This is a genomic window from Sphingomonas sp. ABOLE, assembly GCF_003950455.1.
GTDB lineage: Bacteria > Pseudomonadota > Alphaproteobacteria > Sphingomonadales > Sphingomonadaceae > Sphingomonas > Sphingomonas trueperi.
Window position 1 is genome coordinate 56,344 of record NZ_QQWY01000017.1, and the last position, 54,538, is coordinate 110,881.

Below are 54,538 nucleotides of genomic sequence, written 5' to 3' on the forward strand. Positions count from 1 at the left end.
GATCAGCGACCGCAATATCGATCGCATTGCAGCGCTCGGCGGCGGCATCGCCGTGCAGCATCGCATGGCCTATCAGGGCGAGTATTTCGTCGAGCGCTACGGCGCCAAGGCCGCCGAGCGCACCCCGCCGATCGCCAAGATGCTCGCCGCCGGCCTGCCGGTGGGCGCGGGCACCGATGCGACCCGCGTTGCGAGCTATAACCCTTGGGTGTCGCTCAGCTGGCTGGTGACCGGCCGCACGGTGGGCGGGCTCAAGCTCTATCCGGGCGCCAACCGCGTCAGCCGCGAAAAGGCGCTCGCCATGTGGACGCACGAGAATACCTGGTTCTCGAACGAAGTCGGCAAGAAGGGCCAGATCAAGGCCGGCCAGCTGGCCGACCTGGCGGTGCTCTCGGCCGATTACTTCTCCGTCCCCGAGGACCAGATCGTCCATATCCGTTCGGTGCTGACGCTGCTCGGCGGGCAGGTCGTGCATGGCGATGGCGACTATGCCCCGCTCGCGCCCGCGCTGCCCCGCCCGATGCCCGACTGGTCGCCGGTCGCGACCTTCGGCGGCTATCACCAGTCGCCCGAGACCCGCGCCCAGTTCGCCTCCGCCTGCGCTTGCCACAGCAGCTGCTCGGTCCACGGCCACGACCATGCCGCAGCACTCGGCGCGCAGGTGCCCGCCGCCGACGTGCAGAGCTTCTGGGGCGCGCTCGGCTGCGGCTGCTGGGCGGTGTGATGCAGGGGGCTGCCCCATCCACCTGCGTTCCCCTCCCGCTTGCGGGAGGGGCTAGGGGTGGGGCTGGGCCGCCTCAGCGCTTCTTCCATGTCATTCCCTCCCCCAGCCCCTCCCGCAAGCGGGAGGGGAGCGATCCCTCCAGGAGTTTCGCCATGCGCCGCTTCCTCCTCGCCTCCGCCCTCGTCATCGCAACCCCGGCGCTCGCCCAGCAGACCGCCGACTATTCGGTCGGTCCGCAATACGACACCACCCACGTCTATGTGCCGGAAGACCAGTTCGACAGTTTCGTCACCAGCTTCGTAGGCACCTTCGGCGGCACGACGAGCAAGCAGGGCGTGTTTCAGGTGACGCCCACCACCAGCCTTACCAAGTCGCAGCTGGTGCTGACTCCCGCCGGCACCGTCTCGGTATTCGGGTTCAAGACGCCGATCCCCTTCCCCTTCGGCGACGAGCGCACCGGCTATCTGGTGACCGACATCGACGCCGCAGTGAAGGCCGCCCTGCAGCACGGCGCGGTCCGCCGGCTGGTGACCTTCCCCGATCCGATTGGCCGTGACTCGCTGATCCAGTGGCCGGGCGGCGTGAACATGCAGCTCTACTGGCACACCACCAAACCCAGCTACACGCCGCTCGAGACGGTGCCCGAGAACCGCATCTACCTGACCGAGGACGTCGCCGATCGCTTCGTGAAGAGCTGGGTCGGCTATGCCAGGGGCACGGTGACCGCCGATGACCGCGCCGCACCCGGTGCCGAGGTCGGCGAGCCCGGCAAGACGATCCGCCGCATTTCGATCACCAGCGGCTATGGCAAGATGGTGGTGTTCGTCACCGACGGCCTGCTGCCCTGGCCCTATGGTCGCGACATGACCGGCTATGCGGTGCCCGATCTCGACGCGACGCTCGCCAAGGCCAAGGCCGCCGGCGTCGAGACGCTGGTGCAGCCTTACGCCGCAGCCGGTGGGCGCGCGGCGATCGTGCGCTTCCCCGGCGGCTATATCGCCGAGATCCACAGCGCCCCGGCCAAGTGACCATGGCGACGCCGGATCCGCGCTTCGTCGACGCCATTCTCGACTGGCGGCCGACCTGGTTCCTCGCCCGGCTGCTGCTGGTCGGCGCCTATCTGCTCGGCGGACTGGTCAAGCTCGCCGACTGGCAGGGGGCGGTGGCGGAGCAGGCGCATTTCGGCATGCACCCGCCCGCGCTCTGGGCGGCGCTGACCATCGCGGTGGAGCTGATCGGGCCGGTGCTGATCCTCACCGGCCGCTGGATCTGGCTGGGGGCGGGCATGCTGGGGGTGTTCACCCTGCTCGCCGCCTTCACCGCCAACGCCTTCTGGACGATGCCCCCGGGCCCCGAGCGGTTCGGCGCGACCAACGCCTTCTTCGAGCATCTCGGCCTGATCGGCGGCTTCATCCTCGCGGCGCTGGTGGCGGAGCAGGCGAAGCGGCGTGGCTAGCCTCGCCGCGGCGATGGTGCTGGTGGCGCCCGCCGCGCAACTGCCGTCCGCCCCTCCCCCGACCCAGCTTCAGGCCGGTCAGGCCGGGGGCCTGACCGGCCTGAAGCTCGCAAGCGGGAGGGGAGCGCAGACTGCGGATTCACGACAAGTCGTGCCCGCCCCCGAACCCTGGCAGGCGCCGACGCTCAGCATCACCCGCTATGACGAGGACTGGTCCGATCTCGCCGATGCCGAGAAGCGCGCGCACCATTGGACCGGACCGTTCAAATACCTCCCCCTCGGGGGCGATGCGTGGCTCTCCACCGGCATCGAAGTCCGGCTGCGCGGCGAATCCTTCGCCAACAACGCCCTGGGCAACGCGGCCTCGCCGGACGACGCGTATCTCTGGACCCGCGCGCTGCCCTATGCCGATCTCCATATCGGCCGCGTCCGCGCCTTTGCCCAGCCGATCCTCGCTTATGCCGCCGGTGTCCGCCCCGCCGCGAGCCCCGTGGACCAGACCCGAACCGACCTCCTCCAGGGCTTTGCCGAACTCGATCTCGGTGCGGTCACCCTGCGCGGCGGGCGGCAGATGCTGTCACTCGGCACCGAACGGCTGATCGGCACGCGCTACGGCCCCAATGTGCCGCTCGCCTTTGACGGCGTGCGCGGGATCGTCGCGGTGGGCCAGGCCAGGATCAGCCTGCTCGCCGTCGGGCCAGTGGCACCGCGGCCGGGGACCTTCGACGACCGCACTTCTCCGACCAAGCGGCTCTGGGGCGCCTATGCGGTGCTGCCGGGCATCGACCTCTATTATCTCGGTTATCGCAACCGCACCGCGCAGTTCGGCACCCGCACCGGCCGCGAGCTGCGCCACAGCTTCGGCGCGCGCGTCTATGGCACCCGCGACGACTGGCACTGGAATATCGAGGGCGTCGCCCAGTTCGGTCGCTTCGCCGATGGGCCTATCGCCGCCTGGACGCTCGGCACCGAGCTTGGTCGCACGCTGCCAAGCCTGCCCTTCGCACCCGACGCGGTGCTGCGCTTCAACGTGATCAGCGGCGACGGCCATGCCGGGGATCGCCGGCTGGGCACGTTCAACGCGCTGTTCCCCAAGGGCAAATATTTCGGCGAGCTGTCGCCGGTCGGCCCGTACAACCTGATCAACCTCAACCCGCGCATCGCCGGCACGCTGGGCAAGGGCGTCTCCGCCAGCATCGCCGGCAGCGCCTATTGGCGTTACAGCAGGGCGGACGGCGTCTACGACATCCCCGGCAACCTGCTCCGCGCGCCCGGCGCCAGCCGCGCTCGCTTCATCGGCAAGCAGATTGAAGGCGCCATCGCCTGGCAGGCGACCTCCGAGCTCGAGCTTTCCGCCTCGATTTCCTTCTTCCAGGCCGGCCGCTTCCTGCGCGAGGCTGGCGCGCCCCGTCCGATCCGGATGATCGGCCTGGAAGGCAATTTCCGATTCTGAGGACCCCCGCCATGGCCGACCCCAAGACCGCCGCTTCCCCGCTACCGCCGCTGCTCCTACTGCTGTCCGTCACCACCGGGCTGGTGGATGCGGTGAGCGTGCTCGGGTTGGGCAAGGTGTTCACCGCCAACATGACCGGGAACATCGTATTCCTCGGCTTCGCGGCGGCGGGCACGCCGGGCTTCACCATCGCGCCCTATATCGTGGCGCTGGCATCCTTCCTGGTCGGCGCGTTGGTGGCGGGCAAGGTTGGCGCGCATCTCGCCGGGCAGCCGCTGCGGCGCTGGCTGGTGCTGGCAGCGGTGACCGAGGCGGCGCTTTTCGGCGTGGCCGCGGGCGTCGCCGCCTGGGCCGGCGCGATGGGCATCCTGCCGGAGACCTGCGTGTTCGCGATCATCGCCTTGACCGCGATCGCGATGGGCTTCCGCAACGCCACGATCCGCCAGCTCAAGGTGCCCGACATCACCACCACCGTACTCACCCTGACGCTCACCGGCATCGCCGCCGATTCGCACTTCGCCGGCGGACGCAACCCCAATATCGGGCGGCGGCTTGCGGCGGTGGTGGCGATCCTGCTCGGCGCGTTCCTCGGCGCGGTACTGGTCAACCGCTACGGCCTGGCGATTCCGCTGCTGGTGGCGGGGCTTACCGTGTTGGTCGGCACGCTCGCCTGTGTGCGCCATCCGATCGCTGCCGAGCCGTTGCGGCCCTGATCGTCCGCACCCCTTTGACAGCCCGGCGATCGCTCCCTATCGGCCAGCCATGACGCTCCAGCACACCGACTCCATCCTGATCGTCGATTTCGGCAGCCAGGTGACCCAGCTGATCGCCCGCCGCGTTCGCGAAGCCGGGGTCTATTCCGAGATCGCCCCCTTCACCACCGCCGCCGAGGCCTTTGCCCGGATGCAGCCCAAGGGCATCATCCTCTCCGGCTCGCCCGCCTCGGTCCTCGACGAGGGCAGCCCCCGCGTCCCGCAGGAGATCTTCGACAGTGGCCTGCCGGTGCTGGGCATCTGCTACGGCGAGCAGGTGATGATGCACCAACTGGGCGGCCAGGTGGTGCTGGGCGACAGCGGCGAGTTCGGCCGCGCCTTTATCGAGATCGCCGATGGCTGTGCGCTGTTCGACGGCCTGTGGCAGACCGGCGAAACCCACCAGGTGTGGATGAGCCATGGCGACAAGGTGGCGAACCTGGCCCCGGGCTTCCGCCCGGTCGCGGCGAGCCCCGGCGCACCCTATGCGGTGATCGCCAATGACGAGCGGCGCTATTATGCGATGCAGTTCCATCCGGAAGTCGTCCACACCCCCGACGGCGCCAAGCTGCTGGCGAACTTCGTGCGCCATGTCTGCGGCCTGTCGGGCGACTGGACCATGGCCGAGTTCCGCGCCGCCAAGATCGCCGAGATCCGCGCGCAGGTGGGCGACGGCAAGGTGATTTGCGGCCTGTCGGGCGGCGTCGATTCCGCGGTGGCTGCGGTGCTGATCCACGAGGCGATCGGTGACCAGCTGACCTGCGTGTTCGTCGACCATGGCCTGATGCGCGCCGGCGAGGCCGATCAGGTCGTCACCATGTTCCGCGAGCATTACCATATCCCGCTCGTCCATGTGGACGCGGAGGAACTATTCCTCGGCGGCCTCGCCGGCGTCACCGACCCCGAGGCGAAGCGCAAGTTCATCGGCAAGACCTTCATCGACGTGTTCGAGGCCGAGGCGAAGAAGATCGGCGGCGCCGATTTCCTGGCGCAGGGCACGCTGTACCCGGACGTGATCGAGAGCGTCAGCTTCACCGGCGGCCCGTCGGTGACGATCAAAAGCCACCACAATGTCGGTGGCCTGCCGGCGCGGATGAACATGCAGCTGGTCGAGCCGCTGCGCGAGCTGTTCAAGGACGAGGTCCGCGCGCTGGGCCGCGAGCTTGGGCTGCCGGACGTGTTCGTCGGCCGCCATCCGTTCCCGGGGCCCGGCCTGGCGATCCGCATCCCCGGCGAGGTCACCAAGGAACGCTGCGACATCCTGCGCAAGGCCGACGCGATCTATCTCGAGGAGATCCGCAATGCCGGGCTCTACGACGCGATCTGGCAGGCCTTCGCGGTGCTCACCCCGGTGCGCAGCGTCGGCGTGATGGGCGACGGCCGCACCTATGACAGCGTGCTGGCGCTGCGTGCGGTGACCTCGATCGACGGCATGACCGCCGAGGCCTTCGAATTCCCCGCCGGCTTCCTCCCGCGGGTGGCGACGCGCATCGTCAACGAGGTGCGCGGCGTGAACCGGGTGACCTACGACTATACGAGCAAGCCGCCCGGGACGATCGAGTGGGAATGAGGCTGCTTCTGGCGCTAGCTGAAAATCAAGCGATGTGTCCGAAAAATCCTGTAGTTCTCTGAAACTAGCAGAGGCAACCGCACGGCTAATTGAAGCGATCTATCTGCCCCTTTCAGGAGCCTCGGCAGGTATTTTGCAATGCAATTATTGGTGGAGGCGCACTACTGCAGAGGATGTGTTTGAGTCGACTCGGCAGGTCACAGTGACGACTCTTTGACTGCGACCTTCGTTCCGAAGGTCGCAGTCGTGACTCCGCTCGTGGTGAAGTTGGAGACTGAAAACGCTGCGATGCACGGGTGCGGCGTTGCCAGAAGGGCATTTGTCCGTCCTTGCCGCGGAAGCTGATTGTAGCTCGGTAGACAGCACATCGCGCGGCGCCAAATCTAGATCGGCTATCGCCGGCCATCACGCCTTTTTCGTTCAGCGTGGAGTTTGGTTACTGCGGCCGTAACTACGAACATATTGGAGTATATCAACAAAAATATCTAACCTCCCAATTTGTGGGGAAGTTATCGACACTGGAGGGGCAGTGGTCGACGACGCGTATAGTCGTTGTATCGCTCGGGATATTGCTGCCGCAGCCGGCGATGGGGCAATCGGCCGGTCAGGTCGATCGCGAAGCGCAACGCATTCTTGAGCAGCAACAGCAGCAGGCGCGCGATCGCGCCGAACAATTTGAACAGTCGCGCTCCCGGCCTCCCGCTGGCGGCACCATCGAGTCCCAAATCGCCCCGGTGGCGGACAATGGGAGCTGCGTAGCGGTTCGCAATGTGCGCCTTGCCGGTGCCGACCGATACCGCGCCGGGACCTTCGAGGACGCGCTCGGTACGCTCCGCGGCGACTGCGTTACGATCGGCGCGATCGACGGCGTGCTGCGCGCGATCACCGATCGCTATGTACATGACGGCTTCGTGACGAGCCGCGCGGTGGTCGGGCCGCAGGATCTGAAATCGGGCATCCTCACCATCACCGTCATCGAAGGGCGTCTCGGCGGGCTCAAGGGCGCGGGGAGCGGCAAGCGTTATGGCGGCAGCGAGATCGCTGCGGCATTTCCCGCCCGGCCAGGCGGTCGGCTGAACCTTCGCGCACTGGAGCAGGGTGTCGACCAGCTCGGCCGCATGGCCAAGGGGGATCCCAAGATCGACATTGCAGCCGGCGATACGCCCGGCACCAGCGTTGTCCTGGTCACCCGCCAGCCACTGGCGCGCTGGATACGGCCCTCGGTTTCGATCAACAACGAAGGTGCTGCCAGCACCGGACGCTGGCAGGCGACCAAGAGCCTCGACATGGATTCGCTGCTCGGCATCGCCGATAGCTGGTTGCTCTATCACCAGGGTGCCGCCAGCGACGATGGCGAGCGGCGCAACCTGGCTTATGGCGGCTTCGTATCGCTGCCGCATGGTTGGTGGACGCTGTCGCTGTCGAGCGGCTTTTCCAGCTATGGGTCGGTGTTGTCGGGGAACGGGCTGCGCTTCGCGACGCGCGGCCGCACCTATACCGGTGCGGCGACGCTCGAGCGGATGGTGTTCCGCGATGCCAAGACCAAGTTCTCGCTCACCGGCGGGCTGGCGCTGCTCGACACGCGCAACTTCGTCCAGGGCATTGCGCTGCAGTCCAGCAGCTACCGCATTGTGACCGGCACGCTGGGCGCGCGCTGGCAGCGGCGGCTGGCCAGGACCCAGCTGAGCCTCTCCGAGGGTTATGACCAGGGGCTGGGGCTGCTCGATGCGCACACGGTCGACACCGGACCCGGGGGCGCCACCGGACGCTACCACCGGGTGACTCTCGACGCGGCGGCGCAGACGCCGCTGACGATTGGCCCGTCCCGGCTCACCAATACGCTGGTGCTTCGCGGGCAATGGGGGTTCGACAACCTGTTCCCCGCTAATCGCTTCAGCCTGGGCGGCAGCTCCACCGTGCGCGGCTTCCGCGACGACGGCATTTCCGGGCGAACCGGCGCGTCGCTGCGCGAGCAGCTCGGCTTCGGCATCGTCGATGTCCTCAAGGCGCAGCCGCATCTCGCCACCAGCTTCTCGGGTTATCTCGCCTATGACGTGGGCGGCATCCGCCCGGTCGCGGGCGACCCGTTCGAGCGCGGCCTGCTCCAGTCGATGAGCGCCGGGCTGATGGCGCGCAGCCGCCACGTCCAGGCCGAACTCACCGTGGCTGTGCCGGTCACCGCGCCCGCCTGGGTGCGCCATCCCCAGGCATTGTTCAGCTCCAGCATCAGGATCCTGCTGTGAAGACGATCGTCGCCCATACCGCTTCCGCCCGTGCACGCCGCGGCGCCCTGCGCACGCTGATCCTGGCGGCGCTTGCAACCTCCGCGCTTTCGCCGGCACGGGCGCAGACCAGCGCGCCCGTCGCGACGCCGCCGCTGCAGCCGGCCAACAGCCGCACCGGCCTCGACGTGACGCAGGCGGGCACGCCGATCGTCAACATCGCCACGCCCGATGCCAGCGGCACCTCGTACAACGTCTTCACGCGGATGTCGGTCGGCAAGGAAGGCCTGATCTTCGCCAACAGCCCGACGACGGGGAACAGCGCGATCGGCGGCTTTCTGATCGCCAACCCGAACCTGAAGGACGGCCGGTCGGCATCGCTGATCCTCAACGAAGTCACCGGCGGCGTGCGCACCACGCTGGCCGGGCCGATGGAGATTTTCGGACAGCGCGCGGCGCTGGTCATCGCCAATCCGACCGGCATCACCTGCGACGGCTGCGGCTTCATCAACACCAGCCGGGTGAGCCTGGCGGCGGCGAGCTTGCGCTTCGGCGCCGACGGGGCGTTCAGCGGCTTCCGCATCGCCGAGGGCAGCGACGTGACGGTGGAGGGCAAGGGGCTGCTCGGCGGCAATGTCGATTATTTCGACATCATCGCGGCGGCGACGCATATCAATGCCAGCCTCTATGCCAAGGACCTGCTGATCGCGAGCGGCAGCGGCACGGTCGACTATGCGAGCCGGACCGCCAATGCCGAAGGCGCGGGCGCGCGGACCGGCGTGGCGATCGACTCCTCGGTGCTCGGCGGCATGTACGCCAACCGCATCCGGCTGATCGGGACGGGGGCGGGGCTCGGCATCAACCTGCAGGGCACCGTCGCGGCGCTCGACGGCACGCTGACGATCACCAGCGACGGCGCGATCGCGCTTGCCGGGGCGACCGCCTCGGGCGACGCGACGATCGCCGCGCGGGGCGGCGGCGTGACGCTGTCGGGCCAGACCTATGCGGGCGGCGCGCTCAGCGTGACCGGGCAGGCGATCCGACAGCGCGGCGAGGTCGCCGGGGCGCTGGGCGCGGTGACGTTCAGCGCGGGCGGCGACGTCACACTCGATCCCGGCACCGGCATCTATGCGGGGCTCGACGCCAACGGTGCGCTCAGCGGGACCGGTGCGCTGTGGATCGACGCTGCAGGGACACTCGACCTCGGCACGGCGACATTGGCCTCGGGTGGTGCGTTGCGGCTCGACAGCGACAGCGTCCGGCAGGCGGCGGGCGGGCGGCTCGCCGGTGCCGCGGTTACCCTGCGGACGCGGGGAAGTCAGGCGCTGGGCGGCGCGGTGAGTGCCGCAGGCGACGTCGCCCTGGCCGGCAATGCCATCGACCTTAGCGGATCGCTGGTAGCGGGCGGCGCCGCGCGGTTGGCCGCGGCGCGTGAGCTTGCGATCGGCGGGCAGATCGGCACGAACGGGGCGCTCGCGCTGACGGCCGACACGCTGCGCATCGGCGGCAGCGTCGGCAGCAATGCCGATCTCACGCTCGGTGCCGCCAGCACGATCATCTCGACCGGCACGCTGCAGGCGCAAGGCGCGCTGCAGCTCACCGCGCCGTCGCTCCGCCTGTCGGGGACCACGGCCGCGGGCACGGGGCTGCGGATCACCGGTACCGACCTCGCGCTGTCCGGGTCGGCGACCAGTCTCCACGACATCGACGCGAACGTCACGATCCTGACCCTCGCCACCGGGGCGGTGCTGCAGAGCGCAGCCACGTCGCGGCTCGATCTGGGCCAGCTCGACAATGCCGGGCTGATCGCCAGCGACAAGGACCTCACGCTCGCGGCGACGGGTGCCGTCACCAATCCAGGCCAGATCGCGGCCGGCGGCGCGCTGCGCGTGTCGAGCGGCGCCGGGTTGGCCTCCACAGGGCTTCTCCAGAGCGGCGCTGCGCTCGACGTCCGGGCCGGCGGCGCGGCTACGCTGGCGGGTACCGTCTATGCAGGCGGCAGTGCCACGCTCGCTGCGGCGTCGCTGCAATCGGCGGCGGCACTGTCGGTGCAGGGCGCGCTCACCGTTGCGGCCTCCGGCGATGTGGCGCTCGCATCCGGTTCGACGACCTATGCCAAGGGCGGCATGGCGCTATCGGGCGCAAGTGTCTCGCTGTCGGGCGCGCTGCAGAGCGACGCGACGCTCGACATCCACGCGGCCCAGGCATTGGCGCTGGGCGGCCGCGTGAGCGCAAGCGGCGCGACCACGATCGATGCCGGGGCTGGGGCGGTGCTGAGCGGCACCCTGGCGAGCGGCGGCGCTCTGACGCTGAACGCTGCCACTGTCGCCATTCCCGGTCAGATCCTGGCCAACGACACCGTGGCGATCACTGCGGGGACCGACAATCTGAGCCTTGCCGGTACCATCTAGGCTGCGAAGGACGTAGCGCTCACCGCGGCGATGCGGCTGCGCATCGGGGCGGAAGCGCCGGTCGGCGGCGGCGCGGGGGGCACGCCGCCGGGCACCGTGCCCGGTAGCGGTGGCGCTGATGCCGGTAGCGGCGGCTCGGGCAGCGGGGGGGCTACTGGCGATAGCGGCACCGGCACGACCACGCCGCCCGCATCCGCCACGCCAACTGGCGATGTTGCACTCAATCTGCCGTCGATCGGTGCCACCACTGCGCCATCCGCGGGATCGCTTGCGTCGAGCGGCGCCGTCACGCTGACGGCCGACGAGATCGAGATTGCCGGTACGGTCGCAGCAAAGGGCGACCTCACCGCGCTTGCCGCGCACGTTCTGACGGTGCGCGGCACCGCCTGGAGCGACGGCGCGCTCACCGCCCAAGCGGGGTCGCTGCAGGTCGGTTCGCTCGCCAGCCTGGCGGCGGCGGGTCCGGTTGCGATCACGGTGCAGGACGATCTCGCCAATCTCGGCACGATTTCGTCGAACGGCGGCCCCCTGTTGCTGGGCGTGGGTGGCGCCTTCAGCAATGCGGGCACGCTTTCCGCCAAGACCGGGCTGCAGGTGCAGGTCGCGGGCGATGTGCTGTCCTCGGGCACCTTTTCCGGCGGATCGTTCAAGCTCGACGCGCGCGACGTGACGCTCACCGGCGCAACGGTCGGCACCGGCGGCGTGGCGATCACCGGTCGGACGCTGCTGCTTGGCGTCGGCAGCGACACCCAGAGCGGCGGTGCGCTGGCGCTCACCAGCAGCGGTGCGACCACCGTCGGCGGCAAGCTGCTCGCCACCGGCGCCTTGTCGATCGACGCGACCGGCTCACTGGCGATCGGCGCCGCTGCGGACATCGAGGCGGGCGGCACGGCGCGCTTCCATTCGCTCGACGCGCTGACCGGCGCGGCCGACAGCAGGATCGCCGCCAACGGCGCGCTGAGCCTTACCGGCACGACGTTGGCGCTTGCGGGAATAATCGCGGGCAACGGTACCCTCGACCTCTCGGCCGGCGACGCAATGACGCTGTCGGGGACGACCACTGCGCTGGGCGACATCACCGCCTCGGCAGGTGCGAGCGACATCGCCGGAAGCCTGGCCAGTGCGGGCAAACTCAGCCTCACCGCCGGGGCGACGGTGCTTCGCGCGGGCTCAACCGTCCAGGCGTCGGGTGCGCTCGCTCTTTCTGCGACCTCGCTCGCGGCGAACGGCACGCTGCTGGCCGGGGGCAAGCTCGCGCTCACCGGCACCGGCGACCTGCATCTCGCGGGCACCATTGCGGCCGGGTCGATCGACGCGCAGGGGCAGGTGACCAGCGTCGGCGACCTGTCGATCCGAGCGGGCGGGGCGTTGCAGCTTGCCGCCGTGTCGAACGCCACGGGCGCCGTCGACCTCGCCGGGCAGGAGGTGACGCTGGGCGGCACGCTCGTGGCGCTGCGCGGCGACGCGGCGACGCTCAGCACCACCGGCGATGCCAAGGCCAATGGCGGCGTGATCCTGGCCGCGCTGGGCGATGCGACGCTGGGCGGCACGGTCACCGGCCTGGGCGGCATCGACGTGACGAGCGGCGGAACGCTCGTGCAGAGTGCGGCGCTCGCCTCCAACGTCGGGCTGCGATTGTCGGCGGCAGGCATGCTCAGCCATGGCGGGACCAGCAGCGCGCTGGGGGATGTCGCGCTGCAGGGCGGCGGGCTGTCGCTGGGCGGCATGATCCGCGGCAACGGCCTCGTGTCGCTGGCCAGCACCAGCGGGGATATCGCGCTGCTCCAGGGTGGACAGGTCTCGGCGCAGCGTGTCGAGCTGCGCTCGGCGAACGCGGTCACGGTGGCCGGGGCGCTCGCCGCCGCGCAATCGCTCACCGCCGAAAGCGTGGGCGCCTTCACCGTGCAGGCGCAGGGCGTGCTGCAGGCAGGTACCAGCGCGGCGGACGGGCAGGTGACCGGGATCGGTGCGATGACGCTCACCGCGGGTGGCGCATTCACCCATGCCGGGGCGATCGGCGCGACCGGCGCACTCGCGCTCAACGCGCAGCAGCTGTCGAGCAGCGGCACCTTGTCGGCGGGCGCGGACATGGCGCTGATCGCGGACAGCGGCACGATCGGCGGCAGCCTGGTCGGTCTCGGCGCGGTGTCGGTCCGCTCGACGGCGGGCGGGCTCGATCTCACCGGTACAATCGAAGCGCGGAACGTCGACGTCTCGTCGACCGGCGGCGATCTGAGCTTGGGCGTCGCGTCGCGCATCACCGCCTATGGCACGGGCAGCGATGGCCTGCTCACCCTGTCGAGCAGCGGCGCGATCGGCGCGGTGGGCGTGCTCGCCGCCAACAACGACGTGTCGATCACGACGGTCGGAGATCTCCATCTCGGCGCCGATCGCACCGGTGCCGATGCGGCGCGGACGCTGTCGACGCTGGGGGCGGTGACGCTCCGCGCGGGCGGCGCGCTGGTCAATGACGGCAGCGTCGCGGCGGGGCGCAGCCTGTCGCTGACCGCGCAACGCCTGAACAGCACCAATCTGTCGGCGGGCGAGGGGATCGTCGTCGATATCGCCGGCGCGGCCACGCTGGGCGGCCTCACCAGCGCGCGCGACGTCGCGCTGACCGCGGGCGGCGATGTCGCGCTGCTGCACGGCGCCAGGCTCGAGACGCTGGGCGATCTTCGCCTGTCGGCGGGTGGCGCGCTCGGCAACGATGGCGCCATCACCGCGGGATCGACGGTAGCGGGTGCGCCCGTGGGCAACATTGCGCTGACCAGCGTTGGTGCGCTGACCTCCACCGGCGCGATCGTGGCGAACAACGGCGCCGTTACGCTGGCTGGCGCAAGCGTCGCACTGGGCGGCGAGCTTGATCGGGGCGGCGGCGTCTATGCGGCGGGTGCGCTGACGCTGAACACGGCCGCGGCAACGCTGCTCGACGGCGGCCAGGCCATCACCAATGCGGACTTCCGCTACACGGGCACCAGCCTGACGCTGGGCGCCGGAACCCTGCTCCAGTCGAACCGGAACCTCTCGGTCGCGCTGAACGGTGGCGGCTATCGCTCGGGCGGCAGTCTCGTCGCGCTGGGCGACCTGACGCTCGGCGTGGCCGGGGGCGGCATCGACAATCTCGCCGGCAGCGGCATCTTTGCCGGCGGCTCGGGCGCGAGTGCGGGCGGCGGCTCGCTGACGCTCAGCGCCGATGCCATCGCCAACGCCGGTTCGATCGTCGCGACCGCCTCGGCGGGCGGGGTGGGGGGCGACGCGACGCTGCGCGCTGCGACACTGACTGCCGGTGGTCTGCTCCATGCCGACCGCACGCTCGGGGTGACCGCGAGCAACGTAACCATTACCGGCACGGCCGAGGCGGGCGGGGCAATCAACTGGTCGATCCCGGCGCTTACCGTGGCGAGCGGCGGCAACCTCAAGAGCGTCGGCAACGTAACGCTCTCCGGCGCCAGCTTCTCCAACGCCGGTACGGTCGCAACGGGCGGGGCGCTGGCGATCACCACCAGCGGCGACCTCGCATCGTCCGGCATCTTCTCGGCACCAGGGGCGATCGATCTCTCCAGCGGTGGCAACGTCACCCTGGCCTCCGGCTCCCAGACCTGGGCGGGTGCGACACAGGCCACCCCGGCCATCGCCGGCGGCAATGTCAGCCTGCGCGCCGTAACGGTGGCGAGCCTCGGCACCCTTTCGGCAACCGGCGCGCTTGCGCTCACCGCGGACAGCGTGACGGTGGGCGGCGCCAACGTCGCCAATGGCAACCTTAGTCTGTCGAGCTTCCACGGCGGGGCACCCTCGCTGACGGTGAACGCCGGGGCAACGCTCGCCACCTATCTCGGCGATGCGACGCTCGGCAGCCTGGCGTCGTTGAACCTGCAGGGCGCGCTGACCGCGAGCAACGGCAGTGTCTCGTTCACCGCAGCCAACACCAGCATCGGCGCGAGCGGCCGGCTCGCCGCCGGGCGCGACGTGACGATCACTACCGCCGGCGGCGCGCTGTCGATCGAGGGGCAACTCGTCGCGAGCAACGACCTGAAGCTCGTCGACGGCACGCTAACGGTGGGGGCCGCCGGACTGGTGCAGGCCGGCCACGACGTCACCTTCACCAGCGGCAACGCTTTTGCAGGCAGCGACACGGCGAGCATCAATGGCATCGGTTATGCGGTGGACGGCATGCCGATCTCGGCGCGGATCGCGGGCAAGATCAGCGCGGGCAACAACCTCCTGATGACACTGCCCGGCGCGGTGATCGTCGATGGCTCGGCCCAGCTCGTCGCCACCAACAATCTCTCGCTGACCGCCGGCAATTTCCTGATCGGCGCACGTTATGTCGGCGACAGCGCGGGCAATGCCGTACAGATGGGGGTGATCGCCGGAGGCGACCTGAACCTCACCGCCGATGGCGGCGGGGTGGTGCTGGACGGTTCGGTGCAGGCGGGGCGTAGCCTCACCGTGGGCGCTGGCGGGGAGATCCGGTCGACCAGCGCCGCGCAGTTCGTCGCGGGCACCAGCCTGTCGCTGACGGGCTCGACGCTGAACCTCGCCGGGTACAATTCGGGTCAGAGCCTGGTGTCGCTGCGCGCGGGTGGCGACATCACCTTGTCGGGCGCGACCGCATCCAACGGACGCGTGACGATCGCGGCAGGCACGGCGACGGTGACGGGCAGCGGCTCGATCACGGTGCGCGGCGGTGCGGGCAACACGACCGGCGTCGGCCGCGACATCGGCGGCTCGGCGAACCTCGACATCCAGACCGGCGGCAGCTTCACCAACCAGGGCAGCCTGTGGTCCGACGGGGTGGTGTTCCTCAAGTCCGCCGGCGGCAGCATCGTCAACGACGCCCGCGGCGCCAATGGCGGGATCACCGCCGCGACCGTCGTCACCCAAACTGATGCGGGCGCCTTCGTCAACAGCGCAGGCGCGTTCAAGGCGGACAATGCCGGCCTGTTCCTCGGCGGCGACTTCAACAACAGCGGCAGCTTCGCGCCCTCGGGCAATTACTGGATCAGCGCTGCGAATATCAGCAATTCGGGCCTGCTGGCGACCTCGGGCAACCTGACGCTGCAGGCGGCGGGATCGCTGTACAACGTCGGCACCATCTATGCAGGCAACCGCCTGACGCTCACCGCCGGCGGCGCGCTGACCAACGACTATGTCGGCGACAACCAGGGCAATGGCAGCCACGGCCTGATCCTGGCGCAGAGCGACATCACGATCACCGCGCATGATGTGGCGAACCTGTCGGCGACGATTCAGTCGCTGGGGGGCGGGGTGCAGATCGCGCTGACCGGCGGTTCGTTGAGCAACGTAATCAAGAACTTCTCTCTGACTGGCGGTGGAGCAGGTGGAGATGTCGAGCTCTACGAGAACGGGATCTACATGGCGGAATGGACTGCCATGTACAGGAAGTACGGAAGCTCGACCTGGAGGGAGATGGTCGGGGCTGAAGACGTCAGTTCAGTTCAGGATGGCGGGGATACACTCGTTGTAACGACGACATTTCCCGATGCCGGCGGCGGCGCATCTGGGCATACGTTCGTCAAGAAATACAAGGCGTCTGAGAATGTTCTCAATTATATCACTGGGGCTTCTTCGATATCGGCTGCATCAAACATCAGCATCAATGGCGGTCGAGATGTAACTAATCAAAATTCGAGCATATTGGCAGGCGGGAACATCAGCATTTCCGCATCTGGCACCGTAAGCAACATCAGCGATCTTCTCATCAAGGTTGCCGGAAATGGCAGCGCCCAAAATTCCATATTGTCTGGTGCGCCAACGGTAATCCGAGCCGGGGGTGTTGTCGCAGTGAACGCGGGCGCGTTCGCGAACATCGCCAACAATCTCGTTGGCACCGACAGCTACACCGCGTCCCAGCTCGTCCAGCATGCCTCCCCTGGTGCGCCCGGAGCCGGGGCCCCAGGTACGGGCAGTGCCAGCAATGGCGCGTCTGCATCGGCGAGCGGCGCGGGCGGCGTCGCCGGCGGCGGCGGCGTTGCTGCCGGTGGCGGGTCCGCGGCGGGCCGCGGCGGTTCCGGCGGGATTGCCGGGAAGGGACAAGGCGGTCTCGCCTTCTCGGTGGCCGGGCTTGAGGGCGGTGGCAGTGTCGCCGCCGCGAGCCGGACGAAGGACGGCATGCAGGTCGGCAACCTCCCGGGCCTAGATCCGTCCGCGGGTGCCGGAGGGGACCTGTCCGGCCTCGGCACCGGCAACATCCAGGGCGCGCAGGTCGTCGGCCAGGTGCGTGATGGCGCGGGCGGCGTAGCGGCGATCGGGCTGGGAAGCCAGACGATCGGCGGCGGCACGCTCGGCAGCGGCGGAGCCGCCAGCGCGATACGGCCCGGTGCTTCGGCGATCGTCCCCGGTCTCGTCGCCGGGCTCAACGGCAGCGGCGCGCCGACGCTTGCCAACCAGGCGTTCGGCAGCTTCCTCGGCGGGTTCCTCGCCAGCTTCAACCTCACCGGCAATTCCCCCTCGCTGTTCACCTACAACACCAACCCGGCGTCCGGCCCGCTGTTCAGCAGCAACCCCGCGCTCTCGTCCGAAGCGGCGCTCTACGATTCCAAATGGTTCTTCGACCGGGTCTCGCCCGACCGTGCGACCACCTACACCCGGCTCGGCGACGGCTTCTTCGAAGCGCTGCTCGTCTCGCGCGAGGTGCAGGCGCAGAGCGGCCAGGCGCAGCTTTCGCAGTTCGGCTCGGCGCTCGACCAATATCAGGGCCTGCTCAAGAATGCCGAGAAGGCGCAGGCCGGGCTCGGCCTCCAGCTCGGCGTGGCGCTGACCGCCGAGCAGGTCGCCGCGCTCACCGAGCCGATGGTCTGGTACGTTCAGAGCAAGGTCGAGGGGCAGGACGTGCTCGTCCCCGTCGTCTATCTCGCCGCCAACGATGCCAAGGCGATATCGGGCGGCGCGCTGATCGCGGGCAGCAACGTCTCGATCACCGCCAGCGGCGGCATCACCAACAGCGGCACGCTGCAGGCCAAGGACATCGTGGCACTCGCGGCCAAGGGCGGGGACATCGTCAACGCCAGCGGCGCGACCATCGCCGGCGGCTCGGTGATCGCCGATGCCGCGCGCGACATCCTGCTCGCCGGGGGCAGCACGATCCGCGCCGATGCGGGCGTGACGCTCCAGGCCGGCCGCGATCTCGTTACCACCACCGTCTCCAGCACCAGCCACAGCGCGACCGCGAGCTATCAGGACAGCCGCCACTGGTCGAACAGCGCCACCACCACCGAGCAGATCACCGGCGCGACGATCGCCGCGGGCGGCAACCTGCTGCTCCAGGCCGGCGGCGACATGACGCTCACCACCGCGACGCTCAGCGCTGGGGGTACCGCCGCACTCGGCGCGGGCGGCAACCTGTCGCTCGGCGGCACCAGCGCGACGACCACGACCACCCAGTCCGAGCGCACCGGCAAATATACCAACGCCAGCAGCACCACGACCTCGACCGCGTTCGTGGGCACCAGCGTCACCGCGGCGGGCCCGCTGACGCTCGCCGCCGGTGCGGCGCTGACGATCACCGGCAGCACGGTGAAGACCACCGACAAGGCCACCGGCGACATCACCCTTTACGGCGGCCAGGGCGTTGCCATCGTCTCGGCCGAGGAGACCGCGTCGCTCGAAAAGCGCGCGCAGACCGGCAAGAAGAGCAACACCACCACCAGTGCGACCAGCACCACCAACCAGCTCTCGGCCATCGACGCGGCCGGCGACCTCACGCTCCTCAGCTCCGGTGCGGTGAACATCGCCGGCGCGACGGTGACCGCCGGCGGCGCGCTCGGCGTCGATGTCGGCAGCCTGACGCTGTCGGGTGTGGTGGACACGGTCGACGCCCGCGTCGACACCAGTTCGAAGAAGTCGGGCCTGTTCTCGTCCACCACCAAGCGCACCAGCACGACGACGCACGACGAGACCGCGGTCGCCTCCACCCTGTCCGGCGACACCGGCACGGTGACGGCGAGCGGCGCGGTGACGATCACCGGCGCCAACCTGGTCGCCTCCAACGGGCTGACGCTTGTCGCCGGCGGCCCGGTGACGATCGGAACGCTCGCCACCACCGATACCGAGCAGAGCAGCTCGTCGGTGAAGAAGAGCGGCTTCTCGCTGGGCGGCGGCGGGCTGTTCCTCGGCGTCGCCAAGACCAGCACCACCGGCAGCACGACCGACGTGACCCAGGTCGGATCGGTGGTCGGCACCCAGGCGGGCGACCTCGCGATCGTCTCGGGCGGAGCATTGGGGATCACCGGCAGCACGGTGGCGGCGGGCGGCGACGTGCTGCTCAAGGGCGCGTCGGTCGGCATCGCCAACGCGCTCGACGTGCGCGACACCACCCAGACCACCAAGACCTCGAGCGTGGGCGTCACCATCGGCGTGCAGAGCCAGCTGCTGCAGAGCGTCGGCAACCTCGCCGACATGGCGCAGCTCGCGACCAGCACCGGCAACGACCGCGTCGCTGCGGTGGCGGGGCTGGCCGGCGGCGTGGCGGCGGTCAACGCCTATGATGCCGGCAAGGACTTGGCGAGCACGATCAACAGCGGCCAAGGCAATCTCGGCATTTCGGTCGGCGCGACCTTCGGCATCTCCAAGTCGAGCTCGACCAATACCACGCACGACGAGACGGTGGTCGGCAGTGCGGTGAACGGCCGCGACGTGACGATCGTCGCCAACGGCACCGGCGCCAGCGGCACGATCGACGTGCGCGGCTCCACCGTCGACGCCAAGGGCAACCTCACCCTCGCGGCGAACGGCGCGATCACGCTGGCGGCAGCGACCGAGGAAGACCGCCAGAGCGGCAACGCCAAGAGCAGCGGCTTCACGCTGGGCGTCACCTCCGAGCTCAAGCTCAACAAGAATGGCGACAATGTTTCCGGTCTCGCCAAGCTGAGCCCGACCATCTCGGTGGGCCTCTCCTCGTCGAACAGCAACTACATGGGCACCCAGGTCACCAACGTCGAGAGCGTGCTGACCGCCGGCGGCACCGCGACGCTGGTGACGCCGGGCGCGCTGGGGCTGGACGGGGCGATCGTCTCGGGCGGGAAGGTGGTGGTCGATGCCGGCAGCCTGGCGATCGCCAGCCGGCAGGACACCAGCACCTACCAGTCCAGCTCGCACAGCGCCTCGGTGGGGGCGAGCTTCGCGTTCGGCACGGGGCAGGTCTCGGTCTCGGGCAATCTCTCGAACGGCAAGCAGAATGGCGACTTCGCCAGCGTGGTCGAGCAGGCGGGCATCTATGCCGGCGACCAGGGCTTTGCGATCAAAGTCGGGGGCGATACGTCGCTGATCGGCGCGGTGATCGCCAGCACGGCGGATCCTTCGAACAACAGCCTGACCACCGGCACGCTCCACGCCAGCGACCTCGAGAACCGGGAGACCTGGGACGCCAGCCAGACCTCGATCGGCGGCGGCATCGGTGGGATCAAGGCGGGCAAGGACGGGCAAGCCTCGCAGCAGGGCGCCACGCCGTTGCCGGGGCTGCCGATCAAGGGGTTGGGCACGGTGACCGCGACCCCGCCGATGGCGATGGGGGCGAGCGGCGACCAGTCCGGCACGACCTATTCGGCTATCGCGAACGGCACGATCACGATCACCTCGGGCGACGCCGCCAGCGCCGCGCTCGCCCAGACGATCCGCCGCGACACCAGCGGCGCCAATGCCGGCGCAGTCGTCCAGCAGTTCGACGAGGCCAAGCGCCAGGAAATCGCCCAGGGCTTCCAGGCGGCGCAGGCGTTGGCCGCGGAGACGACGGCGTTCCTGAGCCATCAGGCAGCCGAGGCCGAGAAATGGGCTGAAGAGCATCCGAACAGGGATCCCAAGTCCAACCCCTATGCGATCTGGGGTGCCGGTGGCGCCGGGCGGCTTGTGCTCACGGCGATCAACGGCGCTGCCGGATCGGACGTAAGCGGCTCGCTCACCAGCCTCGTGCAGGGAGCGGCGGTCAACGTGCTGCAGGGCCTGGCGACGAGCAAGGTCAAGGACATCGCCGACAAGCTCCATAGCGAAGAGGCCCGCGCCGCGCTGCAGGGACTGGTCGGCTGTGCCGGCAGCGCGGCCGGGGGCTCGGGCGACTGTGCTAGCGGAGCGATGGGCGCCGCGGCAGCGGTCGTGCTGAACGATCTTCTCAAGACCGGGAAGACGACCGCAACCGATAAGGACGGCAAGCAACTGACGCTCGCGGAGCAGCAGGCACGCGACAATCTGGTGGCGACGATCGTCGCAGCGGTCGCCTCCGCTGCGGGCTTGGACGCGCAGAGTGCCGTGACGTCGGCGCATCTCGAGACGCAGAACAACTCCACGACGACGCCAATGGGGCTCTATAGTCCTGACGGGAAGCATGGTCTTCCGGTTGCGGAGGTCTACGAAAAGGATCCAGCGTTCCGGGAAGCCGTGAACAAACTGGGCGGGCTGTCGGCGTTCGACAAGGTCAGCGCTTGTGCGAATGCCAAGGAAATGTGCACGCTGTCGTCCGATCAGCAGGCCGCGCTGGACGCTTATTCCCTGGGTAACCAGAATGTTGTGGGAAAGCAGCGGGAGGCAGAAGCGGCCGCCGCTCTGGCGAAGTTGGCATCCCTGGGCTTTACCCCGGCGCAAATCGAAGTTCTCGCTACGTCGCCTGGAAGTTCGTTCGTGGCTCGATACACGCCGCAATTGGGCGCGGCGATCAACGCCTTGACCAAGCTGAAGGGCCCCTATGGCAACGCGGCGATTGTAGGGGCAGGGCTCGCTTTGGGAGCAGCGTACCTCTACGTCGGGCTCAACACCCCGTCTTCGCCCAGCACGATGACGCCCGTCGATCCATCGGCGAAGCCAAACACGGAAACCCTGCCGGTAGCTACGCCGCTGCCCCCGCTGCAGGGCCGGCCGCCGATGCCGCCGCCCGATCTGCAGCTAGGTACGCCCATACCAAACCCGGACGACATCCGAACGCCACCGCTGGTGACGCCAATCCCGCCGCCGCCTCTGCCAGGATTTGAGCTTCCTGAGCCAGCGAACACTGGCGGAGCATATACGAATGTTGCACACAGCCAAGGTGACCTTCTTAGCGGGGGGGGCGTATACGGCCCAGGCAGGTTAGTTGGCTCAGTTGATGGATTAACTTCTGCAGAAAAATCTTTTGTGAATGATCTAATTGTCGCTGGGCGAACTGTAGAAATCATTCCTACATCAACGAATCGAACTGCCGACGTCATTATTGATGGGGTCAGTTATGAATTGAAGACGGTGAACAATATTGCTAATAAGACGATAGATGGTATCTCGAAATCTATATCAAGCACCATCATGGACGCGCGTGGCCAATCGGGTAACATAATTATAGATGCCCGCGGACAGGATGGAATGACGAAATATGTTGCATATCGTGCTATTGGCCGTGCTTATGGGGGCTGATCGGAAATTGAAGATACAAAATATCACCATTATTACTTCAGAAGGTGAAATTTCTGTACCGAGGATAAAATGATGAATTTGATGATGGAAAATTGCCCAACGGAAGAAGAGATTAAAAACAGAATTGTACGTCAACTAAATTGGCGTAATACCGAAAGCGTGTCACTGATATGGCAAGGATATCTTGCTGCTCTTCTAGAGTGGGGATTGATTGAAGTTCAAGTATATGATCGTTTGAGTATTTTGGTCCGGGGAGTTGGAGAAAAGGAAATACACGAGCTTTTTTTAGATGAGCCAATTAGTGCTGAGTATGAATCGGAGATCGGCATGGGGCGATCGGGCGAGACGGCGACGTCTCCCGAGGGGCAGTCCGAAGGCAATATCTGAGTTAAGGTTGAAGGGGTGAAAGCGGTCGCCGCGTCTAGCGAGGAAAATTGGCGGGATTCCCGCTTTAACAGGCGAGATCACATAGCTTCGCAGTTAACGCGAGCTTCGCGTATCGCACTGGCCACATCTTAGGTCCCTGTTGTCTTCCGAATGGCAAGCAGGATGGCGACTTCGCCAATGCGGCCGTGTGGGCGGTCATCTAGAGCGGATTTCGACCGCACTGAATCGTGGAGGGATCCCCAAGGATCGCGATTTCTGATTCAGAATGCATGCCGGTGAAGGAGTCCGGCATGGATGGGTCATGCTCTCTCTATGGATTTGCGGGTTCGTGTTCTGGCTGCGATTGACGGCGGGCTGAGCTGTCGGGCTGCAGCCGCACGGTTTGGGGTTGCGCCCTCGACAGCGATCCGCTGACACGCGCAGAGGCGGGAAACGGGCAATTTTGCCGCCAAGCTGCAAGGCGGAGACATGCGTTCGCGTCGGGTCGAGGAACGGGCAGCTGACATTCTCGCGCTGTGGGAAGCCCGCAAGGACATCTCTCTGGAAGAGCTTCGCCGAGCCCTGGCCAAGAAGGGTCTGGCGGCCTCTGTCTCAGGGCTACATCGCTTCTTCGCGCGCCGTGGCATGACGCGCAAAAAAAGACTGGCCATGCCGTCGAGCAAGACCGGCCCGACATCCTGAAGCAGCGCCGCGGCTGGTTCGATGGCCAAGTAGATCTGGAACCGGAACGCCTGGTCTTCATCGACGAGACCTGGGCCGCCACCAACATGACCCGCAGCCACGGTCGATGCGCCAGAGGTGAGCGGCTGCGGATGGGATATCCGCATGGCCATCGCAAGGTCACCACGCTGGTCGCCGGACTGCGCATGACCGGCATGGTCGCGCCGATGGTGCTCGACGGACCGATCAACGGCGACTGGTTCGAAGCCTATGTGGCACAGCTCCTCGTGCCCACACTGCGTCCCGGCGACATCGTCATCATGGACAATCTGTCGAGCCACAAACGACCCGCGGTCCGCGAGCGGATCGAGGCGGCCGGCGCGACGCTGCGCTTCCTCCCGCCCTACAGCCCCGATTTCAACCCCATCGAAAAGGCCTTTGCCCGCCTCAAGGCCATGCTCCGAAAGGCTGGAGAGCGCACTGTCAGCGGACTCTGGAACCACATCGGCGCACTTGTCGACATCTTCCAGCCCATCGAATGCGCCAACTACTTCAGTTCCTGCGGATATGATCCAAATTGATCGGAAACTGCTCTAGGCGATCGGCATCCGCAAGGCGATGGGGGCGAGCACGGCGCAGATACGCCTGCTGCTGCTCCGCCAGCGGACCCGCCCTGCGCTGCTGGCCAACTTCGTCGCCTGGCCGATCATCTGGTGGGCGATGCAGCGCTGGCTGAACGGCTATGCCTATCGGATCGAGATGCCGCTATGGCTATATCCTGCGGCAGGCGCACGCGACGCTCGTCGGGCACAGCGATGCCCAGCCCGCGAACATGCGCAGCTCCTAATATTCAACTACAACGCCAGCGTGAGGAAGCGACTATGCGGATCTTCCGCATATCTGCCGAACGGCGGGCAGGGGGCGAAGCCGTAGCGGGTATAGAGTCGGATCGCCGGTTCGAACGCCGGCGCGGTACCCGTCTCCAGGCTCAGCCGCGTCAGCCCACGCGCCCGGGCGACGGCGAGGATATGCTCGAGCACCGCCGCGCCGATGCCCTTGCCGAGCTGCGCCGGCACGGTGCGCATCGACTTCACCTCGCCATGGGTCGCATCGAGCTGCTTGAGCGCGCCCATGCCGAGCAGGTCCGCGCCCGCCCAGGCGCTCCAGAAGGTGACGTCCGCCGCCTGGAGGCCCGACAGGTCGAGGAAGTGGCAGCTCTCGGCCGGCGAGTTGGCGAGCATGCCCGCCGCGTGCAGGCGCAGAAGATCCTGCACCTGGGCGTCGTCCAGCCCGCCTTCCCGGATCGTGATCACAGCGTGTCGATCATGCCCGCCAGCGTCTCGAGGCAGGCATGGGCGAGCAGCTTGCTGCGGGTCGGCGACCAGCCGAACTCGGGGTCGGCGTTCGCATCATGGTCCTTGAACGGCATTTCCAGCGTCATCGACACCGCGCCGAACCGCTCGGCGAGCTGGTTGGTCGACATGGCGAGATTGGCCTTGCCCGGGGGCGACTTGTCATAGCCGAGCTCGGTCTGGAAATCGGGGGTGTGCGCCGCGAGGCGTCGGCCGAATTCGTAGAATTTCTCGCCGAGCGCGTCGGTCCAGCTCGGGATGCCCTCGAAGCCGGCGAGGAAGTTGGCCGGGATCGCCTCGTCGCCGTGGACGTCCATCGCGAAATGCACGCCGGTTGCGTCCATGGCGTTGCGCACCGCCAGCACTTCCGGGCTGCGCTCGGGCGTCGGGGTGTGCCATTCGCGGTTGAGGTTCACCCCCGCCGCATTGGTGCGCAGATGGCCGCGGCGCGAGCCGTCCGGGTTCATGTTGGGCACGCAGTGGAAGGTCGCCTTCTGCCGCAGCGCCTGCGCGACGGCATTGTCCTCGTCGGTGAGGAACTCAAGCGCGCCCTCCATCCACCATTCGGCCATGCTCTCGCCCGGATGCTGGCGGGCATAGAGCCAGACGTGCTTCGGCCCCTCGCCCATGGTCAGGCAGTCGATCGGCTGGCCGTCCAGCGTCTCGCCCAGCTGGCGGTGGGTAACGCCCTCCTGCAGCGCGATGCGGCTGACCAGGTCGTGGTGCCGCTCCATCGAATAGGGCGCGAAATAGGCGAACCAGGTGAGGTCCGTCTGGAAATGGTGGGTGAAGCTGAGGATGCCGCCCGCATACTCGGTTTCCGCCATCCGCCACGATTCGCGGTCCGCCGACCAGCGCGCCTTGTAGCCCGGCCAGCCGAAGGGATAGGCCGAGCTGCCCGCATTGAGGATGCGGAAGGTCAGCGTCCGCCCCTTCGCGCCGGCGACGCGGAAGTGGAACCACTGGAAAAAGTCCGACTGGTGATCGAGGACGATCTCGCAGTCGACCCCGTCGCCTTCGATGGCGACCACGCGGATGTTGCCGCTGTCGAACGCGGCGCTGATCTGAATGCTCATTTGACCGTCGTAGTGATCCCGGACTCGCCGGGGAAGTCCTTGAACAGCGCAGCGGCGAGTCGCTGCGCGGTGGCGGCAGGCTGGTTGTCGCGGAGGCCCACGCCGGTCGTCTCGGCGCGGCCTTCCCAGATCACGTTCTCGCCGGCGCGGCGGCGCAGCTGCACCCAGAGCTGCGAGACGAGGATCTCGTTCTGCTTGCGCTTGCCGATGCCGAACGAGACGCCGCCGCCCAGCCCGACACCGCCGCCCCGGCCACCGCCGAAGCTGCCGCCGCCCAGCCCGATCGAGACCGGCGAGGGTTCGCGGACCACGCCGCGCGAGGCACGGGTGAACGAGACCGAGGCGATATAGCCCGCCGGGCGATCGCTGGTGGCGGGGACATAGCCCTGCTTGTTCAGCTCCGCCTGCACCGCATCGGCATAGACGCGGAATTCGGGCGTGACGTCCATCGCGCCGGTCATCGGCATCACGCTGACCGTGGTGCGCTCGAACGGCTCGCTCAGATGATAGCGGGTGACGTCGATCGGCGGACGGGCGCCGGTGGTGGTGCAGCCGGCGGCGAGCGCGGGCAGGGTAGCGAGCAGGGCAAGACGCAGATACGGATTCACGAACACGCACTCCTGTTTCGTGGGCGCAATGGATCTATCCTGCCAGCATGGGCCGGGTCGAGCGGATTTGCGGGTCCCATCGGGGACGGAACGTTCGAGCGCGGCGTTCGGCTGCATATCGGCGGCACGGGACACACGCGGCCTTGACTTCCCGGCCCCGCGCTTATAGGCGAGCCGCTCTTTCCGGCATTCCAGATAATTTGAGAAGCGAATCGGTCATGAAGATCGTCAATTCATTGAAGTCGCTCAAGGGGCGGCACCGCGACAACCGCGTGATCCGCCGCCGTGGCCGGATCTACGTGATCAACAAGACGCAGAAGCGTTTCAAGGCACGTCAGGGCTGAGCCCATACGTGGGGACTGCGCCGCACGCCGTCATCTTCGACGTCGGCAACGTTCTTTTCCCTTGGGAACCGCGGCGTTTGTACGAGCGCCTGTTCGAAAACGAGCAGGCGCTCGACGCGTTTCTGTCGCAGGTCGTCACCAAGGAATGGCATTTCCAGCATGACGCTGGCCGCCCCTTCGCCGAGACATCGGCGGAGCTGAGCGCGCTGTACCCCGAGCATGCCGACAAGATCGCGCTCTGGGGGCCGCAGTTCGGTGACCAACTGGGTCCGCCGATCCCCGGCATGGCCGAGCTGGTCGAGGAACTCGATTCGGCGGGCGTGCCCCTGTTCGGCATCACCAATTTCTCCGGCGAGTTCTGGCGGGCCTGGATGCCGCAGGTCGACTGGCTGTTCGGCCGCTTCCAGGACATCGTCGTCTCGGGCGACGAGAAGCTGGTGAAGCCCGATCCCGCCATCTACGCGCTGGCGCTGGAGCGATTCGGACTGCAGGGCCCGGACGCGGTGTTCGTCGACGATCTGCCGGTGAACGTCGAGGCGGCGCGGGGGCAGGGTATTCACGGCGTGGTGTTTACCGGCGCGGAGGCGTTCCGCGCCGAGCTGGTGCGGCTGGGTGTGCTTGCCGGCTGAGCGCTGGCGTTTCTTCCTCTCCACCTTTTCCGTCGTCATCCCGACGAAAGTCGGGATCCATTCACCGCTCCGCCGGGGCTGGAGCTGGAACGGCGACCCCAATGGATCCCGGCTTTCGCCGGGATGACTGAGGTGGGTGTCGCGGCGAGCGATTGCTGCTCGCTAAGTTGCCAAAGTTCACACTCGTGCGCGATTCGTAAGTTCACACACGTGGACGTGCACGGTGCATTTCGCGAGGCGTGGTTCCAGCAGGTTCAAAGAGCGCTCGCTGGGTAGATCCCGGCATAGAACATATAGGAACCGGAATTACAGCTGCAATGATGGTCTAAGCACTCCCCCAGGATCATCAAATATCCTTCTGCTCCAACAGATGGAGGCCTCGGTCTGGATGTCCGTGATACCGTTGTGCTGGGATGGCCTGAAGCGCTACGTCACCCGAGACGCTGCTGTGATCATCACTAATCGAAGGTTGCGGAGCATGGGGGAAGACATGAAGCCGATTACGTTTGTGCTGATCGCGACCGTTTTTTGCGGCCTAGTTTCTACCGCCGTCGCAGCTGGTTCGACGTCAAGTGGCGGTGTCAAAACGCTAATTTTGTCGCAAGATGCTGGCGCGTCATCCCGTAGGCCTGGTCCTTCGCTCACGACTAAGCCGCTGGGCGTCAAGCCGGGACCTGCGGAGGGAATTTCTAAATCGGAAATGAAGGTGTTGGCGGCTTCGGCTCTCCAGCGCCCCGGCTTCGGACGCGCTATGGCTGCACGGTTCGGTCTGCAAGGGCCTTTTGCAGAAGCTTTAGACGAGCATGTGCGCGCAATCCATCATGACCCACGTTTTGTCGCTATCGTGGCGGACAAAATGTACGCGCGACGTGGTGATTTACGAGACCGTGAGTCAGTGCCTCGGGTCAGCGATTTGGTTGTCGAGGACCTTCTGAATGCGTTGCAGGTTCGCGGTTTTTCGAAGATGAGCGATTTCGATATTCAAAGATACTACTACTTTCTTGCGGCTTTGGCAAAAAGCTCTACGCAGGAAGAGTGCGCACATATTTATTCCACGCGGGTAGAAGCCGGTATGGAGCTGCAGGTCATTTCAAGAATGGGGATCGTCCCCTTTCGAGAGTTTCTGGGCCTGCTGAGAAAAGCGATTTTTTCATCGCTCGATGCTGACATGCCCGTCGTTGAAATTAGCGAACTGCAGAAGGACAAGGCAACTGCTGCTTTCGCGAAGCCTCTGGAGATTGAATGGCGCAAGCTCCCGGCGTCCCGGCTAGATGCTGTGACAAGCGCCGTGCAGAATCAGAAAGATGCGCAGCCTGCCGACGTTTGTACCGCGTATCAAATCATTCTCGATGTAGCATACGCAATGCCAGGCGACGAAGGGGCATGGTTCCGCAGGGACTTTTTAGTCAATTCGCAGCCGCAGTGATCTGCCACCACGGCTGAAGTGCTTGCGCGGTAGGCGAATAGTTACCTACTCCACCGCGCAAAAATCGCCGTCGGCAGCTCCAGCCCGCGCGCTTCCTCGCGCACCGTCAGCTCGCCCGCCTCGACCGTGCCCCCCTTGTCCGCCATCGCCTGGCGGACCAGTTCGCCGATCGCCAGCGCCGACATGCGCACCGCATAGACGGTGAGGAACAGGAAGCGCGAGTTCGCGTCGAGCAGCTTGGCCACGTCGTCGATCAGCGACGGCAGGCCTTCCTCCAGCTTCCACACCTCGCCATTGGGCCCGCGGCCCCATTTGGGCGGATCGAGGATGATGCCGTCATAGCGCCGCCCGCGGCGTACCTCGCGCGCGGTGAATTTCATCGCGTCGTCGATCATCCAGCGGATCGGCTTGTCGGCCATGCCCGAGAGCTGGGCGTTGGCCTTGCCCTCCATCACCGACTTCTTGGAGGCATCGACATGCGTCACCTTCGCGCCCGCCGCCGCCAGCGCCAGCGAGCCGACGCCGGTATAGCCGAACAGGTTCATGCACTCAGGGCTGTCCATGCCGTCGATCCGGCCGCGCATCCAGTCCCATACCGGCGCCATGTCCGGGAAGAAGCCGAGATGGCGGAAGGGTGTGGTCTGGGCGGTGAAGCGCACCTCGCGCCATGCCAGCGGCCAGCCTTCGCGGGGGGTGGGCTTCAGATATTCCCAGCGGCCGCCGCCCTCCTCGTCGGAGCCGGGGACGAATTCGGCATGCGCGTCCCACTCGGCCGCGGCCGGCGCCCACATCGCCTGGGGCTCGGGGCGGATGAAGCGATAGGCGCCGTAGCGCTCGAGCTTGCGCCCATGGCCCGAATCGATCAGCCCATAGTCGCCCCAGGGCTCGCCGGTGAGGGTGACGAGCTTCATGGGCGGGCGTGGGCGCGCTCGGCGATATAGCCGGTGACCGCGTCGAACGTCGCGGGCAGGGTGTCGTAGCGCTCGTGGCGCTCGAACAGGTCGCCGACGCGGCTCGGCACGGTCGGACGCATGCCGGTGGCGCGCTCGACCGCGTCGGGGAATTTTGCGGCATGCGCGGTGGCGAGGGTGACGACGGGCACGTCCGGCGCCAGCCCGGCGCGCTGCGCGGCGGCGAGCCCGATCGCGGTGTGCGGGTCGATCACCTGGCCGGCTTCGGCACAGGCCCAGCGCATCGCTTCGTTCATGCCGTCGGCATCGATCGCGTCGCTGGTGAACAGCTTGGAGGCGCCTTCGCGCTGGGCGTTGGTGAGCTGCATCGCGCGCGTCGATTCGAAGCCGCGCATCTGGTCCGCGATCGGCGCACCGGCGAGATCGGCCAGCAGCCGCTCGAAGTTCGAGCTGACCTGGATGTCCATCGAGGGCGCGGCGGTCGGCGTGACGGTGCCCGCCGAATAATCACCGGCCGACAGCGCACGATGGAGGATGTCGTTGACGTTGGTCGCCACCACCAGCTTGGCCACCGGCAGGCCCATGCGCGCGGCGACATAGCCGGCGAACACGTCGCCGAAATTGCCGGTCGGTACCGAGAAGGCGACCGCCCGCTCGGGCGCGCCGAGGCGGACGGCGGCGTAGAAATAATAGACCACCTGCGCCATCAGCCGGGCCCAGTTGATCGAGTTGACCGCGCTCAGCTGGAAGCGGCCGGCAAAGTCGGCATCGTTGAACATCGCCTTCACCAGCGCCTGGGCATCGTCGAAGCTGCCGTCGATCGCGATGTTGTGGACATTGGGGGCGAGGACGGTGGTCATCTGCCGGCGCTGGACATCCGACACGCGGCCCTGCGGGTGCAGCATGAAGATGTCGACGCCGATGCGCCCCGCCACCGCGTCGATCGCGGCGCTGCCGGTGTCGCCCGAGGTCGCGCCGACGATGGTGAGGTGCTGGTTGGTGCCGCTCAGGAACTTCTCGAACAGCAGCCCGAGCAGCTGGAGCGCCACGTCCTTGAACGCGAGGGTGGGGCCGTGGAACAGCTCGAGCAGCCAGTGCTGCTGGTCGATCTGGACCAGCGGGGTCACCGCGGCGTGCGAGAAGCGGCCATAGGCCTGGGTGCAGAGCTGGCGGAGCTCGTCCTCGCTCAGGTCCGGCGTGACGAAGGGCAGCATGACGCGCACCGCCGTCTCGACATAGGAGAGGCCGCGCATCGCGGCGATATCCGCCGCGGAAAAGGCCGGCCATTCGGTCGGGACATAGAGGCCGCCGTCGCTGGCGAGGCCGGTGAGGGTGACGTCGCGAAAGCCCAGCAAGGGCGCGGCGCCGCGGGTGCTGTGATACTGCATGGCCGACCGCGTTACCCGTCGGCAACGATCGCGACAAGATAGCTGTCCTTGGGGGCGGCTTGCCATTGCTGGCGCGCCCGGGTGTTCCGTGCGGGACCCGGGCTGCGTATAGGCGCGTTCCGTACAGCCTTCCCGATGGAGAGAGATGATGGCCTATCCCCAGCCCTGGCATGCCGATGCCGACCGATATGACGGCCGCATGCCCTATCGCCGCTGTGGCGTGAGCGGGCTCGACCTGCCGGCGATCAGCCTGGGGCTCTGGCAGAATTTCGGCGGTACCGATGTGTTCGAAAATGCCCGCGCGATGCTGCGCCGGGCGTTCGATCGCGGCGTGACGCACTTCGATCTCGCCAACAATTACGGGCCGCCCTATGGCTCGGCCGAGGAGAATTTCGGCCGCGTGCTGGCGACCGACTTCGCCAGCCACCGCGACGAGCTGATCATCTCGACCAAGGCAGGCTGGGACATGTGGCCGGGGCCGTATGGCGATGTCGGCGGCAGCAAGAAATATCTGATCGCCTCGTGCGACCAGAGCCTCAAGCGGATGGGGCTCGACTATGTCGACATCTTCTACTCGCACCGCGTCGACCCCAAGACGCCGCTGGAGGAGACGATGGGCGCGCTCGCCCAGATCCACCGCCAGGGCAAGGCGCTCTATGTCGGCATCTCCAGCTATTCGCCCGAGCTGACGCGGAAGGCCGCGGCGATCCTGGCGGACTACAAGGTGCCGCTGCTGATCCACCAGCCGAGCTATTCGATGCTCAACCGCTGGATCGAGGAGAGCCTGCTCGACACGCTGGAAGATCTGGGCACCGGCTGCATCGCCTTCTCGCCGCTGGCGCAGGGGATGCTGACGCGCAAATATCTGAACGGCGTGCCCGAGGATGCGCGCGCGGCCAAGGGCGGATCGCTCGACACGCGGCTGCTCTCGGACGAGAATATCGCCCGCATCCGTGCACTCAACGCGATCGCCGAGAAGCGCGGGCAGACGCTGGCGCAGATGGCGATCGCCTGGGTGCTGCGCGATCCGCGCGTGACCTCGGCGCTGGTCGGCGCGCGGACGGTGCAGCAGCTCGACGATTCGCTCGATGCGGTGAAGAACCTCGATTTCACCGCCGAGGAGCTGGCGGAAATCGACACCCATGCAACCGAAGGCGCGATCGATCTTTGGAAGGTATCGTCCACGCTTGAGGAACTGCCCCAACGATGAGTGTCGCGTTTCGCCGCGAGAGCGACGAGGAACATAAGGAACCCAAGTTCGAACTGCCGCTGCCGGCCGGGCCCAATCTGGTCACGGCGGCGGGGCCGGCGCTGATCGCGGGCAAGGTCGCCGCGCTGGAGGCGGCGATCGGGGCCGAGGGCGATGCGGAGGCCAAGGAAGGGCTGAAGCGCGAGCTGCGTTACTGGAACACCCGCGCCGCCACCGCGCAGATCGCGCCGCCCCTCGAGGACGGCGTGGCGGGGATCGGCGCGCGGGTGCGGATCAAGCTGAACGGGCGCGAGCGGGTGATCGAGATCGTCGGCCATGATGAGGCTGATCCGGCGGCCGACCGGCTGGCCTTCCAGGCGCCGCTGGCGCACGCCCTGCTCGGCGCGGAGGAAGGCGAGCGCGTCGATTTCGGAGGGAAGCCGGAAGCGATTGAGGTGCTGGCGGTGGAGGCGATTTAGGGGGCGCCCCCCTCCCGCAAGCGGGAGGGGGATTTAGAAGAAGGGGACGGTGCTCAGTCGTTGAACGCCGCCAGATCGAACGCGATCACGTCCTGGCGCTGGGTGCCGAGGCCGGTGATTCCCAGCTCCATCACGTCGCCGGGCTTGAGGAAGATCTTCTCGGGCTTCTGGCCTTCGCCGACTCCGGGGGGCGTGCCGGTGATCAGCAGGTCGCCGGGGTGGAGCGTGATGAAGCGGCTCATATAGGCGATGCATTCCGCCACCGGAAAGATCATCGTCGACGTGTTGCCGGTCTGCATGCGCTTGCCGTTGAGGTCCAGATACATGTCGAGCGCCTGGCAGTCGGCCACCTCGTCCGGCGTCACCAGCCACGGGCCGATGGGTCCGAAGGTGTCGCAGCCCTTGCCCTTGTCCCACTGGCTGCCGAGCTCCTTCTGGAAGGCGCGCTCGGATACGTCGTTGGCGAGGACGAAGCCCGCGACATGGTCGAGCGCATCGGCCTCGTCGACATGGCGGCAGGTCTTGCCGATGATCACGCCCAGCTCGACTTCCCAGTCGCTCTTCTGCGAGTCCTTGGGGATCATCACCGGATCGTTCGGGCCGGTGAGGCACGAGATCGCCTTGGTGAAGAAGATCGGCTCGGGCGGCGGCTCGAGGCCGGCTTCGCGGGCGTGATCGGCATAGTTGAGGCCGATCGCGAGGAACTTGCCGATGTTCGCCACAGGCACGCCCAGGCGAACGTCGCCCTCGACCAGCGGCAGCGTGGTGGGATCCACCGCGCGGATCCGCTCGATCACGTCGACGGTGAGGTCGGGCACCAGGCCGGTCAGGTCGCGGATGCGGCCCTCGGCGTCCAGGATGCCGGGCTTTTCGGCACCGCGCGGGCCGTAGCGAAGCAACTTCATGCAAGCGTCCTCATTCAGGAAAGACAGACGATTGCGCCCTAGCGCGCGGGGGCGCGTTGCCAAAGCGGGATTTGCCGATTTGTCCGATTATTGGAGGCGGGGCCGGGGCCGGCGGAGGGCGGGGGCGGCAACAGCGTCGTTGCGCCGTACTTCTCGACAGCCGTCATCCCGGCGAAAAGCCGGGATCTAGACGCCAAACGGCCTCGGCAAGAACCGCGACGGAGACCCCAATGGATCCCGGCTTTCGCCGGGATGACGGGCGGGGCCGGGGCGGGCCGGCCTAAGCGCTCAGCTCACCCGGCGCAGGTGCTTGCCGCCATAGCGCTGGCCCAGATAGTCGGCGAGGCGCTGGATATAGTTGCGCGCGTTCGCCGCCTTGTTCGGGCAGCAGGGCAGGGGGTTCTTGCTCACGCCGGCGGCGCGGCGCTCGACCTTCTGGCAGAGCAGCTCGAGGTCCTGGCGCGAGAGCAGGTTCTTTTCCCGCATCACGCACAACAGGCCCTCGAGGATGATCATGCTTTCGTCCGAGGCCTGCACGGGCAGCGGGGGCAGGCCCTGGTCCTGTTCGGGGTGCACTTCGTTCAGCGACACGACACCTCTCCTTCTCCTATTGGATCCAGAGACTATGCCGATTTTCGCAGGTGGCAAGCCTCTAGTCGAGCCCGCCGCCTAAGGTTCTATACAGGGTAACCAAGTTGCTCGCGCGGGTCAGCCGCGTGGTGACCAGGCTCTGCTCGGCGGCATAGGCGCTGCGCTGCGAATCAAGCACGGTTAGGAACGAGTCGACCCCCGCCCGGTAGCGCGCGTCGGACAGCCGCGCCGCGACCTCCGCTGCATTGGCGCGTGCGCTCTGCGCGCGCAGCTGCTCGTCGATCGTGCCGCGCTGGGCCATCGCATCGGCGACTTCGCGGAAGGCGGTCTGGATCGTCTTCTGATAGGTCGCCACCGCCGCGTCGCGCGAGGCCTTTGAATAGTCGAGGTTCGCCTGGTTCTTTCCGAAGTTGAAGATGTTGAGCGAGGCGGTGGGCGAGACCGTATAGGTATCGGTGCCGGACCCGAACAGCTTGCCGATCGTCGAGGCGATCGAACCCACCGTGGAGGTGAGCGAGATGCTCGGGAAGAAGGCCGCGCGCGCCGCGCCGATATTGGCGTTCTGTGCGATCAGCTGGTGCTCGGCCTGGAGCACGTCCGGGCGGCGCAGCAGCACTTCCGACGGCACGTTGCCGGGCAGCGCGTCGATCGTCGCCTTGGCGTCACCCAGCGATTCCGGCAGCAGCTCGGGCGCAACCGTGGCGCCGGTGAGCAGCTGGAGCGCGTTGATGTCCTGCGCGATCCGGGTCTGTGCCGTCGCCACGTCGTTCCGGGCGGATTCGTAGCTCGTCTCGGCCTGGCGCGACTCCAGCTCCGAGGCGGTGCCGATGCGGAACTGCGCCCGGGTCAGCTCGAGCGACTGCTCGAACGCCTTGAGCGTGTTCTGCGCGATCGCGAGCTGCTCGCGGTCCGAGGCGAGGGTGAGCCAGGCGCTGGCGATCTCGCCGATCAGCGACACGCGGGTGGCGCGCTGCGCCTCGCTGCTCGCGAAATACTGCTCCTGCGCGGCGCGGCTGAGATTGCGCACCCGGCCGAACAGGTCGATCTCATAGGAGGTGATGCCGCCGGACACGCTGAAGTTCTGGACGTCCTGCACGCCCGCGCCGCCCAGTGCGCCGCCGGCACTGGCCGCGAACTGCGCGGTGTTGGTGTAGGTGCCGGTGCCGCTGACGCCGATCGCGGGGAACAGGTCCGCCCGCTGCGCGCGGTACTGCGCCCGGGCCTGCAGCACGTTGGCCGCGGCGAGCCGCAGGTCCTGGTTGTTGTCCAGGCCCAGCTGGATCACCCGGCGCAGGCGATCGTCGGTGAAGAAGTCGCGCCAGCCGACCTTGCTGATGTCCGGCGCGTCGGTGGCCGCCGCCGGGTAGACGCCGCCCTGGGGCAGCGCCGCCGGGATCGCCGGCGCGGGCCGGCTGTACTTGGGGGCCAGGTTGCAGGCCGAGAGCGCGGTGCTCGCGGCCAGCGCGAAGAACAGGGGGAAGCGGTTGGTCACGGCCGTCAGGCTCCCTGGGGCGCGTTGGCGCCGCCGTCATGGTTGGTATTCGGGCCCGCATTCTTGTTGCGGCGGCGATCGAACAGATTGCGCACCACCACGAAGAACATCGGCACGAAGAAGATCGCCAGCACCGTCGCGGAGAGCATGCCGCCCACCACCGCACGGCCGATCGCGTTCTGGCCGCCGGCGCCCGCGCCGGTGGAGATCGCCAGCGGCAGCACGCCGAAGATGAAGGCGAGGCTGGTCATCAGGATCGGGCGCAGACGGAGCTTGGCGGCTTCGATCGCCGCGTCGAAGGCGCTCATGCCCTCGCGCATCCGCTCCTCGGCGAACTCGACGATCAGGATCGCGTTCTTCGCCGACACGCCGATCGTGGTGATCAGGCCGACCTGGAGGTAGATGTCGTTGTTGAGCCCGGTCAGCCACGCCGCGAGCAGCGCGCCGAGCACGCCGAGCGGCACCACCAGGATCACCGAGATCGGCACCGACCAGCTCTCGTAGAGCGCGGCGAGGCAGAGGAACACGATCAGCAGCGACAGCGCGTAGAGTGCCGGCGCCTGGCCGCCCGACAGGCGTTCCTCATAGGAGAGGCCGGTCCATTCGAGCTGGGTGCCTGGCGGCAGCTTGGCGTGGATCGCCTCCATCGCCGCCATCGCGTCGCCGGTCGAGGTGCCGGGGGCGGGCGAGCCGAGGATTTCCATCGAGGGCAGGCCGTTATAGCGGGTGAGCTGCACCGGTGCCTGCGCCCAGCTGAGCGTCGAGAAGGCGGTGAACGGCGTCATCGTGCCGGTGGGGCCGCGGACGTACAGGTTGGCGATGTCCTCCGGCGTCAGGCGATAGGGGGCATCGGCCTGGACATAGACGCGCTTGACGCGGCCGCGATCGATGAAGTCGTTGACATAGGAACCGCCCCAGGCGGTGGCGATGGTGCTGTTGACCGAGGAAAGGTCGAGGCCGAGTGCCTTGGCCTTGTCCTGGTCGATGTCGACCTTGAGCTGCGGCGCGTCGTCGAGCGCGTTGGGGCGCACGCCGACCAGGCGCTTGTCCTGCATCGCCATGCCCAGCATCATGTTGCGCGCCTGGAGCAGGCGTTCATGGCCGATGCCGCCGGTATCGACGAGCTGGAGGTCGAAGCCGGTCGCGTTGCCGAGCTCCTGCACCGCCGGCGGGGTGATCGCGAAGATCAGGCCGTCGCGATATTGCGCGAAGGTACCCATGGCGCGGCCGACGATCGACGCGGCGGCATTCTTGTGGCCGGGGCGATCGGCCCAGTCCTTCAGCGGCATGAACGCAAGGCCGCTGTTCTGGCCGGCGCCCGCGAAGCTGAAGCCGTTGATCGTGAACACGCCCTTCACATTGCCCGCTTCCTCCTTGAGGAAGTGGTCGCGGATCAGGTCGAGCCCCTTTTCGGTACGTGCCGAAGTGGCGCCCGCCGGGCCCTGGACCAGCGCGATCACGATGCCCTGGTCTTCCTCGGGAAGGAAGCCGCCGGGCAGCCGCAGGAACAGGAAGCTCATCCCGCCGATGATCAGCAGATAGACCAGGCCCGAGCGCTTCCAGCTGCGCGCGGTGCTGCGCACGCCCTTCTCGTACTTGGCCTGGCCGCGATCGAACTTGTCGTTGAACCAGCGGAAGAAGCGCGCGAGCAGGCCGTTGCCCTCGGTCTTGCTCGGATCGTGCGGCTTGAGGATGGTGGCGCACAGCGCCGGGGTGAGCACCAGCGCCACGAACACCGACAGCGCCATCGCCGAGACGATGGTGATCGAGAACTGGCGGTAGATCACGCCCGTGGAGCCGCCGAAGAACGCCATCGGCAGGAACACCGCCGAGAGGACGAGGGCGATGCCGACCAGCGCGCTGGTGATCTCTTCCATCGACTTGCGCGCGGCGTCGATCGGGCTGAGATGCTCGGTGGTGATCAGGCGCTCGACATTCTCGACGACGACGATCGCGTCGTCGACGAGCAGGCCGATCGCCAGCACCATGCCGAACAGGGTGAGCGTGTTGATCGAATAGCCGGCGATCGCCATCACCGCGAAGGTGCCGAGCAGCACCACCGGCACCGCGATCGTCGGGATCAGCGTGGCGCGGAAGTTCTGCAGGAACAGGAACATCACCAGGAAGACGAGCACCACCGCTTCGACGAGCGTGTGGACCACCTGCTCGACCGACAGGCGGACGAACGGCGTGGTATCGTACGGGTAGATGACCTTGATGTCGGCCGGGAAGGTCTTGGCGATTTCGTTGACGCGCGCCTTGACCAGGTCGACCGTGGTCAGCGCGTTGGCGCCGGGGGCGAGCTTGATGCCGATGCCGGCGCCGGGCTTGCCGTTCCACTTCGAATCGAAGCCATAGCTCTCCGCGCCGATCTCGACGCGGGCGACGTCGCCGAGGCGCACCACCGAGGCATCGGTGCCGCTCTTCAGGCGGATCTGGGCGAACTCGTCGGGCGTGGTCAGCCGCGACTGGACCGACACGGTGGCGTTGAGCATCTGCTCCTTCGGCGCAGGGCGCGCGCCGAGCTGGCCGGCCGAGACCTGCGCGTTCTGCGCGCGGATCGCGGTGGTCACGTCATCCATGGTGAGCGCGTATTTGTTGAGCTTCACCGGATCGACCCAGATGCGCATCGCGTACTGCGAACCGAACACCTGGGTGTCGCCGACGCCGTTCACGCGCGACAGCGGGTCCTGCAGCTTCGACACGATATAGTCGGCGAGATCGGTGCCGCTGTGCGACCCGTCCTCCGAATAGAGGCCGATCACCACCAGAAAGTTCTGGGTGGCCTTGGCGACCTGGATGCCCTGCTGCTGCACTTCCTGCGGCAGGAGCGGGGTGGCCGCCTGCAGCTTGTTCTGCACCTGCACCTGGGCGATGTCCGGATCGGTGCCCTGTTCGAAGGTCAGCGTGATCGTGACGGTGCCCGCCGACGAGGACGAGGACGAGAAATAGCGAAGGTGGTCGATTCCCTTCAGCTGCTGCTCGATGATCTGCGTCGTCGTGTTTTCCAGCGTCCGGGCGTCCGCGCCCGGATAGGTCGCGGTGATCGAGACGGCGGGCGGCGCGATGGCCGGGAACTGCGCGATCGGCAGGCTGCGGATCGCGAGGATGCCCGCCAGCATGATGATGATCGCGATGACCCAGGCGAAGATGGGCCGATCGATGAAATAGCGCGACATGAGCGGTTACTTCCCCTGGGCGGGTGCGGCGGCGCCCGGCTGGCCCTGGGCGGGCTTGGCGTTCGGGTTCCAGGGCTGCGGGGTGACCGGCATGCCCGGCCGCAGCATCATCGCGCCCTCGACGATCACCTTGTCGCCTGGCTTGAGCCCGCCGGTGACGATCCAGCTGTCGCCGGCGGTGCGGCTGGTCTGGATCGGGCGCGGCTCGATCTTGTTCTCGGCGCCGACGATCAGCACCGTCGGATTACCGCGCTCGTCGCGGCTGACGGCGCGCTGGGGCACCAGCATCGCATTCTGCTGGGTACCCTCGACGAGGCGGGCGCGGGCGAACATGCCCGGTAGCAACAGGCCGTTCGGATTCGGGAACAACGCGCGGATCACCTGGCTGCCGGTGGTCTCGTCGACGGTCACGTCGGCGAAGCGCATCGTGCCCTGCGGCCCGTAATTGGTGCCGTCCTCCAGCGTCAGCGCCACCTTGGCGTTGCCGTCACGCGCGACCTGGCCGGCCAGGATCGACTGGCGCAGCTTGAGGATGTCGGCGCTCGACTGCTGGATGTCGACATAGATCGGGTCGAGCCGCTGGATCGTGGTCAGCGCATTGGCCTGCGAGGCGGAGACCAGCGCGCCGGTGGTGTAGAGCGAACGGCCGATCTTGCCGCTGATCGGCGCGCGGATCGTGGTGCGGGCGAGGTCGATCTCGGCGGTGGTGAGCGCGGCGCGCTGGGCAGCAACGTCGGCGCGCGCCTGGGCGGCGCTGGCGACGGCGTTCTCCGCTTCCTGCTTCGAGATCGCGTTGATCTTGACCAGCTCGCCATAGCGGCGGGCGAGCGCCTCGCTGGTGGCGATGGTCGCCTGGGCGCGGGTCAGCGCGGCGCGGGCGCTGGCGACGGCGGCGCGATAGGGGGCGGGGTCGATCCGGTAGAGCGGCTGGCCCTGGCGGACCATGTCGCCTTCGGTGAACAGCCGCTCGAGGATCAGGCCGTTGACCTGCGGGCGCACGTCCGAGCTCTCATAGGGGCTCAGCCGGCCGGGCAGCTCGCTGGTGAGCGGCACCGCCTGCTGCTGGACGACGACATAGGAGACGGGGGGCGGTGCGGCCTGCTGTCCGCCCGCGCCGCCGGGGGCGCCGCCACCCTGCTGCTGGGACTGACCGCCACAGGCGGCGAGGACAAGCGCGAGAGCCGGCGCGGTGTGACGGAAAAAAGTCATGCGGATGCCTGCCGTTATGATATATGTGAGTGAACGATCGCTCACATTCGCCGCTACTGCGAAGTGAGGTGGTCGGTCAAGACGGTTTCAAGGGTAACACGGATGGCAGAAGCCACGGAAGCAGGCGGCGTTCCGCACCGCGATAAAGCGCTGTTGCGGCGCGAAAAAATCGTGTCGGCAGCGCGCAGGTTGTTCATTGCGAACGGTTTTCACGCCACCGGCGTGGCCCAGATCGCCAAGGAATCGGGCATTGCGGTAGGTCAAATCTATCGCGATTTTTCTTCGAAGGAGGCGATCGTCGCACAGATCGTCCGGGCCGACTGCATGGATTTTCTCGCGCCCGAGTCGCTGTGCGCGGGCATCCGGAGCGGCGATCCCGAGTTCGTATGGACCTGGCTGGCCGATTTCATCCGCCCGGAGCCCGACGAGTCGGACCCGTTGTTCGCGGAGATCGTCGCCGAGTCGGCGCGCAACGAGCGCATCGCCGCGATCTTCGAGGATACCCGCGAGGACGTGCGCGGCACGATGCTCGCGGCGCTGACGGCGCTGATCCCCGGCGACGCCTTCGCCGAGCGCCGCTGTGCGCTGACCGACGTGATCACCGCGACCGCGCTGGGGCTGATGCAGCACCGCTTCCTCAGCCCCGCCGAGGATACCGATCGCGCTGCCGCGCTGGTGCTCCGGATGATCCGGCACGAGGTCGCCGCGATGCAGGCCGAGGCCGCGGCGGGTTGATGCGCGCGCTGGTGACAGCGCCCGCGCCGATATGCGAAGGCGCGGCATGACCATGGCTCCCCCGTCCCGCGTCGCGCTGTTCGTCACCTGCCTGGTCGATGCGATGCGGCCGCGGGTGGGCTTTGCGGCCCTGCGCACGCTCGCCGATGCCGGGTGCGAGGTGGTGGTGCCGGAAGCGCAGACCTGTTGCGGGCAGCCGGCACTCAATTCGGGCGACCGCGCCACCGCCACCGATTTCGCCCGGCGCAACGTGGCGATGCTGGAATCGTACGAGGCGATCGTCGTCCCCTCCGGCAGCTGTGCGGGGACGATCCGTTGCCACTATCCCGAATTGCTCGCCGGCGATCCCGAATGGGCCGCGCGGGCCGAGGCGGTGGCGGCGAAGACCTGGGAGATCCTCGCCTGGCTCGATGCGCGCGGCTGGCGGCCGGAGGGCGTCGCGCTGCCGGCGACCGCGACCTATCACGACAGCTGCTCGGGTCTGCGCGAACTCGGCATCAAGGCGCAGCCGCGGCGGCTGCTCGGCGCGGTCGACGGCCTGGCGCTGGTGCCGCTCGAGGGCGAGGAGACCTGCTGCGGCTTCGGCGGCACCTTCTGCGTGAAATACCCGGCGATCTCCAACGCGATCGCCGACGAGAAGGCAGCGGCGGTGGAGGCTACGGGTGCCGGGCTGCTGCTGGCGGGCGATCTCGGTTGCCTGATGAACATGGCGGGCAAGCTGCACCGGCGCAGGGCGGACGTCCGCGCCTTCCACACCATCGAGGTGCTGGCCGGCATGGCCGACGGCCCGGCGATCGGCGAAGCGCAATGAGCCGTGCCTTCGACGCGCGGGTCGATGCCGCGCTCGCCGACCGCCAGCTCAAGATCGCGGTCGAGCGCACCGCCGGCACCGCCGAGGCCAAGCGGGGTGTTGCGATCGGCGCCTGGCCCAGCTTCGCGGCGGCGCGCGAACGGGCGGCGGCGATCAAGGACCATGTGATCGCCAATCTCGGCAGCTATCTGGTGCAGTTCGAGGCGGCGGCGACCGCAGCGGGGGCGACGGTCCACTGGGCCGCCACCGCCGACGAGGCCTGCGCGATCGTCGTCGACCTCTGTCGCAAGGCGGGAGCGAAGAGCGTCGCCCGCTCCAAATCGATGCTCGGCGAGGAGATCGGGCTGCCGCACGCGCTGGAGGCGGCGGGGATCGGCCGGGTCGAGACCGATCTGGCCGAGCACATCATCCAGCTCGCCGGCGAGCGGCCCTCGCACATCATCTGGCCGGCGATGCACAAGACGCGCGAGCAGGTCTCCGAACTGTTCCACGCCCGCCACCGCGAACCGCCTGTCGAGGAAAGCATCGTCGCGATGGCGGCGAGCGCCCGGCGGCAGCTGCGCGGCGAGATGCTGGGCGCCGATGTCGGCATCTCGGGGGCCAATTTCCTGATCGCGGATTCGGGCCAAGTCTGCACCGTCACCAACGAAGGCAATGCCGAACTCTCGCTAGTGCCGCCGCGCGTGCATATCGTGACGGCGGGGATCGAGAAGCTGGTCCCCTCGATGGACCATGCCGTGCATCTGCTGCGGCTGCTCGCCCGATCGGCGACCGGCGCGGCGCTGACGCAATATACCACCTTCTATGCCGGGCCGAAGCGGGCAGGGGACCATGACGGGCCCGAGGAGATGCACATCGTGCTGGTCGACAATGGCCGCAGCGCGATGCGCGACGCGGGGCTGGCGGAGATGCTCCGCTGCATCCGCTGCGGCGCGTGCATGAACCACTGTGTGGTGTTCCGCCAGATCGGCGGCCATGCCTATGGCGGCACCTATCCGGGGCCGATGGGATCGGTGCTGACCCCCGCGCTCGACGGTCTGGCGGCGAGCCGCGATTTGCCGGGTGCCTGCACGATGAACGGCAAGTGCCAGGAGGTGTGCCCGGTCGCGATTCCCTTGCCGACATTGCTGCGCGGCTGGCGCGAGAAGAGCTGGCGCGAGGGGCTGGAGCCGGTGACGCTGCGATCAGGGCTGGGGCTCTGGGCCTGGGCGGCGCGGCGACCGTGGCTGTACCGCGCAGGCGTGCGCTGGGCGATCCGGGCGATGCGGCTGGCCGGGCGCGGCTGGATCTCGCGGCTGCCCTTGGCCGGCGGCTGGACCGGCGGGCGCGATTTCCCCGCCCCGGCGGCGGAGAGCTTCATGGACCGCTACCGAAAGGGCGAACGATGAGCGCGCGCGACGCGATCCTGGCGCGGCTGGGGCCGACGCGGGCGGCGGCGGATCTGGCTGCAGAGGCGGCGGCGCTGCTCGCGGGCGAGGAACGCGAGCGGCCGGCGGGGCCGGAGGATCTGGTGGCGCGCTTCCTTGCGCAGCTCGCGCTGCCGAGCGTGGCGGCGACGCATGCGCGGATCAGGTCGCTGGCGGAACTGCCGGGGGCGGTGGCGGCGTATCTCGCGGCCGAGGACGCGGCACCGTCGCTATGGCTGCCACCCGATGCGCGGGTGGTGGGGCTCGACTGGTCCGGGCTGACCCGGCTGGCGGACTGCCCGATCGACGACGGCGCGGTGCTCGCCTTCGCCCGCGCCGGCGTGGCGGAAACGGGCTCGCTGGTGTTCGAGACCTCGCCGGAAGCGCCGATGCTGCCCAACTTCCTGGCGCTGCGCCACATCGTGGTGCTGGATGTCGCCGGGCTGGTCCGCTGGCTGGAGGATGCCGCACCGGGCGGGGCGGTGCCGCGCGCGCACTACTGGGTCACGGGAGTCAGCGGTACCACCGACATCGAAGGCACCTATGTTCGCGGTGCGCATGGACCCCGGTTCCTGCATGTGGTGCTGGTGGGGTGAGGGGCGAGGGCAATGAGCGTCTTGGCGAGAGTCCTGATCGTAGGCGCGGCAGTTGGCCTCGCGACCATGATTGCTCAGCACGTGCGGGTGCGCGTCCAGCGCGATGAAAGCGGGTGGAAGCAGTTTAAGCCAGGCTTCTTGATCTACTTCATGTTGTTCGGCTGTGCGTCGTTCGTTGTACTTGCCGGATCGGCCCTGATAACGTCGGATCCGATGCAACCCGATGCGCAGGAGCAGAACTTTTATGCGCTGTTGGTACTGATCGGCTTTGCACTTGCTGGAGCTTACCCTGTCTGGATCGCGTATGGCCGGTGCGTAATGTGGAAAGGGAGCATGATCCTGGTACGAAGCTGGACGGGTAAGGAACGGCTGTTCTTGATCTCCGAACTGGTGTCCGTGCAAAGGAGCGAGATCTCTGAGGATTATCGTTTGGTATTTCAATCGGGTGAGACGCTTCGATTCTCAACGAATTTGCGGGGTGCCACGCAGTTTATTTTGGATATCGAAGACTATCGCGACAGCATTGAGCACAAAGATCAGGCTTCGCAGACTGCGACATAGAAGGCATTCCGTGCATCCTCCCCTGTAAGGGGAGGTGGCAGCCCGCAGGGCTGACGGAGGGGTGTCGACGCTGGGAACGGAGACCTCCGCCTCCCGCCGGGACACCCCTCCACCACCGCCTTCGGCGGCGGTCCCCCTCCCCCTCCGGGGGAGGATCTTTTCAGCCTTTCAATGCCCCGCCGCTGCGAACTCCACATCCCCTGCCGTTCCCGTAGCGCGCACCCCGAAGCCCAGCACCACCAGGAACGCCACCGCCGGCACCAGCAGCGCGAGGTTGATCCCCGCCAAGTCGGACAGATGCCCCATCGCCGCGGTCAGCACCGCGCCGCCGATGATCGCCATCACGATCAGCGAGGCGCCGATCTGCTTGAGGCGACCCAGCCCGCCGATGCCGATCGCGAAGATCGTCGGGAACTGGATCGACATGAAGAAGCTCGCCGCCACCAGCGCGTAGAGCCCGGTCGTGCCGCCGACGAACACCGCCGCCACGGTCAGCGCCGCCGAGAGCCCGGCGAACACCACCAGCAGCTGCGGCGCCCGGACCTTGCCGAGCATCGCCGCGCCGACGAAGCGGCCCACGCCGAACAGCACCAGGCTGGCGAACAGATAGTCGGCCGCGCCCTGCTCGGTGAGGCCGGGCAGGTTCACCTGGGCGTAGCGGATCGTGTAGCTCCACAGCCCCACCTGCGCGCCGACATAGAAGAACTGCGCCACCACCGCGAAGACCAAAGTCCGGTCGCGCAGCACGGTGCCGAGCGCCTTGGCCGTAGGTACCGCGGGTGCGTCACCGTCGCGGCGGTTATCCGGGAAGGCGATCAGCGCGGCGGCGATCGCGAAGGCGAGCACGACCAGGCCGATCACCAGATAGGGCGTCTGCACCGAGGCGAGCTCGCCGCGCAGCGTCGCGGTCCGCTCGGCGGCGGACATGGCGGCCAGTGCCTTGTCGTCCTGCGCGAAGCTCGAAAGGATGAAGTATTTGCCGACCAGCACGCCGAAGATCGTGCCGAGCGGGTTGGCCGCCTGTGCGAAATTGAGCCGGCGCGCGGCGCCCTCTGGGCTTCCGAGCTCGGCGATCAGCGGGCTGGCCGAGGTCTCGAGAAAGGCGAGGCCGCAGGCGATCACGAACAGCGCCGCCAGGAACCAGCGATACTCGCCGAAATGCGTCGCCGGATAGAAGAGCAGCGCGCCGATCGCGTACAAGGTGAGGCCGGTGACGATCGCCGCCTTGTAGCCCCGCCGCCGCGCGAGCATCGCCGCCGGCGTCGCGAGCAGGAAATAGCCCATGTAGAAGGCCTGCTGGACGAAGCTGGTCTCGAAATCGCTCAGCGTGAAGGCGCGGCGGAAATGCGCGATCAGGATGTCGTTGAGGTTGTTCGCCATTCCCCACAGGAAGAACAGCGAGACCGTCAGGATGATGGCGGGGGTGTAGCGTCCGGCCTTGCTGGCCATGAATCCTCTCCTTGGTGCGACGCCCCTGTTGGGGTCATTCGATGGCGCGGTCCAGATGCGTGTAGCCGCCGTCGACGAACAGCCACTGGCCGGTGGTGTGGCTGGCCCGCCCGGAAAGCAGGAACAGCGCGGTGTCGGCGATCTCTTCCGGCGTGGTGAAGCGATGGCCGAAGGGCACCCGGCGCTCGATTTCCTCGCGCCGGGCGGCGGGGTCGTCGAAGCTCTTCAGCCATTCGGCATAGGCAGGGGTCTCGACCTCGGCCGGCACGATCGCGTTGACGCGGATGCCGTCGCCGCGCAGCGCGACCGCCCATTCGCGTGTCAGCGCCAGCACCGCGCCCTTGGCGGCGGCATAGGCGCTGGTATGGCCCTGGCCGGTGATCGCGGTCTTGGACCCGATATTGACGATCGCGCCCTGCGCTGCCTTGAGGTGGGGCAGCGCGGCCCGCGCCATGCCGAAATAATGGACGAGGTTGATGTCGAGCGAGGCGCGGAACTGCGCCGGGGTCGCCTCGAAGCCGAGATTGTCGTTCAGCCCCGCATTGTTGACCAGCCCGTCGATCCGCCCGAAGCGCGCCGCCACCGCATCGACCGCGGCGACCACGGCGTCGTCCTCGGCCAGCTCGCAGGGGTGGAACAGCCAGTCCTTGCCCAGCTGCGCGGCCAGCTCGGGCCGGGGCGGCTCGCGCGAGACGATAGCGGGGATCGCGCCTTCACGCGCCAGCCCCACGGCAATGGCCGCGCCGATCCCCGACGAGCCGCCGGTGACGATCACGATTTTGCCGGCGAGCTCCAGGTTCATGCGCCGAACCGATACTGGACGAGCGTCTCGGGCTTCATCTCGATCGAATAGCCGGGGCGCTGCGGCGGCATGTACGCCGCGTCCCTGATCACGCAGGGCTCCAGGAAATGTTCATGGAGATGATCCACATATTCGATGACCCTGCCGTCCATGGTGCCGGCAAAGCACAGATAGTCGATCATCGACAAGTGCTGGACGTATTCGCACAGCCCCACGCCGCCGGCATGCGGGCATACCGGTAGGTTGTAGCGGGCGGCGAGCAGCAGCACCGCCAGCGCCTCGTTCACCCCGCCGATGCGGCAGGCGTCGAGCTGGATCACGTCGACCGCGCCCACCGCCATGAATTGTTTGAACAGGATGCGGTTCTGGCACATCTCGCCGGTCGCGACCTGCACCGCGCCGATGCCGTCGCGGATCGCCTTGTGGCCGAGCACGTCGTCCGGGCTGGTCGGCTCCTCGATGAACCACGGCTTGGCGAAGGCCAGCGCGTTGACCCATTCGATCGCCTGGCCGACTTCCCAGACCTGGTTGGCGTCGATCATCAGCTTGCGGTTCGGCCCCAGCACCTCGCGGGCGATGCGGACGCGGCGGATATCGTCCTCCAGGTCGCGGCCGACCTTGAGCTTGATATGATGGAAGCCGGCATCGACCGCTTCCTGCGCGAGGCGGCGCAATTTCTCGTCCGGATAGCCGAGCCACCCCGCCGAGGTGGTGTAGCAGGGATAGCCGTTCGCCTCGAGCGTGGCGACGCGCTCGGCCTTGCCCGCCGCGCGCTCGGTGAGCAGGGCGAGCGCCTGCTCGGGCGTGATCGCATCGGTGAGGTAGCGGAAGTCGATCGCGCGGACGAGCTGCTCGGGCGTCATGTCCGCGACGAGCTTCCACACCGGCTTGCCTTCGGCCTTGGCCCAGAGGTCCCAGATCGCGTTGACCACCGCGCCGGTGGCGAGGTGCATCGCGCCCTTGTCGGGGCCGATCCAGCGCAGCTGGCTGTCGCCGGTCAGGTGCCGCCACATCCGCGCGGGCTCCTCGGCGATCCAGGCGAGGTCGAGGCCGAGGACGAGATGGCGCATCGCCTCGATCGCCGCGACGCAGATGTCGTTGCCCCGGCCGATGGTGAAGGTGAGGCCATGGCCTTCGAGGCCGGGGACGTCGGTCTCGAGGATGACATAGGCCGCCGAATAATCGGGGTCCGGGTTCATCGCGTCGGAGCCGTCGAGCGAGGCGCTGGTCGGGAAGCGGAGGTCGACCGTGCGCAGGCCGGTGATATGGGCGTTGCGAGTCATCAGTTCACCCACCCGCCGTCGATCACATGCACCGCGCCGGTGGTGAAGCTCGCCTCGTCGCTGGCGAGATAGCAGATCAGCGCGGCGATCTCGTCTTCCTGGCCGAGCCGGCCCATCGGCTGGCGGGCGACGAAGGCGGCATGCGCTTCCTCCACCGCGATGCCCTGCTGCGCGGCCTGCTCGGCGACGCGCTGGCGGAGACTCGGGGTGTCGACCGTACCGGGGCAGACCGCGTTGCAGCGGATGCCCTTGGCGACAAAGTCCGCCGCGACGGACTTGGTGAGGCCGATCACCGCCGCCTTGGAGGCGCCATAGGCGTGGCGGTTGGGGATGCCCTTCACGCTCGACGCAATCGACGACATGTTGACGATCGCGCCGCCGCCCTTGGCCAGCATGCCGGGCAGGAAGGCGCGGATCATGCGGTGCATGGCGTGAACGTTGAGGTCGAAGGACAGCATCCAGTCGGCATCGGTGCCGTCGAGGATCGAGCCTGCCGCGACGAAGCCGGCGATGTTGGCGAGTATGTCGAGCTGGCCGATCGTCTCGGGAAGCGCGGCGATGGCGTCGGCGTCGAGCAGATCGAGCACCACCGGCTCGACGCCCTCGAGCGTCGCCAGCGCGGCGCCGTCGCGGTCGAGCGCGAACACCTTGGCGCCCTCGTCGCGCAGCCGCAGCGCGGTCGCGCGGCCGATGCCGTGCCCTGCCGCGGTCACCAACGCGGTCTTGTTGCCGAAACGCATCGCCTCCCCAACTCCTCTAGAACGTTTTCATAGGTCAAAATGACTTTCACATTCTTAGGCGCAAGCCGCGATTGTTCGCAAGTGGCATGACACCGCTCGTCGCATTGGTTAGCCTGACCGTCATGAGCGACAATGCACCCACCGCACCGGCTGACAAATCGCCCGCCTATGCCGCGCCTGCGCTGGAGAAGGCGATCGACGTGATCGAACTTCTCGGCAGCGAGCCGCAGGGGCTGACGATCAGCGAGATCGCGCAGCGACTGGGGCGATCGATCAGCGAGCTGTTCCGGATCATCGTCGTGCTCGATCGGCGCGGCTGGCTGCACAAGGACGGCGCCAGCGATCGCTACCGGGTGACCTACCGCGTGCTGGAGATTGCCCACCGCGCGACGCCGGCGCAGGAGCTCACCCATGTCGCCACGCCGCTGATGCACAGCCTGGCGGCGGCGACGGTCCAGTCCTGCCATCTGGTGGTGGTGAACGGCACGCGCGGGCTGATCGTCGCGCGGCAGGAGAGCCCGGGCCAGACCGGCTTCGCGGTGCGGCTCGGCACCGAGATCGACCTGCTGACCAGCTGCTCGGGCCATGTGCTGCTCTCGGCGATGGATGAGGAGCGGCGCGCTGCGCTGTACCCGAAGGGGCTGCCCAAGGGGCTCGCGGAGCAGCTACAGGCGGTGCGCGCCAAGGGCTATGAATCGATCCCCAGCGCGCGGATGGCCGGGGTGTCGGACATGAGCTGCCCGATCTTCGGCTTCGACGGCCATGTCGTCGCGGCGCTGACCATCCCGTTCCTCGCCGCGATCGACGACGCGCCGCACGTCTCGCAGGAAGAGGCGCTGGCCCTGCTGCGGACGACGGCGACGGCGATCTCCTCGGCGCTCGGCTGGTTCGACCGGGGCGAGGCGCCGGTGGTGCCGAGCCTCTCGGTCGCCAGCCCGGTCCGCCGCCGCCGCGCGCGGATCGGGGAGGGATAGAGCCCGCTCTTCTTCGCCGTCATCCCGGCGGAAGCCGGGATCCATTTGCCAGGGCGATGCGGATCGAGCGGCAACGGAGGCCCCAATGGATTCCGGCTTTCACCGGAATGACGGAGGGGTGGTGGCGTCCCCGTCAACCCGGCGTTACGGCGTAATAGATGTTGTAGCCGACGAAGACCGTCGCGATGATTGCCAGGATGATCAGCGCGACGGCACCGAAGCCTTTGCGGGCGCGTTTCTCGACGGGTTCGGTTCTCGGGTCCATGCGGCGCCTCCTCGTTGAATCTCAACGGAAAGACGCTTCGGCGCACGGATCGTTGCGATCAGCCTGCCAGCAATCCCAGCCGCCGCGCATAGGCTGCGAACAAGGTCGGCCAAGCCGAGGCGGGCACCGTCTTGGGCAGGCGCACGCCGAAGCCGTGGCCGCCCTGGTCGAACGCATGCAGCTCGCCCGGCCGCTTGGCCGCGAGCAGCGCCTGGTAGAGCGCGATGCTGTTCTCGATCGGCACCAGCCCGTCGTCGCTGGCATGGGTAAGGAAGATCGGCGGAGTCTCGGCGTTGACGCGCTTTTCCACCGACGCCGCTTCCAGCGCCTTGGGATCGGCGCCGGCGCCGAACAGCTGGTCGCGCGAGCCGAGATGGGTGAAGGGCGCGGCCATGCTCACCACCGGGTAGATCAGCCCGGCGAGATCCGGGCGGGCGGAAAGCTGGTCGGCGGCGTCGACGGGGGTGTAGACGCGCTCGGCATGGCGGGTCGCCAGGCTGCCGGCGAGATGGCCGCCAGCGGAGAAGCCGATCACCAGCAGCTTGGCCGGATCGACGCCGTAGCGCGTGGCCGAGGCGCGTATCAGCCGCAGTCCGCGCTGGGCGTCGGCGAGCGGCACGGTCGCGCGGTTGGCCCAGCCGTCGGTGGGAATGCGGTAGCGCAGGATGAAGGCGGTGATGCCCTGCGCGTTGAGCCAGCGCGCCTGCTCCTCGCCTTCATTGTCGATCGCGAGGAAGCCATAGCCGCCGCCCGGCATCAGCATCACCGCGGTGCCGTTCGGGTTCGCCGCGCGACGTACGGTGAGCGACGGGCGATCGATGCCGCGCAGCCAGCGATCGGGCGCGGCGGGGTCCTTCGAGCGCTGCTCGGTGCTCGGCTTGGGCAGCGGGGAGGGGGCGCCGGGGGGCGAGCCGGGCCAGAGCGGCAGCACCTCGTCCGCGTCCGCCGCGCCGGCGGGGAGCGCGGCGAGCGTCGCGGTGGCGGCCATGCCGGTGAGCATCGTTCGGCGCGTCAGGTCTTCGAACACGGGCATCCTCTCTTCTGCAACCCGGCAATGCCCGGGTGAAAGTCCAGCTTTCGCGGCGCATTGCCGCTGAATCTGGTAGCGGTACCGCGTGGTTGCAGAATCGCGATCGGCGCGCAACCGCGCACCCGACGCGGCCCCCGACGACAAGAGCGTTGACGCGCGGCTGCGGTATCAAGATGGTATGGCCGTGGTTCAGGGGAGGTAGCAATGATCAGATCAGGATGGCAGCGTCGCGGGGTTCTGGCGGGGCTCGCCGCCCTGCCGGCAGTGGCGCGGGCGCAGACGACGGCGCGGGGGCCCGTGCAGGCCAATTGGCCGTCGCTGGTGGCGAACTACCGCTACCCCGACTGGTTTCGGGACGCGAAGTTCGGGATCTGGTCGCACTGGGGGCCGCAATCGGTGCCCGAGCAGGGCGACTGGTACGGGCGGCATATGTACATCCAGGGCCACCCCGCCTCGGACTTCCATCGCAAGGCCTATGGCCACCCCGCCGATGTCGGCTTCATGGAGGTCCAGAATCGCTGGACGGCGGCGAACTGGGACCCGGAAGCGCTGATGCAGCGCTATGTGAAGGCAGGCGCGAAGTATTTCGTGTCGCTCGCCTGCCACCACGACAATCTGGACTGCTACGACAGCGCTTACCATCCGTGGAACAGTCTGCGCGTCGGGCCGAAGCGCGACGTGGTCGGCACCTGGGAGAAGGTGGCGCGCGCGCACGGCCTGCGCTTCGGCGTGTCCAACCATGCGGCGCATGCCTGGCACTGGTTCCAGACCGCCTATGGCTATGATCCCGAGGACGCGCGCAAGGGCGAGCGCTACGACGCCTTCCGCCTGACCAAGGCAGACGGCGCGGGCACATGGTGGGAGGGGCTCGATCCGCAGCTGCTCTACACCGGCAAGCACATTGTCGCGCCCGACGGCATCGACACGATGCAGGCGATGGGGAAGTGGCACGAGAATAACGATGGCCAGTGGGTCGAGCACGGCCCGGCCGGCGACGCCGCCTATGCGACGCGCTGGCTGCAGCGTCAGGTCGACCTGGTGAGCAAGTACCAGCCCGATCTCTGCTATTTCGACGATTACGAGCTGCCCTTCGGCCCCATCGGGCTGGCCGCGGCGGCCGATTACTACAACCGCTCGATCGCGAAGCACGGCAAGATCGACGTGGTGCTCAATGCCAAGCAGCTCAAGCCCTATGCGCGCTTCGGGCTGGTGCAGGATGTCGAGCGCGGCTTTGCCGACCGGCTGTGGGACGAGCCCTGGCAGACCGACACCTGCCTGGGCGACTGGTTCTACAAGCGCAGCCTCTACACCGAGAAGCGCTACAAGTCGGCCAACGACGTGCTCCAGCGCCTGGCCGACGTGATCTCGAAGAACGGCAACCTGCTGCTCTCGGTGCCCCAGCGCGGCGACGGGTCGATCGACTCGGAAGAGGAGCGCATCCTCGACGATCTCGGCGCCTGGATGGCGGTGAATGGCGAGGCGGTGTTCGGCACCCGGCCGTGGCGTAGCTATGGCGAGGGGCCGACGCAGCTCGCCGCGGGCATGCAGAACGAGGACGGCTTCAAGGGCTTCACCGAGCAAGACGTGCGCTTCACCACCAAGGGCGACACGCTGTACCTGTTCTTCCTCAAGGCGCCGAGCGCGCCGGTGACGGTGCAGGCGCTGGGGTTGAAGGCGGGCCGGGTGGCGCGGGCGCGGCTGCTGGGCGGTGGCGACGTGGCCTTCCGTCAGTCGCAGGCGGGGCTGACCGTGACGCTGCCCAAGGGCCTGGGCACGGTGCCGGTGGTGCGGATCGACGGGTTGCGGCGGGCATAAAGGCCGGCTCCTCCCACCAATCGTCATCCCGGCGGAAGCCGGGATCCATTGGGGTCTCCGTTTTGGCTCCTGCTGCGCCGTACAGGCGAATGGATCCCGGCTTTCGCCGGGATGACGTTGTTTGGATATGTCTCGAAAAAGCCTCGCCAGCGACGGTGCCCGTGCGGGCAAATTCTTCTGTCAGAAGGGGAAAATGGTGCTGCCGGCGAGGATTGAACTCGCGACCTCAGCCTTACCAAGGATGCGCTCTACCACTGAGCTACGGCAGCACTGTTTTCCAACCGCGGCGACCAGCGCCGTGCGGGAGGGGCCTATTTGCTTGGAGACCCGTGATTGTCAACCCGCATCCTGCCGGTTTATCGCTTTTCGCATGAAGGATGTGGATAAGCAGGCCCGACTGGCCGAAAAACTTCGCGAAAACCTGCGGCGGCGGAAGGCCCAGGCGCGCGGGGTGAAGGCGGAAGCGGCCGGGCAGGGGACGGAAGCGCCCCCCGAATCGGCGGACTGAACGATCCTCCCCGTTTCGGGGAGGATCTTTACCTCACCCGATCGGCGCGCACTTGGCTTCGAGCCACGCCCGCTCGGCGCTCTCCAACTGCGGGCCGACGATCGTGAGCACCTCGGCATGGTAGGCATCGAGCCAGGCGCGCTCCTCGGGGCTGAGCAGCTCGGGCAGGATCAGGCTGCGCTCGATCGGCGCGAAGGTGAGGGTCTCGAATGCCAGCATCGGCTTGTCGCCGCCGGGGATCGTCCGCTCGACGATATGGACGAGATTCTCGATACGGATGCCGTATTCGCCGGCCTTGTAGTAACCCGGCTCGTTCGAGAGGAACATGCCCGCCCGCAGCGGCTCCAGCGCCTGGCCGCCCGGATAGGAGGGCGGGGCGATCCGCTGCGGCCCCTCGTGCACCGAAAGATAGGCGCCGACGCCGTGGCCGGTGCCATGGGCGAAGTCGAGCCCCGCTTCCCACAGAGGGCGCCGCGCGAAGCCGTCGATCTGCGCGCCGGTCGTACCGTCGGGGAAGATCGCGGTGGCGATGGCGATATGGCCCTTGAGCACGCGGGTGAAGCGGTCCTTCATCTCGTGGCTGGCGTCGCCCACCGGTATCACGCGGGTGACGTCGGTGGTGCCGTCGCCATATTGCCCGCCCGAATCGATCAGGAACAGCTGGCCGCGCTCGATCGGCAGGCTCGATTCGTCGGTGACCTTGTAGTGCGGGATCGCGCCGTTGGGACCGGTGGCGGAGATGGTGTCGAACGACAGGTCCTTGAGCCGGCCGGTCGCCTCGCGGAACGCGCGCAGCTTGTCGGCGGCGGACATTTCGGTGAGGCCGCCCTGCGGCGCGGTTTCCTCGAACCATTTGAGGAAGCGGCTCAGTGCTGCGCCGTCGCGTGCCTGCGCGGCCTTGTGCCCGGCGACCTCGGCGGGGTTCTTGATCGCCTTGGCGAGGATGACGGGATCGCGCAGCGCGACCACGGTGGCGCCGCCGGCTTCCAGGCCGTCGAATATCGCCGCGACGGCCGTGCCCGGATCGGCGACGACGCGCTTGCCCGCGAAGCCGCCGAGCGCAGGCGCGAACGCCGCGCGGTCCTGGATCCGCACCGCGTTGCCGAGATGCTGGCGCACCGCGTCGGTGACCTTCTCCGGCGCGACGAACAGGTCGGCGGTGCCGTCGGCATGGATCACCGTATAGGCGAGCGCGACCGGCGTGTGAGTGACGTCGTCGCCGCGGACGTTGAAGGTCCAGGCGATCGAATCGAGCGCGGCGATCACCACCGCGTCGGCATTGCGCGCCTGGAGCCAGTCGGCGATCTCGGCGCGCTTGGCGGCCGAGGACTTGCCCGCCAGCGCGTCGTCGAGCACCGCGAGCGGCGCGTCGGACGGGCTCGGCTGGTCGGCCCAGACCTCATCGATCGGGTTGCGGGAGACGGGGACGAGCGTCGCGCCCTTCTCGGCCAGCGCCTTGCGTGCTTCCTCCACCCAGGCGCGGGTGTGCAGCCAGGGATCATAGCCGATGCGGCCGCCGTTCGGGGCATGGTCGCCCAGCCAGTCGGCGACGCTGGTCGCCGGCACGCCGATATAGTCCCACTGCTCGGCCGAGACCTGCTGGCGGACCTGCAGGGTATAGCGCCCGTCGGTGAAGATCGCCGCTTCCTGCGGCAGCACCACCGCGGTGCCGGCGGAGCCCTGGAAGCCGGTGAGCCAGGCGAGCCGCTGGGCATAGGCGCCGACATATTCGGACATGTGCTCGTCGGTGAGCGGCACG

The 54,538-nt window shown here is 67.8% G+C and carries 41 protein-coding genes, 1 tRNA gene and 1 pseudogene (1 of these 43 cut by a window edge); 24 read left to right on the top strand and 19 right to left on the bottom strand.

Annotated elements, in window-relative coordinates:
- The 6 genes from CA234_RS12280 to guaA form a co-directional block, all read left to right on the top strand.
- Window positions 1-724, top strand: the 3' end of a protein-coding gene (locus CA234_RS12280) for an amidohydrolase (protein WP_125972574.1). The gene continues 1,130 nt to the left of window position 1, outside the view; 724 of the gene's 1,854 nt are visible here — the last part of the coding sequence; the start codon falls outside the window, past its left edge; the stop codon is at window positions 722-724.
- 152 nt (window positions 725-876) lie between these two features.
- The gene (locus CA234_RS12285) at window positions 877-1,752 is read left to right on the top strand and encodes a glyoxalase (RefSeq protein WP_126001815.1); all 876 of its coding nucleotides are present in this window, start codon (window positions 877-879) and stop codon (window positions 1,750-1,752) included.
- A 2-nt stretch (window positions 1,753-1,754) separates the two neighbouring features.
- Entirely contained in the window at window positions 1,755-2,180 is a 426-nt protein-coding gene (locus CA234_RS12290; protein ID WP_126001816.1) for a DoxX family protein, read from the top strand.
- A complete protein-coding gene (locus tag CA234_RS12295) occupies window positions 2,173-3,633 on the top strand; it encodes an alginate export family protein (RefSeq protein WP_241213478.1) in 1,461 nt (486 codons plus the stop codon). Before CA234_RS12290 ends, CA234_RS12295 begins: the two co-directional genes overlap by 8 nt.
- A gap of 11 nt (window positions 3,634-3,644) precedes the next feature.
- Complete coding sequence (locus tag CA234_RS12300) at window positions 3,645-4,346, top strand: YoaK family protein (RefSeq protein WP_125972539.1); 702 nt, start codon at window positions 3,645-3,647, stop codon at window positions 4,344-4,346.
- 49 nt (window positions 4,347-4,395) lie between these two features.
- Window positions 4,396-5,955: a glutamine-hydrolyzing GMP synthase gene (guaA, locus tag CA234_RS12305; protein ID WP_125972541.1), complete on the top strand. Its 1,560-nt coding sequence runs from the start codon at window positions 4,396-4,398 to the stop codon at window positions 5,953-5,955.
- Window positions 5,956-6,464: 509 nt separating this feature from the next.
- On the opposite strand, the gene CA234_RS24370 is transcribed toward guaA, so the two are convergent.
- Window positions 6,465-6,629, bottom strand: coding sequence for a hypothetical protein (locus CA234_RS24370; RefSeq protein WP_164521797.1), 165 nt, complete (start codon window positions 6,627-6,629; stop codon window positions 6,465-6,467).
- Window positions 6,630-6,725: 96 nt separating this feature from the next.
- Between CA234_RS24370 and CA234_RS12310 the strand changes: the two genes are divergently transcribed.
- The 5 genes and pseudogenes from CA234_RS12310 (at window position 6,726) to CA234_RS12330 (ending at window position 23,607) form a co-directional block, all read left to right on the top strand.
- Window positions 6,726-8,198: a ShlB/FhaC/HecB family hemolysin secretion/activation protein gene (locus CA234_RS12310; RefSeq protein ID WP_164521798.1), complete on the top strand. Its 1,473-nt coding sequence runs from the start codon at window positions 6,726-6,728 to the stop codon at window positions 8,196-8,198.
- Entirely contained in the window at window positions 8,195-10,588 is a 2,394-nt protein-coding gene (locus CA234_RS12315; protein ID WP_126001818.1) for a filamentous hemagglutinin N-terminal domain-containing protein, read from the top strand. The genes CA234_RS12310 and CA234_RS12315 overlap by 4 nt, the downstream gene beginning before the upstream one ends.
- Before the next feature lie 30 nt (window positions 10,589-10,618).
- Window positions 10,619-21,979 carry a hemagglutinin repeat-containing protein gene (locus CA234_RS12320; protein WP_126001819.1) on the top strand — a complete coding sequence of 3,787 codons (11,361 nt, stop codon included), beginning with the start codon at window positions 10,619-10,621 and terminating at the stop codon, window positions 21,977-21,979.
- A 69-nt stretch (window positions 21,980-22,048) separates the two neighbouring features.
- Window positions 22,049-22,366: a hypothetical protein gene (locus CA234_RS12325; protein WP_206431181.1), complete on the top strand. Its 318-nt coding sequence runs from the start codon at window positions 22,049-22,051 to the stop codon at window positions 22,364-22,366.
- Window positions 22,367-22,660: 294 nt separating this feature from the next.
- Window positions 22,661-23,607, top strand: a pseudogene (locus CA234_RS12330) (IS630 family transposase).
- Between the two features lie 273 nt (window positions 23,608-23,880).
- On the opposite strand, the gene CA234_RS12335 reads toward CA234_RS12330, so the two are convergent.
- Genes CA234_RS12335 through CA234_RS12345 form a run of 3 tightly spaced genes read right to left on the bottom strand, consistent with a single transcriptional unit; the run spans window position 23,881 to window position 26,068 of the window.
- Window positions 23,881-24,339, bottom strand: a complete 459-nt coding sequence (locus CA234_RS12335; RefSeq protein ID WP_125977501.1) for a GNAT family N-acetyltransferase — start codon at window positions 24,337-24,339, stop codon at window positions 23,881-23,883.
- Window positions 24,336-25,454 carry a M14-type cytosolic carboxypeptidase gene (locus tag CA234_RS12340; RefSeq protein ID WP_126001820.1) on the bottom strand — a complete coding sequence of 373 codons (1,119 nt, stop codon included), beginning with the start codon at window positions 25,452-25,454 and terminating at the stop codon, window positions 24,336-24,338. The genes CA234_RS12335 and CA234_RS12340 overlap by 4 nt, the downstream gene beginning before the upstream one ends.
- Window positions 25,451-26,068, bottom strand: coding sequence for a DUF4136 domain-containing protein (locus CA234_RS12345; RefSeq protein ID WP_125977503.1), 618 nt, complete (start codon window positions 26,066-26,068; stop codon window positions 25,451-25,453). The genes CA234_RS12340 and CA234_RS12345 overlap by 4 nt, the downstream gene beginning before the upstream one ends.
- Before the next feature lie 212 nt (window positions 26,069-26,280).
- Here CA234_RS12345 and ykgO point away from each other — a divergent pair, with 212 nt between their 5' ends.
- The 3 genes from ykgO to CA234_RS12360 all read left to right on the top strand — a co-directional run bounded on the left by ykgO (window position 26,281) and on the right by CA234_RS12360 (window position 28,461).
- Complete coding sequence (gene ykgO, locus CA234_RS12350; RefSeq protein ID WP_010543750.1) at window positions 26,281-26,406, top strand: type B 50S ribosomal protein L36; 126 nt, start codon at window positions 26,281-26,283, stop codon at window positions 26,404-26,406.
- Window positions 26,407-26,414: 8 nt separating this feature from the next.
- Entirely contained in the window at window positions 26,415-27,035 is a 621-nt protein-coding gene (locus CA234_RS12355; RefSeq protein ID WP_125977504.1) for an HAD family phosphatase, read from the top strand.
- A gap of 490 nt (window positions 27,036-27,525) precedes the next feature.
- Window positions 27,526-28,461 carry a hypothetical protein gene (locus CA234_RS12360; protein WP_125977505.1) on the top strand — a complete coding sequence of 312 codons (936 nt, stop codon included), beginning with the start codon at window positions 27,526-27,528 and terminating at the stop codon, window positions 28,459-28,461.
- A gap of 41 nt (window positions 28,462-28,502) precedes the next feature.
- Here CA234_RS12360 and CA234_RS12365 read toward each other — a convergent pair whose 3' ends face one another.
- Together CA234_RS12365 and thrC are read right to left on the bottom strand one after the other, a co-directional pair.
- Window positions 28,503-29,372: a class I SAM-dependent methyltransferase gene (locus tag CA234_RS12365; RefSeq protein ID WP_126001821.1), complete on the bottom strand. Its 870-nt coding sequence runs from the start codon at window positions 29,370-29,372 to the stop codon at window positions 28,503-28,505.
- On the bottom strand, window positions 29,369-30,760 hold the full coding sequence (thrC, locus tag CA234_RS12370; protein WP_126001822.1) for a threonine synthase: 1,392 nt from the start codon (window positions 30,758-30,760) through the stop codon (window positions 29,369-29,371). Before thrC ends, CA234_RS12365 begins: the two co-directional genes overlap by 4 nt.
- A 148-nt stretch (window positions 30,761-30,908) precedes the next feature.
- On the opposite strand from thrC, the gene mgrA reads away from it, so the two are divergent.
- On the top strand, window positions 30,909-31,970 hold the full coding sequence (gene mgrA / locus CA234_RS12375; protein ID WP_126001823.1) for an L-glyceraldehyde 3-phosphate reductase: 1,062 nt from the start codon (window positions 30,909-30,911) through the stop codon (window positions 31,968-31,970).
- Window positions 31,967-32,428: a GreA/GreB family elongation factor gene (locus tag CA234_RS12380; RefSeq protein WP_126001824.1), complete on the top strand. Its 462-nt coding sequence runs from the start codon at window positions 31,967-31,969 to the stop codon at window positions 32,426-32,428. Before mgrA ends, CA234_RS12380 begins: the two co-directional genes overlap by 4 nt.
- A gap of 53 nt (window positions 32,429-32,481) precedes the next feature.
- Here the strand turns inward: CA234_RS12380 and CA234_RS12385 are convergent, their stop codons facing one another.
- From CA234_RS12385 to CA234_RS12405, 5 genes are all read right to left on the bottom strand, one after another.
- A complete protein-coding gene (locus CA234_RS12385; RefSeq protein ID WP_125977510.1) occupies window positions 32,482-33,333 on the bottom strand; it encodes a fumarylacetoacetate hydrolase family protein in 852 nt (283 codons plus the stop codon).
- 288 nt (window positions 33,334-33,621) lie between these two features.
- Window positions 33,622-33,924, bottom strand: a complete 303-nt coding sequence (locus CA234_RS12390; RefSeq protein WP_241213479.1) for a hypothetical protein — start codon at window positions 33,922-33,924, stop codon at window positions 33,622-33,624.
- Window positions 33,925-33,985: 61 nt separating this feature from the next.
- Window positions 33,986-35,416, bottom strand: coding sequence for an efflux transporter outer membrane subunit (locus CA234_RS12395; RefSeq protein WP_126001825.1), 1,431 nt, complete (start codon window positions 35,414-35,416; stop codon window positions 33,986-33,988).
- A 5-nt stretch (window positions 35,417-35,421) separates the two neighbouring features.
- Complete coding sequence (locus CA234_RS12400) at window positions 35,422-38,595, bottom strand: efflux RND transporter permease subunit (RefSeq protein WP_125977512.1); 3,174 nt, start codon at window positions 38,593-38,595, stop codon at window positions 35,422-35,424.
- 6 nt (window positions 38,596-38,601) lie between these two features.
- Complete coding sequence (locus CA234_RS12405; protein WP_125977513.1) at window positions 38,602-39,804, bottom strand: efflux RND transporter periplasmic adaptor subunit; 1,203 nt, start codon at window positions 39,802-39,804, stop codon at window positions 38,602-38,604.
- A gap of 102 nt (window positions 39,805-39,906) precedes the next feature.
- Here CA234_RS12405 and CA234_RS12410 point away from each other — a divergent pair, with 102 nt between their 5' ends.
- Genes CA234_RS12410 through CA234_RS12430 form a run of 5 tightly spaced genes read left to right on the top strand, consistent with a single transcriptional unit; the run spans window position 39,907 to window position 43,913 of the window.
- Window positions 39,907-40,539, top strand: a complete 633-nt coding sequence (locus CA234_RS12410; RefSeq protein WP_206431182.1) for a TetR/AcrR family transcriptional regulator — start codon at window positions 39,907-39,909, stop codon at window positions 40,537-40,539.
- 46 nt (window positions 40,540-40,585) lie between these two features.
- Window positions 40,586-41,350, top strand: a complete 765-nt coding sequence (locus CA234_RS12415; protein WP_125977514.1) for a (Fe-S)-binding protein — start codon at window positions 40,586-40,588, stop codon at window positions 41,348-41,350.
- Window positions 41,347-42,738: a lactate utilization protein B gene (locus CA234_RS12420; protein WP_125977515.1), complete on the top strand. Its 1,392-nt coding sequence runs from the start codon at window positions 41,347-41,349 to the stop codon at window positions 42,736-42,738. The genes CA234_RS12415 and CA234_RS12420 overlap by 4 nt, the downstream gene beginning before the upstream one ends.
- A complete protein-coding gene (locus tag CA234_RS12425; RefSeq protein WP_126001826.1) occupies window positions 42,735-43,352 on the top strand; it encodes an LUD domain-containing protein in 618 nt (205 codons plus the stop codon). Before CA234_RS12420 ends, CA234_RS12425 begins: the two co-directional genes overlap by 4 nt.
- A 12-nt stretch (window positions 43,353-43,364) precedes the next feature.
- Window positions 43,365-43,913, top strand: a complete 549-nt coding sequence (locus tag CA234_RS12430; RefSeq protein ID WP_126001827.1) for a hypothetical protein — start codon at window positions 43,365-43,367, stop codon at window positions 43,911-43,913.
- Between the two features lie 168 nt (window positions 43,914-44,081).
- Here CA234_RS12430 and fucP read toward each other — a convergent pair whose 3' ends face one another.
- From fucP to CA234_RS12450, 4 genes are read right to left on the bottom strand one after another with little or no spacing between them, the layout of a single operon-like run.
- Window positions 44,082-45,362 carry an L-fucose:H+ symporter permease gene (fucP, locus tag CA234_RS12435; protein WP_126001828.1) on the bottom strand — a complete coding sequence of 427 codons (1,281 nt, stop codon included), beginning with the start codon at window positions 45,360-45,362 and terminating at the stop codon, window positions 44,082-44,084.
- A gap of 34 nt (window positions 45,363-45,396) precedes the next feature.
- A complete protein-coding gene (locus CA234_RS12440) occupies window positions 45,397-46,164 on the bottom strand; it encodes an SDR family oxidoreductase (RefSeq protein ID WP_126001829.1) in 768 nt (255 codons plus the stop codon).
- Window positions 46,161-47,447 (bottom strand): L-fuconate dehydratase, encoded by a 1,287-nt coding sequence (locus CA234_RS12445; protein ID WP_126001830.1) that lies wholly within the window; start codon window positions 47,445-47,447, stop codon window positions 46,161-46,163. The genes CA234_RS12440 and CA234_RS12445 overlap by 4 nt, the downstream gene beginning before the upstream one ends.
- Complete coding sequence (locus CA234_RS12450; protein ID WP_125977521.1) at window positions 47,447-48,187, bottom strand: SDR family oxidoreductase; 741 nt, start codon at window positions 48,185-48,187, stop codon at window positions 47,447-47,449. The genes CA234_RS12445 and CA234_RS12450 overlap by 1 nt, the downstream gene beginning before the upstream one ends.
- Window positions 48,188-48,273: 86 nt before the next feature.
- Between CA234_RS12450 and CA234_RS12455 the strand changes: the two genes are divergently transcribed.
- Window positions 48,274-49,161 carry an IclR family transcriptional regulator gene (locus CA234_RS12455; RefSeq protein WP_342449828.1) on the top strand — a complete coding sequence of 296 codons (888 nt, stop codon included), beginning with the start codon at window positions 48,274-48,276 and terminating at the stop codon, window positions 49,159-49,161.
- 133 nt (window positions 49,162-49,294) lie between these two features.
- On the opposite strand, the gene CA234_RS25200 is transcribed toward CA234_RS12455, so the two are convergent.
- On the bottom strand, window positions 49,295-49,426 hold the full coding sequence (locus CA234_RS25200; RefSeq protein WP_277600122.1) for a hypothetical protein: 132 nt from the start codon (window positions 49,424-49,426) through the stop codon (window positions 49,295-49,297).
- A gap of 58 nt (window positions 49,427-49,484) precedes the next feature.
- Window positions 49,485-50,459, bottom strand: coding sequence for an alpha/beta hydrolase (locus tag CA234_RS12460; RefSeq protein WP_241213481.1), 975 nt, complete (start codon window positions 50,457-50,459; stop codon window positions 49,485-49,487).
- A gap of 201 nt (window positions 50,460-50,660) precedes the next feature.
- Here CA234_RS12460 and CA234_RS12465 point away from each other — a divergent pair, with 201 nt between their 5' ends.
- A complete protein-coding gene (locus CA234_RS12465; protein ID WP_126001831.1) occupies window positions 50,661-52,271 on the top strand; it encodes an alpha-L-fucosidase in 1,611 nt (536 codons plus the stop codon).
- Between the two features lie 194 nt (window positions 52,272-52,465).
- Here CA234_RS12465 and CA234_RS12470 read toward each other — a convergent pair.
- A tRNA-Thr gene (locus tag CA234_RS12470) sits at window positions 52,466-52,540 on the bottom strand.
- Window positions 52,541-52,641: 101 nt separating this feature from the next.
- Here CA234_RS12470 and CA234_RS24375 point away from each other — a divergent pair.
- Window positions 52,642-52,779: a hypothetical protein gene (locus CA234_RS24375; RefSeq protein WP_164521799.1), complete on the top strand. Its 138-nt coding sequence runs from the start codon at window positions 52,642-52,644 to the stop codon at window positions 52,777-52,779.
- 33 nt (window positions 52,780-52,812) lie between these two features.
- On the opposite strand, the gene CA234_RS12475 is transcribed toward CA234_RS24375, so the two are convergent.
- Window positions 52,813-54,538, bottom strand: a 1,726-nt coding sequence (locus CA234_RS12475) for an aminopeptidase P family protein (protein ID WP_164521800.1), incomplete at its 5' end; no start/stop codon positions are given.

Coding starts and splice junctions, on each gene's coding strand:
- CA234_RS12380 (WP_126001824.1), top strand. CDS start 31,967: ATGAGTGTCGCGTTTCGCCGCGAGAGCGACGAGGAACATAAGGAACCC.
- guaA (WP_125972541.1), top strand. CDS start 4,396: ATGACGCTCCAGCACACCGACTCCATCCTGATCGTCGATTTCGGCAGC.
- CA234_RS12405 (WP_125977513.1), bottom strand. CDS start 39,804: ATGACTTTTTTCCGTCACACCGCGCCGGCTCTCGCGCTTGTCCTCGCC.
- CA234_RS12340 (WP_126001820.1), bottom strand. CDS start 25,454: ATGAGCATTCAGATCAGCGCCGCGTTCGACAGCGGCAACATCCGCGTG.
- fucP (WP_126001828.1), bottom strand. CDS start 45,362: ATGGCCAGCAAGGCCGGACGCTACACCCCCGCCATCATCCTGACGGTC.
- CA234_RS12365 (WP_126001821.1), bottom strand. CDS start 29,372: ATGAAGCTCGTCACCCTCACCGGCGAGCCCTGGGGCGACTATGGGCTG.
- CA234_RS12285 (WP_126001815.1), top strand. CDS start 877: ATGCGCCGCTTCCTCCTCGCCTCCGCCCTCGTCATCGCAACCCCGGCG.
- CA234_RS12300 (WP_125972539.1), top strand. CDS start 3,645: ATGGCCGACCCCAAGACCGCCGCTTCCCCGCTACCGCCGCTGCTCCTA.
- CA234_RS12455 (WP_342449828.1), top strand. CDS start 48,274: ATGACACCGCTCGTCGCATTGGTTAGCCTGACCGTCATGAGCGACAAT.
- CA234_RS12450 (WP_125977521.1), bottom strand. CDS start 48,187: ATGCGTTTCGGCAACAAGACCGCGTTGGTGACCGCGGCAGGGCACGGC.
- CA234_RS12425 (WP_126001826.1), top strand. CDS start 42,735: ATGAGCGCGCGCGACGCGATCCTGGCGCGGCTGGGGCCGACGCGGGCG.
- CA234_RS12290 (WP_126001816.1), top strand. CDS start 1,755: ATGGCGACGCCGGATCCGCGCTTCGTCGACGCCATTCTCGACTGGCGG.
- CA234_RS12410 (WP_206431182.1), top strand. CDS start 39,907: ATGGCAGAAGCCACGGAAGCAGGCGGCGTTCCGCACCGCGATAAAGCG.
- CA234_RS24375 (WP_164521799.1), top strand. CDS start 52,642: ATGAAGGATGTGGATAAGCAGGCCCGACTGGCCGAAAAACTTCGCGAA.
- ykgO (WP_010543750.1), top strand. CDS start 26,281: ATGAAGATCGTCAATTCATTGAAGTCGCTCAAGGGGCGGCACCGCGAC.
- CA234_RS12460 (WP_241213481.1), bottom strand. CDS start 50,459: ATGCCCGTGTTCGAAGACCTGACGCGCCGAACGATGCTCACCGGCATG.
- CA234_RS12420 (WP_125977515.1), top strand. CDS start 41,347: ATGAGCCGTGCCTTCGACGCGCGGGTCGATGCCGCGCTCGCCGACCGC.
- CA234_RS12465 (WP_126001831.1), top strand. CDS start 50,661: ATGATCAGATCAGGATGGCAGCGTCGCGGGGTTCTGGCGGGGCTCGCC.
- CA234_RS12440 (WP_126001829.1), bottom strand. CDS start 46,164: ATGAACCTGGAGCTCGCCGGCAAAATCGTGATCGTCACCGGCGGCTCG.
- mgrA (WP_126001823.1), top strand. CDS start 30,909: ATGGCCTATCCCCAGCCCTGGCATGCCGATGCCGACCGATATGACGGC.
- thrC (WP_126001822.1), bottom strand. CDS start 30,760: ATGCAGTATCACAGCACCCGCGGCGCCGCGCCCTTGCTGGGCTTTCGC.
- CA234_RS25200 (WP_277600122.1), bottom strand. CDS start 49,426: ATGGACCCGAGAACCGAACCCGTCGAGAAACGCGCCCGCAAAGGCTTC.
- CA234_RS12445 (WP_126001830.1), bottom strand. CDS start 47,447: ATGACTCGCAACGCCCATATCACCGGCCTGCGCACGGTCGACCTCCGC.
- CA234_RS12415 (WP_125977514.1), top strand. CDS start 40,586: ATGACCATGGCTCCCCCGTCCCGCGTCGCGCTGTTCGTCACCTGCCTG.
- CA234_RS12430 (WP_126001827.1), top strand. CDS start 43,365: ATGAGCGTCTTGGCGAGAGTCCTGATCGTAGGCGCGGCAGTTGGCCTC.
- CA234_RS12385 (WP_125977510.1), bottom strand. CDS start 33,333: ATGAAGTTGCTTCGCTACGGCCCGCGCGGTGCCGAAAAGCCCGGCATC.
- CA234_RS12360 (WP_125977505.1), top strand. CDS start 27,526: ATGAAGCCGATTACGTTTGTGCTGATCGCGACCGTTTTTTGCGGCCTA.
- CA234_RS12325 (WP_206431181.1), top strand. CDS start 22,049: ATGATGAATTTGATGATGGAAAATTGCCCAACGGAAGAAGAGATTAAA.
- CA234_RS12400 (WP_125977512.1), bottom strand. CDS start 38,595: ATGTCGCGCTATTTCATCGATCGGCCCATCTTCGCCTGGGTCATCGCG.
- CA234_RS12320 (WP_126001819.1), top strand. CDS start 10,619: ATGCGGCTGCGCATCGGGGCGGAAGCGCCGGTCGGCGGCGGCGCGGGG.